The organism is Streptomyces glaucus, from assembly GCF_039533365.1.
GTDB lineage: Bacteria > Actinomycetota > Actinomycetes > Streptomycetales > Streptomycetaceae > Streptomyces > Streptomyces glaucus.
In genome coordinates this window covers 173,015-230,685 of the sequence record NZ_BAAATK010000005.1, presented here as the reverse complement: position 1 = coordinate 230,685, position 57,671 = coordinate 173,015, and the positions used below count along the sequence as shown (strand labels likewise).

Here is a 57,671-nt window from a genome sequence, read left to right as displayed (position 1 = left end):
TTCGCGCGGTCGATTCTGGCTCCATCGCGCGGCGTCGGCCGGTGCCGGACCGACCGGGAGGAGCTCGTCGAGGTCCCGGCCGCTCCGGACGAAGTGGCGGGAGTGCCCGCTGCGGGTGCGCGGGGCGGTACAGGCGGTGGTGGAGAAGGCCCTCGACACGGGGCTGTCCTGCCGCGAACGTCCCTCCCCGGCATCGCCCCGCACGCCGGTCCGGGCCGCACCCTCGCTTTCCGGTTTCGGGAAGGGTTCCGACTCCCGGCTCCCGGCAGGTTCTCTGCTCGCCGCCCGCCCCTGTAATCAACTTTGTTTGTTTCATTGACATTTCACTCAGAAGTCGTACCGTTGGGAGCGCTCCCATGGTGCTTCGCAACTGGAAGGAGTTCCCCCCCACATGCGTACACAGAGTTCATTAACCGGGCGTTCCCGGTCGGTCCTCCGCAGGCCTCTCCAGGCGCTCGTCATGCTGTTCGCCGTGGTTGCCGGCGCGCTGACCTGGTCGGCCCCCGCTCAGGCCCACGGCACCATCGTCAACCCCGCCTCCCGCGCGTACCAGTGCTGGAAGACGTGGGGCAGCAACCACACGAACCCGGCCATGCAGACCCAGGACCCCATGTGTTGGCAGGCCTTCCAGGCCAACCCCGACACCATGTGGAACTGGATGAGCGCGCTCCGTGACGGCCTCGGTGGCCAGTTCCAGGCGCGGACCCCCGACGGGACGCTCTGCAGCAACAACATCTCGAGGAACGCCAGCCTGAACAAGCCCGGGCCGTGGAAGACGACCAACGTCAGCAACAACTTCACGGTCCAGCTGTACGACCAGGCGTCCCACGGTGCCGACTACTTCAGGGTCTACGTGAGCAAGCAGGGCTTCGACCCCAAGACCCAGACCCTGGGCTGGGGCAACCTCGACTTCATCACGCAGACCGGCCGCTTCGCCCCGGCGCAGGACATCCGGTTCAACGTCAGCACCTCCGGCTACACCGGACACCACGTCCTGTTCGTGATCTGGCAGGCCTCGCACCTCGACCAGGCCTACATGTGGTGCAGCGACGTCAACTTCGGCTGAGCCGGAGAGCGCCGCACACGGCACCGGCCTCTGCCGGACGCCGGTAACCCGCCGCCCGGCCGGCCGAGCCCCGTCGGGGCAGGGGACCCATGTGGTCACCCCGCCCCGACGGGGCTCCTGCGCTCCTGGTGTGAACGCACCCGATCACACGGCAGCCGCACGGTAGCCGGCTCCCCACCGTCTCGTCGTACGTCTCCGGCACTCAACGGCCATGGAAACTCCTCGGTGCCGTCGGCCCACCGGGGTGCATCACGCCGCCCGGCGTACCCGCGCCGCCCGGCCTTCCCCCGGCCGCCCGACAACTCCCGGACACCTCGTGCCCACGGACGAAATCCCTCCCGGAACACGCCTCACTCACCCGGATCCGACCGCGGGAACTTCCTGACCCGCGCAGGTGGTCCGGCCCCCGCCGCCGGCGCCGGTCCGCTGCTATGGACGGCTGCGGCTCGTACCGGCCCGCCTTCTCCGGGCACGGGGGCGTCGTCGCCGGCGACGGCGGGACCCGCGGCATCCACCGGACGGCGCGTGCCCCTCTGCCGTCCGGCGGCGTGGGCGACCAGCTCGTCCAGCAGTTCCGGAGCACCAGCCGGGGCGGGCGGAGCGACGGCGGCACCCGCACCACCGGCAACCGCTTCGACGCGTGGTCGCGCGCCGGGACGACCCCGGGCAGCTTCACCGGCTTCATGACCGTCCCGGCCGAGGGCTGCCGGAGCAGCGGGCGCGCCGACGTCCGGGCCGGGTGAACTTCCGCGGGCAGAAGGCGGACGCCGAGGCTCTGCTCACTCCCTCCACCTGGCCGGACCGTCCGCTCCGCGTGCTGTGTCCGCCACCGGTGCGGCCCGACTCGCTCCCCTCCAGGCCGAAGGCCCGGCCTGCCGGTGCGGACCATGTGACCTCGCGGGTGCTTCACCGGACACCGCGGACCCCGGGACCGCCGAGGAGGACCCGGGCCGCCCGGCGTCCTCCGCGTCACCGGACCGGCCTCCGCCGTGGTCCTGGCCGATCATCCGTCACCACGGGATCACCGACGGTAGGGTGAAGAACGATCACAGCGAACACGACGACCCGCAGGGCACGAGGGGGAGGGCGACGACACGACATGGCCGCGCTGGAGGAGAGCCAGGGACGAACCCGGGACCAACGATCGGTGTTCGAGCGGTATCAGGACGCGGCAGCCGATGCGGGGGAGACCGATGCGCCGCGGTTCTCCGTGGAGGTCACCGCTGACGGCCGGCCGACCGACATCGAACGCGAGGAGGCCGATGATGTGGTGATCGAACAGATCACCTCTCCCTTCGACCCCGAGCACATCGACATCGACACCCGGACGACCACCGTCGATCTGCTGCTGTCCCGGCTGCGCAACGACATGATCGACCTCGCCCCGGACTTCCAGCGCAAGGCGGGCATCTGGACCGAGGGCAAGCAGAGCCGGCTCATCGAGTCGCTGCTGCTGCGCATTCCCATCCCGTCCTTCTACGCCGCGGAGAAGAAGGACGGCAGTTGGGCCATCGTCGACGGCATCCAGCGCCTGACCTCCATCGCCCGTTTCGTGGAGCCGGAGACGGTCGGCGCCGACCCGCTGAAGCTGACGGGCCTGGAGTACCTGCGCAACTTCGAGGAGGCGGGCTTCGCCAACCTCTCCGGAAAGCTCCAGATCCGGCTGCGCGAGACCGAAGTCGTCGTCCACGTCATCCGGCGCGGCACCCCCGAGCCGGTCATGTTCAACGTCTTCGCGCGCATCAACACCGGAGGCGAGCCCCTCACCCGGCAGGAGATCCGGCACGCGCTCATCTCCGGGCGGGCCCGCACACTCCTCGCGGAACTCGCGGAGACCGAGGAATTCCGGCGGGCCACCGGCTACAGCGTCGTCGGCGACCGGATGGCCGACCGGGAAATGGTTCTGCGCTTCCTGGCGTTCCGGATGACCTCCCCGCACGCGTACAGGCCCGGTGACTTCGACGCGTTCCTCGCCGAGGCGATGCACCAGGTGAACCGCCTCGACAGCGCGGAAGAGGACCGGTTGCGGGGCGAGTTCCTCACCGCGATGCTCGCGGCCGAGGAGATCTTCGGTTCGCACGCCTTCCGGAAGTACCGCCGCAACCAGCAGCGCAAGTCACCCATCAACAAGGCGCTCTTCGAGGCGGTCGCCGTCAACCTCGCCGGCCTCGGCGACGACGACCGCGAGGCACTGCGGCAGACCGATGTCCTCGACGCCTTCGCGGAGCTCATGGAGGACGCGGAGTTCGAACGCGCCATCTCCGTGGGCACCGGCGACGCCAGGAAGGTGCGGAAGCGGTTCGACGCCGTCAAGGACCTGTTCGAGAAAGCGCTCAGCGAGGCACGGGGAGCCGCCGAGCAGTGATCAACCACATCCAGCTGATCAACTTCAAGGCGTTCCGGCGCCTGGAACTCCCCCTCGGCCCGCTGACGCTCCTCACCGGCCTCAACTCCTCCGGCAAGAGCAGCGTGTTGCAGGCGCTGGGGCTGCTGCGGCAGTCGTACGAGACGCAGATGCTCACCCGGACCAAGCGGGCCGGGGGAGGGCTGCTGCTCAACGGAGACCTCGTGGCCCTGGGGACCGCCCAGGACGTCCTGCACGAGGACTTCGGGCCCGTGGAGGAGTTCCCCGCCGTCGACGAGCCGCTCGTCGGCTTCGTCGTCGAGGAGGACGGCGAGCAGCGCGCGTGGCTGGCCGCCTACGACATCCGTCATCCCGACCGGGACGTCATGCCCCTGGCGGAGGGGTCCGTCCGTGCGCACCTGGCCGAGCAGCCCTTCCAGTACCTGCACGCCGACCGGATCACCCCGGCGGTCACCTATCCCCGCTCCCACCAGATCGCCGTCGCACGCGGATTCCTCGGCGTGCGGGGCGAGCACACGGTCAACTATCTGCGCCACCACACGGATCAGGACGTACCCACGGAGGTGCCCGACGGTCCGCTCCGTCATCGCGGCGCCACCTCGGCCCAGCTCCTGGACCAGACGATCGCCTGGATGCAGGAGCTGTGTCCCGGCGTCAACATCGAGACCGACCCCGTCGAAGGCACCGACTCGGTCCGCCTCTCCTACGGCTTCGGCGGCACCGCCGGCATCAACGCCACCCGCCGCCGTCGCCCCACCAACGTCGGCTTCGGCCTCACCTACGCGCTGCCCGTCGTGGTCGCCTGCCTCACCGCGACGCCCGAGAGCCTGATCCTGCTGGAGAACCCTGAAGCCCACCTGCACCCCAAGGGGCAGAGCAGAATGGCCGCACTGCTCTCCGCGGCCGCCGCCACCGGCGCCCAACTGATCGTCGAGACGCACAGCGACCATGTGCTCAACGGTGTCCGTATCGCCGTGAAGCGGGGTGTCCTCCAGCCGCAGGACACGGTCGTGCACTACTTCAGCGGCAATGGAACGGGAGCCGAGGTCGTCACTCCCCGCATCGACAAGGACGGCATGCTCGAACAATGGCCCGAGGGCTTCTTCGACGAGTGGGAGAACTCGCTCGACCAGCTGCTGGACTGACGGCACGGGCTGACACAGGGGGAGGAAAGCGTGCCACTGCTGTTCCTGAACGAGAAGTCCTGGGGCACGGCCTGCGACCCGGCGCGGGCCGAGCGGGCCATGGCCGACTTCGTGGACGCCGTACGTGCCGCCGCGGCGGCGGGCGGAAACGGTACGGCGCTGGTGAGCGAGGTGGACGTCAAGGCTTTGGAGATCGCCGAGGGCTATCCGGTCAACAAATGGATCGGCGCCGCTCCGCGCAACCGCGCCCTGTGGCAGCGCCTGCGCGGCTTGCAGAGCAGATCTCCGATGCGGAGCGTGTTCCCGACGGAGGACGCCGCCGACCATCTCGAATACCGCCACGACGGTGAGGCCGCCCTCGGTCTGGGCGCCGCGCACTTCATGGACGGCATCGCCGTCAGCCTCCCGGTGGCCCGGCAGTGGCAGTCCGACCGCGTCACCCTGGAGCGCAGCGAACTCGTCGAGGACGACGACGGCACGCTGGAGACGCGGGAGGACACCGTCGAGGTCCGGCACCTGTCTGCCGAGCCGCATCTCGACAGTCACCTGGACTGGATCCGGAAGTCGCGCCGGGAAGGCGTCACCACCGGCCTGCGCATCTGGGACAACCGGGCCGACCTCTACCCGCACCTGACCTTCCTGCCGCGCGTGGAGGACCAGCTCAGCGGGTTGAACCCGCACTGGGTCGTCCCCGTGCGCAGAAGCCTGGAGCGGCTGGAGGAAGCCGTCGCCGCGTGGGACCCGGCAACCAGGGCCGAGCCCGAGTGGCGGACCAAGGTCAGCCCGGAGGGCGAGACCCGCAAACGCGTGTGCCGTTTCACCGATCTGGACGGCGAAACACGCACTTTCGACCTGCACGCCCGGTTCACCCCGGGTGCCGGCCGCATCCACTTCCGGCTGGTCCCGGAGGAACGGACGATCCGCCTCGCCCATATCGGCGGCAAGATCCGTCCGGACCTGTGACCCTCCCCGGAACAGGACCTCCTGGCCTCCCGGCACGTCCGCATCCCTGCTCGTGCGGCTCCTTGGAGCTGTTCCCGGCGCCGTGCCGGGGGCGGGTGCCGGTGCGGGAAAGGCGGACGAGCGCTGCCGGGAGGACGTGCTCGTTGCGTACCGCGCAGGACATGGCCTGCGGGATGACCGCTGTCACCGGCTCACCTGCCGCAACAGTCGTCGCAACCGCGTGAGCGCCACCCTCGCCTCCCGCGAACTTGCGGACGTGCCGGCCGACACCCGGGCCGGACACGTCCTGCTGCCCGGCACCTGGTACGCCGCCGAACCGGGCGCGGCCGAGACAGCGGACGTCACCGGCCAGCTGGTGGACTACCGGCTCCCGGGAAGGGCGGCGGGCTGTGGCTGGTGGCCTCGGCCCGTTCCCGCAGGCTCGCTTGCGACCATGCTCTCGTGGCCGCTCCGGAGGCCGCCGCCGTGCGCGCAGGCACCGGCTCGGACCGGTGCCCCCGCTGTCACGCGGTGTCCGCCCGGGCGGTCCCGCCGGTTCCGCCCCACCCGGAGCACCGGCCTGGCCTGCCTGCCGAGGCGATGCCGGCAAGGCGGTGGACGCCTCCGGCGCGTCCACCGCCTACGGCGCGCGGGTCGGCCGACCAGGCGGGGATGTCCACCGTCGCCGCCTCGGCGGGCGGCGGATCCACTGCGGCGAGCATGCCGATGCGAGGGGCGCCGCCACCACGGCGGCGCCCCGGGACCGTCGACGATGTCCGCCCGAAGGGGCGGGAGAAGCCGCACCGTGGGCCGTCATCGATGCGCCCTGTCGGGTGCGGCAGGTCCCTCAGGTGCGGGTCCAGCGCTGGTTGCTGCCGTTCGAGCAGGAGTAGAGCTGGATCAGGGTGCCGTTGGCGGTGCCGGCGCCGACGGCGTCGAGGCAGAGGCCGGACTGGACGCCGACGATGGATCCGTCGGAGTTGAGGCGCCACTTCTGGTTGTCGCCGCCCCAGCAGCTGTAGATCTGGACCTTGGCGCCGTTGCCGGTGCCGGCGGCGTCCAGGCACTTGTTGCCGTAGACCCTGAGCTCACCTGCGTCGGTGTACGTCCACTGCTGGTTGGTGCCGTTGCCGCAGTCCCACAGCTGGACCTGGGTGCCGTCGGTGGTGCTGGCGTTGGGCACGTCCAGGCAGCGGCCCGAACCGACGCCCTTGATCTGTCCGGCATCCGCGGGGGGCGTGGTGGAGCCGCCGTTGAGCGCGTTGAGGACGGCGGTGTAGGCGGGCTTCTTGCTGCCGTCGCCGTTGAACAGCAGCGGCGTGTCCCCGGACCGCCAGGAGTCGGTGTCGCGCACCCCCCAGACGGTGATGCCGAGGCAGCGCGGAACGGCCAGGCAGTCGTTGACCACGCTGGCGTAGGTCGAGGCCGGGGCGCCCTGGATGTCGAGTTCGGTGATGGCCACGTCGACGCCGAGGGCGGCGAAGTTCTGCAGGGTGGTGCGGAAGTTGCTGTTGTAGGGGCTGCCGCTGTTGAAGTGCGACTGGAAGCCGACGCAGTCGATCGGCACGCCGCGCTGCTTGAAGTCCCGGACCATGGCGTACATGGCCTGGGTCTTGGCCCAGGTCCAGTTCTCGACGTTGTAGTCGTTGTAGCAGAGCTTGGCGGACGGGTCCGCCGCGCGCGCGGTGCGGAAGGCGACCTCGATCCAGTCGTTGCCGGTGCGCTGCAGGTTGGAGTCGCGCCGGGCGCCCGAACTGCCGTCGGCGAAGGCCTCGTTCACGACGTCCCACTGGGCGATCTTGCCCTTGTAGTGGGCCATCACGCCGTTGATGTGGTCGATCATCGCCTGGCGCAGCTGGCTGCCGCTGAGGTTCTGCATCCAGCCGGGCTGCTGGGAGTGCCAGGCCAGGGTGTGGCCGCGCACCTGCTTGCCGTTCTGCACCGCCCAGTTGTAGACGCGGTCGGCGGCGGTGAAGTTGAACTGGCCCCGCTGCGGTTCGGTGGCGTCGATCTTCATCTCGTTCTCGGCCGTCACCGAGTTGAACTCACGGTTCGCGATCGTCGTGTACGTCGAGTCGCTCAGCTTGCCCGAGGCGATGGCGGTGCCGAAGTAGCGGCCGCTCTGCGCCGCCGCGGCGCCGAGCGTGCTCTCGGCGGCGTGCGCTCCCGGCGGCGCGACCAGTGCGACGACCGTACCGAGGATGCCGACGATCAGCGTCAGCAGCAGGCCGCGGAGCTTCCGGCGGACAACGGGTCTGGGAAGGGCGTGTGAGCCCATGACTGTGCCTCCAAAGTAGAGATCACGGAAGGACTGAGGTGCGGGGAGTGCGTCGTCCGCTCCCTTCGGCGGACGGAGGGGAGCGGTCCGGAGCCCGGACCGCACGGAAATCACCGGAACCGCGGTCATGGGACGGGACGGTCTTCGACACAGGCACGGGGGTACTCCGTCGCGGCTCGGCCGGGGGACCACCACGCGGCGTCGCGTACCTCTCCCACCGTGGAAGAGCCAGGATGCGCGGGTGCGAACCTCACCGGAACGAAACGGGGTGGCGCAGGTGTTTCGGTGCGGGGATGCGTGGTGCGGTGGTGCGTGAACCTGCCGTGCGGCACGGACTGCCAGAGGTGGTGCGGCTCGAAATATCTGGCTACGGCCGGTTTCTCAGACAGGAATGATTGAGGTGTTGACGATGCATCGTCAATACTCCTCGCGGAAAAAGTTTCTGTTCTCTCTTCGAAACTTTCGAGGTTGCGGCAAGGCGGGTGGTGGACTTCGGGTGCCGTGGCCGGCGGGCATCGTAGGGGCGGAGCCGGGATTGGTGTGCGGATGTGACGTTCCGTGTGCGGATTCCCACGAATGTTTCGACGTCGACAGCGATACGTGCGAGAGGTGTTGACGCCGTTCCTCGGTTCCCTATCATTCAGGTTGCTCGACACTTCGACCTTTGTTCGATACTGCGAACACATCGAGTCGCTCCCTCACGCAGCAGGGCAACTCCGGGTCGCAGCGCCCCGACGCAGAGCCGCAAGGAGCCGTGCCGCATGCGTATGTCATGGCCTCGCCAATCTCTTGTCGTTGCCCTCCTCCGCCGTGCCACCCGGGCGCCCGGCCGTCCGAACCCCCGCCCCTGGCGTCCGTGCCGCCCAAGTCGCCGGGCGCCACCGGTCTTTCCGAAGGCCGCGAAGGACCGGGAAGCCGCAAGCGGCCCGCCGCGGCGCTCGCGAGCCGCCGCGCACCGCACTGCACCGACAGTCCGGTCGGTCTCGGACGAGGCCGACCGGAACCGCCCACTCGAGGTTGAGGAAGTCCCCATGCACAGAGGAAGTTCCAGTCGCAGGCATTCGTCTGCGGCGCTCGCCGCCGCGGTCGCGGTCCTGGCCGCGTTGGCGGCGATGCTCGTCGCCACCCCGGCTCAGGCGGCTTCCACCGGCGCCTTGCGCGGTGTCGGTTCGAACCGGTGCCTCGATGTGCCGGGCGCCAGCCAGACCAACGGCACGTATCTGCAGATCCACGACTGCTGGGGCGGGACCAACCAGCAGTGGACGCTGACGGACGGCAACCAGCTCACCGTGTACGGCAACACGTGCCTGGACGTTCCGGGCCACGCCACCGCGTCCGGCACCCGGGTGCAGATCTGGACCTGCTCCGGCGGTGCGAACCAGCAGTGGCGGGTCAACTCCGACGGCACGGTCGTCGGCGTGGAGTCCGGGCTGTGCCTGGAGACCGCGGGCGCCGGCACGGCCAACGGCACGGCGGTGCAGATCGGGACGTGCAACGGCGGCAGCAACCAGAAGTGGACCGGCCTGACCGGGACGCCGCCGACGGACGGCACCTGTTCCCTGCCGTCGACGTACCGGTGGTCGTCGACGGGCGTGCTGGCGCAGCCGGCGAACGGGTGGGCCGCGGTGAAGGACTTCACCGTCGTGAAGCACAACGGCAAGCACCTCGTCTACGCGTCGAACGTGTCGGGATCGACGTACGGCTCGATGATGTTCAGCCCCTTCACGAACTGGTCGGACATGGCGTCGGCCCGCCAGACCGGGATGAACCAGGCCGCGGTGGCGCCCACGCTGTTCTACTTCGCGCCCAAGAACATCTGGGTGCTGGCGTACCAGTGGGGTGCGTGGCCCTTCATCTACCGCACGTCGAGCGACCCCACCGACCCCAACGGCTGGTCCGCTCCGCAGCCGCTGTTCACCGGGAGCATCTCCGGCTCCGACACCGGCCCGATCGACCAGACCCTGATCGCCGACGGCCAGAACATGTACCTGTTCTTCGCCGGTGACAACGGCAAGATCTACCGGGCGAGCATGCCGATCGGGAACTTCCCGGGCAACTTCGGCTCGTCGTACACGACGATCATGAGCGACACCAAGGCCAACCTCTTCGAGGGCGTACAGGTCTACAAGGTCAAGGGCCAGAACCAGTACCTCATGATCGTCGAGGCGATGGGCGCGAACGGGCGCTACTTCCGCTCCTTCACCGCCTCCAGCCTGAACGGCACGTGGACCCCGCAGGCCGCCACCGAGAGCAACCCCTTCGCGGGCAAGGCCAACAGCGGCGCCACCTGGACCAACGACATCAGCCACGGTGACCTGGTCCGCGACAACCCCGACCAGACCATGACCGTCGACCCCTGCAACCTGCAGTTCCTCTACCAGGGCAAGTCCCCCACCGCGGGCGGCGACTACAACCGACTGCCGTGGCGGCCGGGTGTCCTCACCCTGCGCCGCTGACCTTCCCGTCCCGCGGTGACGTGATGCGGGGCGGTCCGCAGGCACGCGGGCGAGCGGTTCACGGCGTGCGCGATTCCACCCGCTGACCGACACCCGCCGCCTCCAGGGACCCCGGCCGTGCGGCGGCCGGGGTCCCTCCCGCCCCGGTGCCGTTGTCGCGGCCCGTGCGCTCCGCCGGCGTCCCGGCCGGGGCCGGTGATCGTGCCCGTGCGGCCTGTCGGCTTCGTGGTCCGGTGGCTACAGCCGGCGGAGAACGGAGCTCAGTGTTTCGATCTCCTGCGCGGAGAGCTTGTCGGTGAAGTGGCGGCGTACCGCGGCGTCAAGGCCGGGGTGCACGGCGGTGACGGCCCGGCGTCCGGTGTCGGTGAGGGCGACGACGACACCGCCGGCGCGTTCACGGTGACGAGCTGACGCTTGCTCATACGGGTGAGCTGGTGGGAGAGGCGGGTGCGGTCCCAGCCGAGCGACGCGGCGAGCTCGCTCCGGCGCACGGCCCCCCGCCTTGTTCAGCTGGGCGCGGATCGTCAGGTCCGGTTCGGAGAGGCCCGCACTGGTGGCCTGCGACGAGGTGGACCTGGTGGTCGTGGCGGTGAAGGTGCCGCACCACCGGGAACTGGTGCGGACGGCGCTGAGCGCCGGCAAGAGCGTGCTGTGCGAGTGGCCGCTGGGCAACGGGCTCGCGGAGGCCGAGGACATGGCGCGGCTGGCGCGCGGCCGTGCCGTGCCGACCGTCGTCGGACTCCAGGCGCGGTCGCACCCGGCGCTCGCCTGCGCGCGGCATCTCGTGGCCGACGGCTACGTGGGGGAGGTGCTGTCCACGACGGTCGTCGGCTCCGGCGGCGCTCGGGGTGCCACCGTCGGTCCCGGCGATCACCATGTGCTCGACGCGGCGAACGGCACGACGCTGCTGACGGTCCCCTTCGGCCACGCTCTCGACGGACTCGCGTCGGTCCTGGGGGAGCCCGAGGAACTGCGGATCCACCTGGTGTCGAGGCGTACGTCGGTCGTGGACGCCGAGAGCGGACAGCCCGTGCCGATGACCGCCGCGGACCAGGTGGTGGCCTCGGGACGGCTGCCGGGCGGAGCGGTGGCCACCTTCCACCACCGCGGAGGCACGTCCCGGGGAACCAACTTCCGCTGGGAGATCAACGGCACCGAGGGCGACCTCGTCCTCACCGCCCCGATCGGCCACCCACAGCTCAGCCCGCTCACCCTGGAGGGCGGCCGCGGAACGTCCACCGTGCCCGCTCCCATGACGGTGCCGGAATCGTACGTCCGCGTCCCGCGGGGACTCCACTGCCCGGAGGAACCGCCGTTCCGGGTTCACTCTCTGCGGCAATGACGCCAGTACGACACACGGCGCCGTCGGACCACGCCGAGTCGACCGCCCCTCGTTCCGTCAGCGGTTCCCAGTGCCCGAGACACGACCTTGTCGAGATCTGCGTGGAGATCCGCCGGCCGCGTCCGACGGGCGGGACGGTCCGGCTGCTCGGCAGGAACGAACGCCCGGCCGCAGATCCTCATCCTCGAAAACGCGGGATCATCGGTTGAGCAGCGCCTCCGCGATCGCGACGGAGGACGACGCGAGAGCGGTCTCGCCGTCCTCGATGTCCCACAGCGAGTTCTGCAGCAGCCGCCCGAGCGTCCAGCCGGTCGCGCGTGCGCGGTCCAGGCCGAGGGCCTCGGTGAGCAGGTCGAAGCGGCGCCGCACCACGCGCAGTGCGTCCCCCCTCGTGACGAGATCGTCCCACCTGCTGTCCAGGGCGGGCCAGAGGTCGAAGCCGGGGTCCCCGGCGAGCGGCTCGGGATCGATGGCGAGCCACGGCTCACGCTGCGCGGCGAGAACGTTGCCGTAGTGCAGATCCCAATGCAGGATCCGGTCTCCGGGCTCGCCGACCAGCTCGTTCACCGCGGACGCCCAGCCGCGCAGGAGTCGCCGGTCCGCCGGGTCAGCCAGAGCCGCGACCGCTTCGGGAACCTTTTCCAGCATCTCGGTGGCGATGTCGCCGAGGCTGCGCAGTCCCTGCGGCGCAGGGACACGGACCAGCCGGGCCTGAAGCCCGGCGAGGATGCCCATCGCAGTGTCGTCGTCCTCGATCGAGGCCAGCGTGCGGGCAGCGTCCAGCCGCTCCAGGAGCATGGTGCTGCTTTCGGGATCGTGATCGAGCAGCCGCACCATTCCCTCGCCGTTCCAGGTGCGCAGCCCGATGAGTGCGGCAGTGGTCTCCTCCCTGGGCATCTGCAGTTTGAGGACCGCGCGCGTGCCGTGCCTACGCAGCACCGGCAGCACCAGCGAGGATTCCCCCGCCCGGACCGCGCCGTCCCGTTTCAGCTCCCAGCGGTCCAGGAATTCCGCAGCGAGGGCCGGCAGTCCGGCGATCCAGGCCCTCCCCTCCTCGCCGAAGCCTCCGGCGTACGACACCGCCAGGGACCGAGGTATCTCGACCGCTTCCAACCTGCTCAAGTCTTATTTCCTTCGACGAAGACCGCGTGCCCCGTCGCAACCTACCGGAGGACAGCGGACGGCCAGGCGTTCGAAGTGGTGCGGGAGCGTTCTCGTGCGGAACCGGCGGGGCAGGGCTGCTGCCCGGCGTCCCCTTCGGCGCCCGACGAAGAGGACGCGTGCGGCCTGCGGCCGGCCGCCGCGGACGAGCTCCGCTCCTACGGCGCCGCCCACCACGGGACGGTGCCCTCCGGCGAGCACCGGCAGCCGACGACCGGGCGGAGAGCGGTCACCGGCCCGCCCGCCGGCGGAAGAGCACGGGCGACGCGGCCCGTGCGCCGCATCAGAAACTCGCCGTGGGGCCGTGTTCTTGTCTCCCGGAATTCATACGCGCCTGCGTCGCATCCGGAACGGCGTATTTACCCGCTTCCGTGTTCCGGAATCAGCGCGCCCGGATTTCGTCGAAATCGCGCCACGACGCCTACCCATGGGTAGACGGCCGCCCGGAAATAACTACTTGACCCCCCTGGCCCGATCCTGAAAGTCTTGACGCGTCGCCGCCGGGCGGAAAGGAGTGAGGATCACTCCTGCTCGGCGGTTTCGACGCGTTGTGACGAATCATATGGAGAGTCGAAGTGCGCAACACCCGGCGCCCGGCTCTCCTGGAAACAAAGAGGAGCTGTAATGGCGGGCAACGACCGCTCTCCGGTCACGGTCATCGGCCTGGGGCTCATGGGGCAGGCATTAGCCGCCGCATTTCTCCGCGCCGGTCACCCGACGACCGTCTGGAACCGCACCCCCGAAAAGGCGGCCGATCTCGTCCGGGAAGGAGCTGTGCTCGCGCCCACCGCGGCGGAGGCGGTGACCGCCGGCGAGCTCGTCGTCGTCTGCCTGACGACCTACGACGCGATGCACGAGGTCCTCGACCCCCTGGACGGTGCCCTGTCCGGCCGGGTGCTCGCCAACCTGACCTCCGGCTCCTCGGAGCAGGCCCGTGAGACGGAGACCTGGGCCTCGGAGCGGGGCGCCGCATACCTCGACGGTGCCATCATGGCCGTTCCGGCGATGATCGGCGGCGACGAGGCCGTGCTCTTCTACAGCGGCTCGGCGAGCGCGTTCGAGAAGCACGAGGCCACGCTGAGGCTGCTCGGCGGCCGCACCACCTACGTGGGCGAGGATCCCGGTCTCGCGGTGCTGTACGACGTCGCGCTGCTCGGCGTCATGTGGGGCACCCTGAACAGCTTCGTCCACGGCGCGGCACTGCTCAAGAGCGCCGGCATCGACGCCACGGCCTTCCTGCCCTGGGCCACTTCGTGGCTCGACGCGGTCAAGCTCTTCGCCACCGACTACGCGGGCCAGATCGACGCCGGGGACGCCGAGTACCCGGCGAACGACGCCAAGCTGTCGACCCACTTCGCCTCGATCGAGCACCTGCTCCACGAGAGCGAGACGCAAGGGGTCAGCACCGAGCTGCCCGCCTTCGTCCACGCCCTGGTCAAACGCGCCCTCGACAAGGGCCACGGCGACAACAGCTACGCGGCCATGATCGAGCTGTTCCAGGACCCGAAGGCGTCGTAACCGCTCACCGCGGGTGCGGCACGGGCCCCGGAGCCCGTCCGCTCGTCCCGGCCGGACGGGCTCCGGCGTCGCCCCGGGGACGCCTGCGCTCCTCGGGGCACCGGAACCGCATGCGCCCGCACGCTTTCGACGGGCCGCGGGCACACGGTCGTGCGACGGTGGTCGCGAGTTTCCGGGTCACCCCCGATCACCCGCCGATCACCACCGGGCGGGCCCACCCTGAAAGACTGCTCCCACGAACAAAACTTTTTCCAGCAACGGTCTTCTCCATGGAGAAGTCGCCCTGGTCACCGGTGCGCGCAGTGGTATCGGCGCGGCGGCGGCGCGGGTGTTCGCCCAGGAGGGCGCCGCGGTCGTCCCCGCCGCCCGCAGGGAGGAGCGGCTGGCCGCGCTGGTCGACGAGTTGCGGGACAAGGGAGCCGAGGCGGCGTACGTGGTCGCCGACGTCACCTCGGCCGAGGACGCCGCCGGAATGGTGGCGTCGGCGGCCGGCAGATACGGTCGTCCCGACGCGGCCTTCAACAGTGCCGGGACAGGCGGCGACCGCACCCCGTTGCACGAGATGTCCGACGAGGTCTACGACACTCTCATGGACACCAACGCGCGCGGCGCCTTCAACCGCTTACGGGCCGAGATCGCCGCGATGCTGAAACACGGGGGCGCCATCGTCGACAACAGCAGCGTCGGCGGCCTCGTCGCCATCCCCACCGCAGCCCCCTACGTCGCGTCCAAGCACGCGGTCGTCGGCCTCACCCGGGCCGCCGCCGACGAATACGCCAGACACGGCATCAGGGTCGACGCGGTGGCTCCCGGCACCACCCGCAGCGAGATCACCGATGACTGGTTCGCACGCAATCCCGGACTGGAGACTTGGTCAACTCCATGACGCCGCAGGGCCGTACGGCGGAGCCGGAGGAGATCGCGGCCGCGGTGGCCTGGCTGCTGAGCGACCGCTGTCCCTTCCTCACCGGCACGGTCGTTCCGGTCGACGGGGGATCCGGTGACGCGGTGACGTGCCCGGCCGGCGGGCGGGCACGGCCCTCGGCCCGCCGCCCCGCCGGCGCCGGGTATGAAGGTGCGGACGGCGTTCCGGACCGCCGCCTTGTCCGACACGCCGAGCGACGGGCCCGGGAAGGCGATCATCATCCGGCCGCCGCCGGGGAGCGCGGCCTCCGGCATCAGCATGGCGATCGGCGAGGACTCCAGCCCCTGGCCGTACACGGGGTCGACGCTGCCGGCGAGATGGATCCACAGCTTGCTGCCGAACGAGACGCCCACGCCCTCCCGGGCCGCCTGCGCGTGCACGGTGGGCAGGCCGGGGTTGAACTGGATCGTCGGCCACACGCTGACCGGCACCGCCACGACCACGGTCGAGACGTTGAAGACCTGCCCGCTCCTGGTCCACCTGGACGCCCCCGGAGTTCCGGGTGACGGAGGCGGCCGGTGAGTCGAGCCGGAGCTGCACGCCGGTTCCGGCCAGCATCTTCTGCTTCTCGGGGCGCTCGAATGCACTGCTCCGAACCCGCGAAGAACTTCGTGTACAGCTCGGCCGTACGGCCGTTGGCCTCGCTCGCCGACAGCGTCTGGAAACCCGTGTCGGCCGGCATCACGGACGTGGTGTCGGCGACCTCGGGCACCGTCGTGATGCCGTAGGGCCGCAGCTCACTCGCGACGAGGCGGTGATCGGGGCTCACCCAGCTGCCGCCGAGGTCCATGGACCGCCCCGCGAACGTGTCGGTGTGGATGCGGCCGCCGATGCGGTCGCGGGCCTCCAGGAGCACCACCTGGAGGCCCATGGCGGCGAGTTCGCGCCGACGCCGCCCTGTCAAGAGGGCCTTCGGCGCCGACGCGGCGGGGAAGGTCAGAACAGCATCCGGTACTCATTCCAGTCGGGGCCGGCGCCGACGGGCACCCGCGGCCCGAGGGGCCGCAGCTGGTCGTACTGCCCCCACCGGCCTTCCAGCGGGCTCTCGCCCTCGTCGGTCACGTAGAAAGGCTGCCGTCGGCGCGCTGCCCGTAGGCGCCCTCGGCGAGCCCGTCGCGGTCGTGGTCGACGTGGGTGGTGCCGAGGTGGGTCTGCCAGCCGCCGAGCACGAACTCACGGGGCGTCAGGTCGCCCTTGCCGTCGGGCCGGTACACGTACACGTCACCGGCCCGGTCCACCGCGGTCAGCGGGAACTGCGGGGCGTGCGGCGGCACGCGGGGCGTGGCGGACGCGGCCGGTGCCGCGACCGAGAGGGTCAGTGCGGCGGCGATCGCCGCGGTGGCCAGGCGCGTCAGGGCGCGCACGCCACGGCGGCCGGGGGCGGGATGAGTCACGTCGTACTCCCAGGTTCCGGATCGGTCGGGGAAGTCGGGCGGGGGAACGGCCCGCCGTCCGGGGCCGGTCGAAGGCCCCGGGCGGCGGGCCGCAGCCGCTACAGGGCCGCTGCCGGAGCCTCCTGTCCGGCGGCGGGGGCGGTGGCCTCGGCGGGGGATCCGTCGGCCGGCCCCTTCCGGGCGGCCGCGCCGGTGGGCGGCACATGCCGCAGCATGGTCAGCGCGAGCACCGTCATGGCGGTGAGCAGGACCGCGCCCACCAGCGCCACGCCGTTGAGTCCTGACGCGAAGGCCTCCCGGGCGGGCGTGATGATCCCGTCGGCCGTGGAGCCCGGCAGGTCCGCGGTGGCGTCGAGCGCGCGGGCCAGGGTGTCGCGGCTCGCCTCGGCGACGGCGGCCGGGGTGTCCGCCGGCAGGTTGCCGGCGACGTCGTTGCGGTAGATGGCGGTGCCGAGGCTGCCGAGCGCGGCGATGCCGACGGCGAGGCCGAAGTCGCTGCTGGTCTGTTGCAGGGCGGAGGCGGCGCCGGCCTTCTCGGGCGGCGCGGAGCCCACGATGAGGGAGACGCTCAGGCCCATGACGGGGCCGATGCCGGTGTAGATGAAGCCGAAGCCGACCAGGACGTACGCGAGACCGTGGTCCCCGGGGTCGGCCTGGGTGAGGACCACGTACCCGATGGCGGACAGGATCAGGCCGATCGCGGTGACGTTGCCGGGGCGGATGCGGCGCGCGGCGATGGGAGCCAGCATCGACGAGGTGATGAGGAGCCCGGCGGCGGGCAGCAGCCACAGGCCCGCGCGCAGCGGCGACAGGTCGGCGACCATCTGCAGGTACTGGGTGACGAAGAGGTAGATGCCGCCCATGGCGACGGCGGCGAACAGCATCACGCCCAGGGCGACGCTGAAGGCGCGGGAGCGGAACAGGCTCAGGTCCAGCATCGGGTCGTCCAGGCGGAGCTGGCGCCGCGAGAAGACGTGGCCGAAGACCACGCCGACGACGATGGCGACGACCGACCCCGCCTGAGGGCCGTGCTTGGCGATCTCCTTGACGCCGTAGACGACCGGCAGGATGGCGAGGAGCGACAGCACGACGCTGGCCAGGTCGATGCGGCCGGCGTTCTCGTCCTTGTACTCCGGCAGCAGCACGGGCCCGGTCACCAGCAGCAGCACCATGACGGGCACGGCGAGCAGGAACACCGAACCCCACCAGAACACTTCCAGCATGAGCCCGCCGACGACCGGGCCGAGCGCGATGCCGACCGAGAAACTCGCGGCCCAGATGCCGATGGCGGTGCCCCGCTGCTTGGCGTCCTGGAACATGTTGCTGATCAGGGCGAGCGTGGACGGCATGAGGGTGGCGCCCGCGACACCGAGCAGGGCCCGGGCGGCGATCAGCATCTCCGGGCTGTTCGCGTACGCGGCGAGCACGGAGGCGACGCCGAAGGCGAAACCGCCGCTCAGCAGCAGCCTGCGCCGGCCGATGCGGTCGCCGAGGGTGCCGGCCGTGACCAGGAACCCGGCGATCATGAACGCGTAGATGTCGATGATCCACAGCATTTCGGTGCTGCTCGGCGCCAGGGCCGCGCCCAGGTGCGGCACCGCCAGGTGCAGCAGCGTCACATCCAGGGACAGCAGGATGCTGGGCAGCGCCAGCATGGCGAGCCCGATCCACTCCCGCCGCCCGGCTCTCGTCCCACCGGGATCGACACTCGTAGACATCGCAGGTGACCTTTCCGTGCTGGTGCTCGTGGGCCCCTTGCCAGGTCAAGGGGGAGCCGCCGCCCCCGCCGGTGCGGGGGCGGCGGTGTCTCTTCGTGGGGGTGAGTGCTTCAAACGGCGATCAGTGCGCGGCGCCCGTCAGGCCCTGGGCGAAGCCGCCGTCGACGGGGAACTCGACGTTGGTGGTGAACGTGGCGTCGGCGGCCAGGAACAGCGCGGCGGCGGCGACCTCCTCCACCGTGCCCATGCGCTTGAGCGGCGTGGTCTCGCCGCCCTGCTTCTCGAACTCCTCGCGCTCATCGGCGGTCATGCCCGGGACGCCCATGGTCGGGGTCTTGATGTAGCCGGGGGCCACGGCGTTCACGCGGATCCTGCGGGGCAGGAACTCGGCGGCGAGGACGTGGGCGAAGGCGCGCACCGCGTCCTTGGAGCCGGCGTAGGCGCTCAGGCCGGGGAAGATCAGGTCGTTGGCGACGGTGGTGAAGACGATCGCGCCGCCGTCGTTGAGGAGCGGCGAGAGGCTCTGCACGGTGAAGAAGGCGCCCTTGGTGTTGATGGCGAAGGCCCGGTCCCAGGCCTCCTCGGTCACCTCCTCGAGGGTCTGCACCTCGGCGAGGCCGTGGTTGACGAACAGGTAGTCGATCCGGCCGAGCTTCTCCTGCGCGAAGTCGGCCAGGGCGCGGATGTCCGCCATGCTCGCCGCGTCCGAGCGCACGACGTGCGCCCGGTCCGACTTCACCTCGGTGCGCGCCTCTTCGATCTTCTTCTCGTTGCGCCCGGTGAAGACGACCTTGGCCCCTTCGTCCACGAGCTGCTTGACGATGGCCAGCCCCATCCCGTGCGTCCCGCCGGTGACGACCGCCGTCTTGCCCTCGAACCTGCTCATCTTCGACTCCCTGGTCGGATGTGGTGCCTGGTACGTGCCTGCGCCGGTGACCACCGGCGCCCACCCACTCTGGAAGCCGGCCCTTGCAGCCTTCTTTCGATCCGCTTTCACGCCCGTCCGGCGGGCTGGCGTCCACCGCCGCGGCGGGCCGCGCCGCGGGCCGGGGGCGGACGCACACCAGGCGATGACCGGCGGCGTACTACGGTGCTCCCATGCGTTTCGGGGTACTGGGGCCGCTCGCCGTCTGGTCCGACGACGGGGCACCCGTGTCGGTGCCGGAGTCGAAGGTCCGCGCTCTGCTGGCGGATCTGCTGACGGCGCCCGGGCAGGTGATCTCCGCCGACCGGCTGATCGACGCCCTGTGGGGCACCACCCCGCCGGCCAATCCCGCGGGCGCCCTGCAGACCCTGGTCTCCCGCCTGCGGCGGGTGCTCGCGCGGGCGGGAGCCGCCGAGGCGGTGCTCCACCGCGCCCCCGGCTATCTGCTCGCGGTGGCGGGCGAGGCGGTGGACACCGGCCGGTTCGCGGCGCTCACCGCGCAGGCCCGCACCGCCGCGGGCCACAAGGAACGGGCCGACCTCCTGACGGACGCCCTGGCGTTATGGCGGGGCCCCGCGTTCGCGGACTTCGCGGACGAGCCGTTCGCGCGCGCGGCGATCGCCCGGTGGGAGGAGCAGCGGCTGCTGGCCCTGGAGGACCGGGCGGAGGCCCGCCTGGAGCTGGGCGACCACGGACTGCTCGCGGGCGAACTGGCCGACCTGACGAGCCGCCACCCCCTGCGGGAGCGGCTGCGGGCGGCCCACATGCGGGCCCTGTACGGCGCGGGCCGGGCGAGCGAGGCCCTGGACAGCTATCACGACCTGCGCCGGCGCCTGAACGAGGAGCTCGGCCTGGACCCGAGCCCCGAACTGACCGCACTGCACCAGGAGATCCTGCGCCAGTCCCCCGTCCTGCGCCGCCCGCCGGGCCCCGTCGGCGCGGATCCGCGCGGGCCACGGCCGGGGCGCTCGTCCGCGCAGGAGGGGCCGGACCTCGCGCGGGCCGTGCGTGCCGGCGCCCCCACGGCCCACCGCCCCCGCACCAACCTGCCGACGGCCGTCACCGACCTGATCGGCCGCGCGGACTCCGTCGACGCGGTACGCGCCCGGGTACGCGCGAGCCGCCTGGTCACCCTGACCGGTCCCGGCGGCGTGGGCAAGACCCGCCTGGCCGTGGAGGTCGCGGCCCAGCTCGCCCCCGAACACCAGGACGGGGTGTGGCTGGTGGAGCTGGCGACCCAGGCGCTGACGGCCCCGTCCGGCGACGAACTGGCCGAGCTGGTGGCGGCCACGCTCGGCGTGCGCGACGACACCGGCTCCGGCTCCCCGCCCGGCGGCCGGCCGTACACCCTGCTGGACCGGCTCACCGACGCGCTGCGCGGCCGCCGTCTGCTGCTCGTCCTGGACAACTGCGAGCACGTGATCGAGGCCGTGGCGGGGCTCGCCCGGGCGCTGCTGCGGCACGCCCCGGGCGTCCGCATCCTCGCCACGAGTCAGGAGCCGCTGGACGTCGCCGGTGAACACGTGTGGCCGGTCCCGCCGCTGGACCTGCCCGGCCCGGCCGCGTCCGCCGCGGACCTGGCCCGCTCCAGCGCGGTGCGGTTGTTCCTCGCCCGCGCCCGGGCCACCCTGCCGGGCTTCGAGCTGACCGACGACAACGCTGTGGCCGTGGCCGCGATATGCCGCCGCCTGGACGGGATACCGCTCGCCCTGGAGCTGGCCTCGACCCGCGTCCGGGTGCTGGGGGTGCACGAGCTGGCCGAGCGCCTCGACGACCGGTTCCGGCTGCTCACCACCGGCCAGCGGGGCGCGCCCGCCCGCCAGCAGACCCTGCGCGCGATGATCGACTGGAGCTGGGAGCTGCTGACGGCGGCCGAGCAGACGGTGCTGCGGCGGCTCGCCATCCACTCGGACGGCTGCTCGCTGGAGGCCGCCGAGGCCGTCTGCTCCGGGGACGGCGTCAAACCGGCCGAGGTGCTGGACCTGCTCGCCCGTCTCGTCGACCGTTCCCTGGTGTTCGTCACGCACGAGGCGTACGGGCCGCGCTACCGGCTCCTCGAATCGGTGGCCGCGTACTGCCTGGAGCGGCTGCGGGCCGGCGAGTACGACCGGGTGCGGCGCACCCACGCCCACTACTACGCGTCCCTGGCCGAGCGCGCCGACCCCTTCCTGCGCGGCGAGCGGCAGCAGCAGTGGCTGCGCCGCCTGGACGCGGAGACGGCGAACGTGCGCGCCGCGCTCGACGGCGCCGCCGCCGACGGCGACGGCCGCCTGATGCTGCGTCTCGCCCGGGCGATGGTCTGGTACTGGTTCCTGCGCGGCCGGCTCAGCGAGGCCCGGCGCTCCCTGACCCGGGCTCTGGAGGTGGCGGGCGCCCTCGACCCCCGCGCCGACGCCGACCGCGCCCAGGCGGTGGCGTGGCGCACCGGGACGAGCCTGCTGTCCGGCGACCCGGACGGGCTCGCGGGACACAGCCGCTCCGCGCTCGCCCTGTACGAGGACATCCGCGACCCGCGGGAACGGATCAGAGCCGGCTGGTTCCTGGGCTTCGCCGTCACCCGGTTCGGCGATCAGGCCGTCGGCGAGGAACTCCTGGACCGCGTACTCGCCGAGTCCCGGGCGCTGGGGGACCGGTGGGGGATCGCCGCGGGGCTGGGCACGCGCGGCATGCAGACGTACGTGTGCGGGGATCTCGGCTCGTCACGCCGGGACGGCGAGGAGAGCCTCGCGCTGTTCCGCGAGGCCGGCGACCGGTGGGGACAGCTCCAGGCGATGGCGGTGCTGGGGCGGGTCGCCGAGATCGAGGGCGACTACGCGGAGGCGGGCCGGCTGCACCGCGAGGGGCTGCGCATCGCCGAGGAACTGGGCCTGTGGACGGACGCCTCCATGCGCCTGTCCGAACTGGGCCGGATGGCGCTGCTGAGCGGGGACCACACCCGGGCCGACGACCTGCACGAGCGCGGCCGGCGCCTGGCCGTCGAGCAGGGTGACCGGCCGGCCGAGGAGTTCGCCGAGATCGGCCTGGCCCTGAGCGCGCGCAGGCAGGGCAGGCTCGACGACGCCGAGGCGTACCTGAGCCGCTGGCTGGAGTGGAACCGGCAGTTCGACGCGGCGAACGGCGCCGCCCTGATCCTGGCCGAACTCGGCTTCGTCGCCGAGCTGCGCGGCGACGTCGGGGCGGCGCTCGCCCGGCACCGGGAAGGGCTGGCGGCGGCCCGCGCCACCGGCGATCCGCGCGCGGTGGCCCTGGCCTGGGAGGGACTCGCCGGCGCCCGGGCCCTCGCCGGGCGGCACGAGCACGCCGCCGTCCTGCTCGGCGCGGCGGCCGCGGCGCGCGCGTCGGTCGGAGCGCCGCTGCCGCACGGCGAGCGGGGCGACGTGGACCGCATCGAGTCCGCGGTACGGGCCGCTCTGGGCGACGCCGCGTTCTCGGCGGCGTACGAACGCGGAGGGACGCTCGACGGGAACGCCCCCGAGCTCTCCTAGCGGTCCGGGGCAGCCCCGTCCGGCCGGCCGCGGCGCCGGTCCCCGGCCGAGGACATCGGCGTACGCCCCGGTGCCGGCCTCGACGCGGGAACGGCCCCGACGTGGGGTCGGCCCCGCTCCCGGCGGCGGGTACCGGGGGCGCTGCCGGGCCGGCCGAACACAGGGGAAACCGCACCGGTTTGGAGGTTCGTTCCGGGGAAACACGATGAGCGAACCGACAGCGAGGAGAAATTCTGCCATGGGCATCATCGCTTGGATAGTTATCGGTCTGCTCGCGGGAGCAATTGCCAAGGCGCTCATGCCGGGCAAGGACCCGGGCGGAATCATCATCACCATGCTCATCGGTATCGCCGGAGGCCTGCTCGGTGGCTTCCTGGGCAAGGTGATCTTCGGGGTCGACTCGATCGACGGTTTCTTCGATCTGTCCACCTGGATCGCGGCCATCGTCGGGTCCGTCATCCTCCTTGCGCTGTACCGGCTGTTCACCGGCCGCAGCCACGGGCGCGGACACCGGGGCGGGCACGTGCACGCCTGACCCTCATGCTCCATAACTGAAGAACGCGAGCGCCCCCGCGATCAGCGGGGGCTTCTCGTGCGTCCGGGAATCCGTGAACACCCGGGGAATTCCGCTCACGGAATCGGACGGGCCGCCGGCAGAAGACCGGGACCGGGGGCCGGGACGTCCGGGTATTCACGCATCCGCGGCTCCGGCGGAAAAGCGGCCGGCGAACGAATATCCCGTGCCCGGCCCGGGAACCCGGCCTGCCCGTCGGCCTCACCCGGGCGGCCGCGCGGCCCGGGCACCGCGCTCGGCCGCCACGGGCGGGCGCGGCGAGTCGTTCGCGCACCGTGTCGCAGTTGGGCCGAACGGGTGACATGGCGTAAGAATTGGCTGGTGCATGCAGTAATGGCGAGTCGAAGCGGGGGGAGCCGGTGAACAGTCACGACGTCACCGATGAACAGTGGGAAGGGCTCGCCCAGGTCGTTCCGTTGCGCGGGCGCGACGCCTGGCCGTCGGCGGTCGACCACCGCTCCCTGCCGGACGCCGAGACGGAGACCCGTCGCCGTTTCGTCGTCCTCCGGGTCAATGTGTTCGCCGACGCCCGTGAGGTCGCCGAGACCCTGATGGCGGGGATCCCGGTGCTGCTGGACCTCACCGGGGCGGAGACCGAGGTCGCCAAGCGCGTCCTGGACTTCTCCACGGGCGTCGTCTTCGGCCTGGCGAGCGGGATGCACCGCGTCGACCGCAACGTGTTCCTGCTGACCCCGGCCGGGACCGAGGTCACCGGGCTGATGGAGGGCGCGGCGGTCTCCGGGCCGTGACCGGTCCCCCGATCGTGGGAAGGACCCGGGGCAAAACGGTTCGCCCGACGGGGCCCGCCCTACGGTCCGGGTATGACCGTGTCCTCCGTGCCGGCCGACCCCTCCCCGCCCCCCGCGACCGGGGGCGGGGAGGGCCGCCCGGACCGGCCGTGCGTCACCGAACTGCGGCTGTCCGCCTTCGCCGGGCACCGGCGCGCCGGATTCGCGCTGGCGCCCCTGACCCTCTTCGCCGGGCCCAGCGGCTGCGGCAAGTCCGGCGCGCTGCGGGCCTACGAGGCCCTCGCCCGGCTCGGCGGCGGCGCCGGACTGGACGAGGCGTTCCCCGACCCGGCCGCCTGCGTGCCCGAGCGGGCCCGGCCCGACGCCCAGCGCCGCCGCGGCTTCCGCATCGGCTGCACCGCCGACGGCCCCGCGGGGCGGGTCCGGCTCGACGTCGCCGTCCAGGCCGAGCCCGAGCTGCGCATCGTGGGGGAGCGGCTGACGTCCGGGGGGCTGGTCCTGCTGGAGACCGCCCTGCGCGACCCCTCGCGCCGGAGCGTGCAGGCCGCCTGGCACACGGCCGGGTCGTCGCCGGTGACCCGCGCCCCGCTGCCGGACGACCGGCTCGGCACCGCGCTGCTGCCGCTGCGGGTGGCGGGCAGGACGGACGGGCAGCGCCGCGTGCTCGCCGCGGCCGAGCAGATGGTGGTCGCCCTGCGTTCCGTCTTCGCCTGCGACCCGCGGCCCGGCCGGATGCGGGACCCGGTTCCGGCCGGCTCCGGGCGGCTGCTCGGTGGCTGCGACAACCTCGCCGACGTGCTGTCGCGCACCCGCGTCGAGTGCGGGCGGCGGCACGCGCAGCTCGTCGCCGCGGTGCGCGCCGGATGCGCCGGTCCCGTCGCGGACGTGCTCGCCGAGCCGCTGCCCGGCGGCGCCGTCCGCGCGCTGCTCGACCGGGGCGACGGGGTGCGCACCGACTTCCGGCGGCTGGGCTACGGCGAGCTGCGCTACGTCGCGCTGGCCCTGGTGCTGCTCACCGGCCCCGGGGTGCTGGAGGTGGACCCGGCCGGCGAGGTGCCCGCCGCCCTGCAGACCCTGACCGTCCTCGCCGACGGCTTCGACCGGGGCCTGGACCCGCGGCAGCGGGCCCAGCTGCTGCGGCTGGCGGCCCGGATGTGCGGACGCGGGCACATCCGCCTGGTCGGCGCGGTGAGCGACGCCTCGTGGGCGGCCGGGACGGACGGGGTCACGGTGGTACACCTGGAACCGTGACCGAACCCCTGGACGTGACGCGGCTGCAGCGCAGACTCGCCGAGTTCGCCGCCGCCCGGAACTGGCAGCCGTACCACACCCCGAAGAACCTCGTCGCCGCGCTCAGCGTGGAGGCCTCCGAACTCGTCGAGATCTTCCAGTGGCTGACGCCCGAGGAGTCGGCGCGCGTCATGGACGACCCCGGCACCGCGCACCGCGTCACCGACGAGGTCGCCGACGTCCTCGCCTATCTGCTCCAGCTGTGCGAGGTGCTCGGCATCGATCCCCTGGCCGCGCTCGACGCCAAGATCGACCGCAACGAGCGGAGGTTCCCGGTGGCGGGCGAACCCGGGGCGTAGGGGGAGCGGACGCGCGGGACGGCGGCGCGTGACGCACCGGGGGACAGCCGCCGAACACGAGGGAACCATCGAGTCCGTTACTACTCTCCGTAATCAAAATGAGGTCCGCTATCGATTTGTTGTCCAGAGATTTCCGTCTTCCTCTAGCTTTTCGCCCCGCTCGCCCTCACTCTGGGTAGTGAGTGACGGGGTTCGGGCGGGACGTGCGCGCGGAGCACGTCGGAGCGGACGGGGACAGCGGATGGACGCGGTGCGGCTCATCGTGACGAGCAGACGTGCCCTGGCCGCGAGCGGTGACGTGCCCCACACCCTGGCGGAGGTGTGGCAGGCGCAGGCCCTCGCGCAGGCGATAGGCAGCCGCCTCGCGGTGTCGGGCCCGCCCGAACTGCGCGGCGAGGCGATCGGGTTGACGGAGCTGGCGGGCCGGGGATGCGGGGTGCTGGAGCGGCCGGAGCTCGCCCCCGGTGAGCTGCGCGCCGCCCAGCTCACCGAACTGGGCGACGCCCAGCAGGCCCTGGCCCGGCTCGACGGCCTCCTCGGCGAGATCGGCATCGCCCTCGTGGCCCTGGCCAGCGCCGCGGACGACGAGGGCACGTACTGGCAGTGCGTGGAGGCCATCGACGCGGCGGACGAGTCGAGGGACCGCGTCCTGCAGATGCTGCGGAGACTGGCGGACCGGGAGGAGGTGCCGGCGCAGCGGGAGGCGGGCTGATCCCGCACGTCCGGCGCCCGGCGGGCGTCTCCTCCCGCCGGGGCGCCCGCCGCGGGCCGCCCGGCCGGTCCGGAGGGGCCGCAGGGGAGGACCGGCGTCGTCCGCCCGCGCGGGAGAGTGCAGGATGGAGGCATGGATCTTCGCATCTTCACCGAGCCCCAGCAGGGCGCCACCTACGACACCTTGCTCACCGTGGCGAAGGCCACCGAGGACCTCGGCTTCGACGCCTTCTTCCGCTCCGACCACTACCTGAAGATGGGCTCCGTGGACGGCCTCCCCGGCCCCACCGACGCCTGGATCACCCTCGCCGGCCTGGCCCGTGAGACCAAGCGCATCCGCCTCGGCACGCTGATGACCGCCGGCACCTTCCGCCTTCCCGGCGTGCTCGCCATCCAGGTCGCCCAGGTCGACCAGATGTCCGGCGGCCGCGTCGAACTGGGCCTGGGCGCGGGCTGGTTCGAGGAGGAGCACAAGGCGTACGGCATCCCGTTCCCGAAGGAGAAGTTCGCCCGCCTCGAGGAGCAGCTGGAGATCGTCACGGGCCTGTGGGCGACCGAGGTCGGCAAGACCTTCGACTTCCACGGCACGTACTACGACCTCACGGACTCGCCCGCGCTGCCCAAGCCCGCGCAGGAGAAGATCCCCGTGCTCATCGGCGGTCACGGCGCGACCCGGACGCCGCGCCTCGCGGCCCGGTACGCCGACGAGTTCAACATCCCGTTCGCCTCGATCGAGGACAGCGAGCGCCAGTTCGGCCGGGTGCGGGCCGCCGCCGAGGAGGCGGGCCGGGCCGCCGACGCCCTGACCTACTCCAACGCCCTCGTCGCCTGCGTCGGCCGGGACGACGCCGAGGTCGCCCGCCGTGCCGCCGCGATCGGCCGCGAGGTGGACGAGCTCAAGCTCAACGGCCTGGCCGGCTCCCCGGCCGAGGTCGTCGACAAGATCGGCCGCTACCAGGAGATCGGCTCCCAGCGCATCTACCTCCAGATCCTGGACCTGTCCGACCTGGACCACCTGGAACTGATCTCCTCCCAGGTCCAGTCCCAGCTGTCGTGACCGTGCCGCCGCGGTGACGGACGGCCCGCGCCCCCGGTCCCCCGCGGGACCGGGGGCGCGGTCGTTCCCGGGCCGCCGCGGGGAGCCGGTCCCGCCTCGGAAAATGCCCGGCCGGGCCCGGTACGTTGTCCTCGTGCCCCATCCCCCTGTCGCACGTATGCGCGGGGAGAACACCTTAAAAGGTGATTCGTCATGTTCCTGGCGATCAGTACCACCGGGATCCCCGAAAGCCCGGCGACCGACCTCGGCTTCCTGCTGCACAAGCACCCCGACAAGGCGCAGGCGTTCCCCACCTCCTGCGGCACGGCCCACGTCCTCTGCCCCGAGGCGGACGCCGGGCGCTGCACGGCGGCGCTGCTGCTGGAGGTGGACGCGGCGGCACTGGTCCGGCGCGGCCGGGGCACGGCTGGAGATGACCGGCCGCGGCGGTGAGGGCATGGTCGTCGAGCCGGCCGGCGCGCTGGTCCGCGACGCCCAGGGCCGCCTGGTGCAGCCCGGCGTCGAGTGCCGGGGCCGCGAGTACCTGCGGATCGTCTACGGTCCCGAGTACCCGCGCCCGGACCGCCCGGCCCGGCTGCGCACCCGGTCCCCGCGGCACAAGCGGTCGCTGGCGATCCGCGAGTACGCCCTCGGCCTGGAGGCCCGGGACCGGCCGGCGGAGGGCGAGCCGCTGCGGCGGGTGCACGAGGCGGTCTTCGGCGTGCCGGCGCTGGAGTCGGAGCCGGTGGACCCGCGGCTCCAGGGTGCTTCCGGTACCCCGGCGGGCGGCGGACGCCGGACGTCGCGTTCCGGCGCGCCGCCGCGCGCACGGCGGTGTCAGGTGACCAGGCCGTGGCGGTAGGCGTAGACGACGGCCTGGACGCGGTCCCGGAGCTGCAGCTTGGCGAGGATGCGGGAGACGAAGGTCTTGACGGTCTCCTGGCTGATGACGAGGGCCGCGGCGATCTCGCTGTTGGACAGGCCGTCCGCGATGAGGCGGAGGACCTCCAGTTCGCGGGGGGTGAGCGGGAGGTGGCGGGAGGCGTCCCCGGTGGGGCGGATGCGTGCGGCGTAGTGGCCGACGAGCCGGCGTGTCACGTCGGGGTCGAGGAGGGCCGCGCCGGTGGCCACGGTCCGGATGCCGTGGAGCAGCCGGTCCGGGGGCGCGTCCTTGAGGAGGAAGCCGCTGGCGCCGGCGCGCAGTGCCTCGTAGACGTATTCGTCCAGGTTGAACGTGGTCACCACGAGGACCTTGACGGGGTGGGGCACGCCGGCGCCGGCCAGCAGGCGGGTGGCCTCCAGGCCGTCGAGGACCGGCATGCGGATGTCCATCACGACGACGTCGGGCCGCACCTTCCGGGCGAGTTCGACTCCGGTCCGTCCGTCTCCGCACGCGCCCGCCACCTCCATGTCGGGCTGGGCGTCGATGATGGTGACCAGGCCGGTGCGGACCAGCACCTGGTCGTCGCAGACCAGGACCCGGACGGGTGCGCTCACGAGGCGCCGCCGACGGGGATGCGCGCCCGTACGGTGAAGCCGCCGTCCGGGCCGGCGCCGGCGCTGAAGTCGCCGCCCAGGACGTCGACGCGTTCGCGCAGGCCGGCCAGGCCCCGCCCGCCGCCGCCGGCGGCGGTGCGTGAGCCGGCGCCGTCCGTGCTGACCTCCACGGTGATCTCCCTCTCGCCGTGCCGTACCTCGACGGAAGTCCGGCTGCCGTGAGCGTACTTGAGGGCGTTGGTGAGGGCCTCCTGCACCACCCGGTAGGCGACGAGGTCGGCGCTGCCGGCCGATGCCGGCGGCGTGCCCCGTTCGGTGAAGTCCACCGGCTGCCCGGCCCGGCGGGTCTGCTCGACGAGGGTGAGGACCCTGCCGACGGCCGGTGTCCTGAGCTCCTTGGCCTCCGCCGTGCCGGTGCCGTGGTCGTGATCGGTGCCGGTGCCGGTGCCGGTGCCGGGGTCGGGGTCGTGATCGGGGTCGAGCAGGTCGAGCAGGTGGCGCAGGTCGGTGAGGGCGCGGCGGCCGGTGTCGCTGACGGCGGTCAGGGACTGCTCGAGCCGCTCGGGTGCGGCGGTCAGGTAGCGGGCGGCTTCGGCCTGTACGACCATCGCGGTCACGTGATGGGTCACCACGTCGTGCAGTTCGCGGGCGATCCGGGCGCGTTCGGCGGTACGGGCCCGCGCCGCGGCGCGCTCGCGGCGTCCGGCCTCCGCGAGACGGGTGGACCGCAGCCACGCCCCGGCCCCCCAGGCCAGGGCCGGCACCAGGTAGAACGTCACGAACTCCGCCGGCGTCTCGCCGCCCGAACCGAGCCGGGAGAGCGCGACCGCCAGCGGCACGTACGCCAGGGAGAGAAGGACCACGGTGGTGCGCCGGCGCCGTTCCAGACGGGATCCCGCACTGATCAGCGCGACGGGCAGCGCGGTGCCGGCGGCCGAGTGATACCCGCGCAGCTGGTCGAGGGCGAAGCCGCACGTCACCAGGGCGAGACAGACGAGCGGCCACCGACGGCGCACCACCAGCGGCAGGCTCTCGAGCGCGAGGGCCGCGACGGCGAGCGCGTCGAAGGGGCGGGTCGGCAGGTCCCCGAGCTGTGTCCCCTGGCCGCGCAGTCCCGGCAGGAACGACGCGACCAGGAACAGCATCCCGAGCGGAAGGTCGCGGACGGTGACGTCGAGCCGGCGCCACACCCGGCCGGCCCGCTGAAGGCTCATCACCGGCCGAGTGTAGCCAGGGCGTCGGCGCGCCGGGCGCGCTGCCGGGGAACGACGGTGCCGCGCCGGCGGGCCAGCCACAGGAAGGCGACCGTCAGCAGCGCACCGGACAGCATCGAGTACACGCTGGCCTCCGGGCCGAACTCGCCGCCCGTGATCAGCTCGGGGCCCGACGTCGAGGCGTCCAGCAGCCCGTGCGTGGCGCCGCTGCCCGAGACCTCGGTGCCGAAGATGCCGGCCTCCGCGAAGTTCCAGCCGAAGTGCAGGCCGATCGGCAGCCACAGGGAGCGGGTGGCGGCGTACGCGGCGGCGAGCATGCCGCCGGCCTCGACCGCGATGGCGACGGCGCCCAGCACGGTGGCGTTCTCGTTGAGCAGATGGGCCGCGCCGAACAGAGCACCGGACAGGGCCAGCGCGATGTACGTGCCCAGCCCTCGCTCCACGAGCCGGAAGAGCAGGCCGCGGAACATCAGTTCCTCCGTGACGGCGGCGCCGGCCATGAAGCCGACCAGCCCGATCGCCCCCGTCGGCGAGCCGAAGCCGTGGACCTCGTAGCCCCCGAGGAAGGAGATGTTCGCGATGACGCACCCGAACATCGCGACACCGATGGCCGTGCCCCGGAGGAGCGACCTCCGCGCTCCCTCCCGGGCCAGCTCCGTGACCGGGCGCCGCTCGGTGCGCCCCACGACCCACCGGTAGACGAACACCGAGAGCACGGCCGTCAGGCCGCCCAGGAGGAGCGAGAGCCACGGGTCGTCCTGCACCGCGGTGATGCTCCGGCCACCGACCGCACCGACCGCGACCACGGCCAGGACCTGCCACACCAGTTTCACGACGACTCCTTCTCCGGTTCCGTTTCCGGCCCCTCGCCCGGCCCGCGGCCGGGGCGCCGCGGGTGAACCGAACGCTAGGGAAACGGCGACCGGGAATCGTCACCTCACAGTGGACACCTGCACGTAGCTCTCACGGGGGACGGGCCCGCCCGGCTCCGGAACGGGACGGTCCGGTCGGGCGGTGGTGCGGCGGTCGCGGCAGGGGGCCGCGGTCATCGCGGGCATGTCCGGGGGCCGGCCGCCGGGTCAGAAGCGGTCGGAGCGTTTCCGCGGAGGGTCCGCTCCCGCCGCGACGAGGAGTGCGGCGGTCTCGGGACGAGGGCCGTCGTCCGCCCATTCCAGGGGGGACCAGCCCGTTCCGTGATCCTCACGGAGGTTCGGGTCGGCACCGTGCGCCAGCAGCACGCGCACCGTCTCGGTGTGTCCCCAGCAGGCGGCCGCGCACAGCGGCGTGCCCTCGGAACCGACTCCTCCGCTCTCGGTGTCGGGAAAGGCACCGGCTTCCAGGAGCAGGCGTGCCACCTCGGTTTCCCCCTGCACGGACGCCAGATACAAGGGGGTGACGCCCTCGCCGTCCCTTCGCTCCGGGTCCGCTCCGGCGCGCAGGAGTGCCTTGACGCGGGCGACGTCGCCGGTCAGCGCCGCTTCGTGGAGACGGCGGGAGAGCTTCTTGCGCCGCCGCTGCTTCATGGCGGGAGGGTAGCGAGGGCGTGTGCGGCGGAGCCAGTCGTATTCGCGCGTCGGCGACGGCGGTCGGCACGGCGCCCACCGGGCCGGACCGCCCTCCCGGCGGCCGTGCCGCGCGCCACCGGGCCGGACCCCTCCCGGCGGCCGGGCCCGCCCGCTCCGGACGGTCCCGCGCGAGCAAGGGATGAAACGCGTCCCGGTGGTCAGGATGGAGACATGGGATTCCATGTCGACTCCGAAGTCGGGCGGCTGCGCCGTGTCATCCTCCACCGGCCGGATCTGGAGCTCAAAAGGCTCACCCCCAGCAACAAGGACGCCCTCCTCTTCGACGACGTGCTGTGGGTGCGGCGGGCGCGCGCCGAGCACGACGGGTTCGCCGACGTCCTGCGCGACCGCGGCGTCGCCGTCCACCTCTTCGGCGACCTGCTCACCGAGACCCTGGAGCTCCCCGAGGCCAGGGCCCTGGTGCTGGACCGGGTCTTCGACGAGAAGGAGTACGGCCCCCTGGCCACCGACCACCTCCGCGCCGCCTTCGACGCCCTGCCCGCCCGGGAACTGGCCGAGGCGCTGGTCGGTGGCATGACCAAGCGGGAGTTCCTGGACGCGCACCCGGAGCCGACCTCCGTGCGCTTCCACGTCATGGAGCTGGACGACTTCCTGCTCGGCCCGCTGCCGAACCACCTGTTCACCCGCGACACCTCCGCCTGGATCTACGACGGGGTCGCCATCAACGCCATGCGCTGGCCCGCCCGGCAGCGCGAGACCGTGCACTTCGAGGCGATCTACCGGTACCACCCGCTGTTCCACGGCGAGCCGTTCCACGTCTGGTCCCAGGGGCAGGCCGACTACCCGTCGACCATCGAGGGCGGGGACGTGCTCGTCATCGGCAACGGGGCGGTCCTGATCGGCATGAGCGAGCGGACCACGCCCCAGGCGGTGGAGATGCTCGCGCACAAGCTGTTCGCGGCCGGCTCCGCCGAGACGATCGTGGCCCTCGACATGCCCAAGCGGCGCGCGTTCATGCACCTGGACACGGTGATGACGATGGTCGACGGCGACACCTTCACCCAGTACGCGGGCCTGGGCATGCTCCGCTCGTACACCATCGAGCCGGGCGACGGCGAGAAGGAGCTGAAGGTCACCGACCATCCGCCGGAGCACATGCACCGCGCGATCGCCGCCGCGCTCGGACTGAGCGAGATCCGCGTGCTGACCGCCACCCAGGACGTGCACGCGGCCGAGCGGGAGCAGTGGGACGACGGCTGCAACGTCCTCGCCGTCGAGCCGGGCGTCGTCGTCGCCTACGAGCGCAACGCCACCACCAACACGCACCTGCGCAAGCAGGGCATCGAGGTGATCGAGATACCCGGCAGCGAGCTGGGCCGGGGCAGGGGCGGGCCGCGCTGCATGAGCTGCCCCGTCGAGCGGGACCCCGTACGGGGGCGGGCGGCATGAGGGGGCGGGCGGCAGCGGGGGAAGGCGGCAGCGGGGAGAGGGGCACGGGGGCAGACGGCGGGGGAGAGGGAGGTGCGGACCCGGGCAGCGCGGGGGCGGGAGGCGCGGATCCGGGCAGCGCGGATCCGGGCAGCGCGGGGGCGGGTCGTATATAAATTCTGGATCTCGTATAGAATTCCAAAAGTCCTCTGTACCTGCACCTCTGGAGCGCCCCATGGCGACAGTCCCGACCGCCCTCGCCGGCCGCCACTTCCTCAAGGAGCTCGACTTCACCGAGCGGGAGTTCCTCGGTCTGGTCGAGCTGGCCGCCGAGCTGAAGGCCGCCAAGAAGGCCGGGACCGAGACCCGGTACCTGCGGGGGAAGAACATCGCGCTGATCTTCGAGAAGACCTCCACGCGCACCCGCTGCGCCTTCGAGGTCGCCGCCGCCGACCAGGGCGCCTCGACGACCTACCTCGACCCGTCCGGGTCGCAGATCGGCCACAAGGAGTCCGTGAAGGACACCGCGCGCGTGCTCGGCCGGATGTACGACGCGATCGAGTACCGCGGGGACAGCCAGGCCAAGGTGGAGGAGCTGGCGGCGCACGCGGGCGTGCCCGTCTACAACGGCCTGACCGACGACTGGCACCCCACCCAGATGCTCGCCGACGTGCTCACCATGACCGAGCACTGCGCCAAGCCGCTGACGGAGACCGCGTTCGCCTACCTCGGCGACGCCCGCTTCAACATGGGCAACTCCTACCTCGTCACCGCGGCCCTGCTCGGCATGGACGTGCGGATCGTCGCCCCGAAGACCTACTGGCCCGCCCAGGAGGTCGTCGACCGGGCCCGTGAGCTCGCCGGGTCCAGCGGCGCCCGCATCACGCTCACCGAGTCCCTCCAGGAGGGCGTGCGCGGCGCCGACTTCGTCGCCACCGACGTCTGGGTCTCCATGGGGGAGCCCAAGGAGGTCTGGGAGGAGCGGATCGCCGCCCTCGCCCCGTACGCGGTGACCATGGACGTGCTGCGCGCCACCGGCAACCCGGACGTGAAGTTCCTGCACTGCCTGCCCGCCTTCCACGACCTCGGCACCAAGGTCGGCCGGGAGATCCACGAGGCGCACGGCCTGACGTACCTGGAGGTGTCGGACGAGGTGTTCGAGTCGGCGCACTCGGTCGTCTTCGACGAGGCGGAGAACCGTCTGCACACCATCAAGGCGGTCCTCGTCGCCACGCTCGCCTGACCGGCGCCCGCCCGACCGGCGCCCCAGCAAGGCCCTCAGCGGGGCTTGTCCTGTCCGGCGGCCCGGAGCCACCCCTTCCGTGGCCGCCACGCGGCGGATCCGCCGCATCCCGTACCACCAGAAACGAGCACCACCCCCATGCCCGCCTCCCGTATCAAGTCCCCCGCCCTCCTCGTGGCGGAGTCGGGCGCCGACCGTGCGGGCCACGGTCTGAAGCGCACGATGGGGCTGTTCCACCTCGTCTGCTTCGGCGTCGGCGCGATCGTCGGCACCGGCATCTTCGTCGGCCTGTCCGACTCGGTCGCCCAGGCCGGCCCGGCCGTCGTCGTCTCCTTCGTGCTGGCCGCGATCACCTGCGTCCTCACCGCGTTCGCCTTCGCCGAGCTGGGCGGCGCCATCCCGGTCTCCGGGTCCTCGTACTCCTTCGCCTACGCCGGGCTGGGCGAGACCACGGCCTTCCTGGTCGGCTGGTGCCTGCTCCTCGAGTACGGCGTGTCGGTGTCCGCGGTCGCGGTCGGCTGGAGCCAGTACGTCAACGAGCTGCTGGACAGCCTCCTCGGCGTCCGGATCCCGGCCGCGCTGTCCGCCGGTCCCGGCGAGGGCGGGGCGGTCAACCTCCCGGCGGTGCTGGTCATCGCCATGGCCGCCGTCCTGCTGGTGCGCGGGGTGCGCGAGAGCGCCCGCGCCACGGCCGCGATGGCCGTCCTCAAGCTCGCCGTCCTCGTCGCCTTCTGCGCGATCGGCTTCACCGCCTTCCGGGCCGGCCACCTCACCCCGTTCTCCCCGGCCGGGCTCGGCGGCATCGGCGCGGGCACCACGGCCGCGTTCTTCTCGTACATCGGCTTCGACGCGATCACCACGGCCGGCGAGGAGGCGCGGAACCCGCGCCGGGACGTCCCCGTCGCGATCCTGGTCTGCATCGGCCTGATCACGTTGCTGTACTGCGCGGTCGCCCTGGCCGCGATCGGCGCGATCGGCGGCGACGAGGTCGGCGGGCGGCCCGCCGCGCTGTCGTACGTCGTCAACGAGGTCACCGGCTCCGCCATCGGCGGCGGCGTCGTCGCGTTCGGCGCGGTCGTCGCCATCGCCTCGGTGGTGCTCGCCGTGATGTACGGCCAGACCCGCATCCTGCTGTCGATGTCCCGGGACGGCCTGGTGCCCCCCGTGTTCGAGAAGGTGTCCCCGCGGACCGCGACGCCCGTCGCCGGCACCCTGATCGTCGCCGTCGTCTTCGCGCTCCCGGCGGCCTTCGCCCCGCTGGACGCGGTGGTCGACCTGTGCACCATCGGCACGCTCGCCACCATGGCCGCCGTCAACGTCGCCGTGCTCGCGCTGCGCCGCCGCGAACCGGGTCTGGCCCGCACCTTCCGGGTGCCGCTGTCCCCGGTGACCCCGCTGCTCGGCGTCGCCTGCTGCCTGTACCTGATGTACGAGACGGGCCCGGACACCTGGCTCCAGTTCGCCGTGTTCCTGGCGGCCGGACTCGGCGTGTACCTCCTCTACGGGCGCCGCGCCTCGCGCCTGGCGGCGGTCACGGCGACGGACGCCGCGGAGCCGGTACGACAGGCAGTCTGAACCACACCGCCTTGCCGGAGCCGGCGGGGCGGTGTCCGCAGGACGAGCTCAGGGCGCGGATCAGCAGCAGACCGCGCCCGTGCTCCTGCCAGGGGTCCGGCTCGCCGCCGGCCGGCCGGACGAGGTCGCCGGGCGGCGCCGGGTCCGAGTCGTGCACCTCGACCTGGCAGCAGGTCGGCAGCAGTTCCACCACCAGCTCGATCGGCCCGGCGGTGTGCTCCACGGCGTTGGCGACCAGCTCCGCCGTGAGCAGTTCCGCGGTGTCGCTGTCGGCCCCGTGCTCCAGCTCGGCCAGCGCCGTACGGACCAGCGTACGGGCCACGGGCACCGCCGCGGCGGTGTGCGGCAGCGGGACGCGCCAGGAGGCGGGCGAAAGGGACGGCATGGAGCGTCTCCACGAGGGGCGGTGGCCGGGCGACGGGCGGGCCGGGGAGTGTTCGTGCAAGGCGAGTCCGTTCAGGGAGCAGGAAGTCCTGCTGTCGACTCGGTGAATGGTACGGCGCTGTCCGGCGGAGCCGTCCGACGGGCACCGCGCGGGCGGGCGAGGCGGTCCTGCCCGCGCCCGGCGGCCCGGTGGGCCGGACGGCGGCTCCCCGGGCCCCTGCCGCGGCGGTCGTGCGCGCCCGTCCCTCCTCCCGCCCCGCCCGCGGCCCGGCGGCCGGCGGGGAGCCGAGGGCCGTGCCGGTGACCCGCGGCGTGCGCGAGGTCACGTCCGTGCGGCTACGGCTCCAGGCCGGCGAAGGCGGCGCCCGCGTCCCGCAGCCGCTCGTGCAGCGCCCGGAACACGGCGGCCGAGCGGACGCCCGGCCAGTCGGCGGGCAGCAGCCGCGCGGGCAGGCCCGGATCGGTGTAGGGGAGGCGGCGCCAGGAGTCCAGGGCGAGCAGATAGTCGCGGTAGGCGTCCTCGGGCGGCGTGTCGGCGCGGCGCTCCCAGGCGCGCAGCACGTGCGCGTGCCGGTCGAGGAACGCCTCGTGCTCCTTGGCGATCGCGGCCAGGTCCCACCAGCGGGCCACCGCCTCGGCGGTCGGCGCGAAGCCGAGGTGCTCGCCGCGGAAGAAGTCCACGTACCCGTCGAGCCGCAGCCGCCGGAGGGTGTGCCGGGTCTCCTCGTACAGCCGGGCCGGGGCGATCCACACGCCCGGGGCGGCGGTGCCGAAGCCCAGCCCGGCCAGCCGCGAACGCAGTACGTGCCGCTTCTGCCGCTCCGACTCCGGCACGGAGAACACCGCCAGCACCCAGCCCTCGTCCCGCGGCGGCACCTCGGCGTGGACGCGCCGGTCGCCGTCGTCGAGCAGCCGGCGGGCGTCCGGCGACAGCTCGTACCCGGCCGCGCCCCCGGCCGTACGGGCCGGCACGAGCAGCCCGCGCCGCTTGAGCCGGGACACCGACGAGCGGACGGAGGGGGCGTCCACGCCGACCGCGGCCAGCAGCCGGATCAGCTCGGCGACGGGCACGGGGCCGGGCAGGTGGCGGCCGTACGCGCCGTAGAGCGTGACGATCAAAGACCGTGGTGCATGCTGGTCGGACACGTTGATCATTCTAGATCTTCGGCATCGTCGCTGGTCACCCCAGGTTTCACGGGCCGCCGCCCGGCCCGCGGCCGTCCGGCGGCGGCCGCCGGGACCGTGCGCCCGCCCGCGGGAGGTGGCCGGGCGGCACGCCGGACGGGGGAGCCGGAGGGGCGGCACGCCGGAGGCAGGACCGTCCGCGGGGCACGCCTGCGGATGACGCGCCACCGAAGGGGTGACGATCACGGCCCGGGCAAGGTCCGCCCGGTACCAGTGGACATCCCCGGAAAGCCCGTCCACAGGAGGTTCCCCATGTCCTTCCGCCGCGTCCTCACCGCCGTCGCCGCCGGCGCCGCCGTGCTCCTGCTGACCGCGCCCGCCGCGCCCGCGCACGCGGCCCCGGACGAGTCCGTGACCGTCGACCCGACGGGCCGCATCGCCGCGGACGGCACGGTCACCCTCTCCGGCACCTACCGCTGCGTCACCGCCGGCACCCCGGTGTTCGTCGGCAGCTCCGTGACCCAGCCCACCACGCTCCGCTACGGCATCGGCGGCACCCGCGCCGTGTGCGACGGCAAGGAGCACCGCTGGGTCAACACCGCCCGGGTCGCGGGACGGGCCCTCGTGGCCGGGCCCGCCCGCGCCGAGGCCACCCTGCTGGAACTGCGCACCCTCGGCATCCTGCCCGTGCCCCGCGTCCACGCCGGCCAGGCCCGGACGGTGACCCTGGTCGCCGCGTGACCCGTCCGCGAGCGCGGACCGCCCGCGAGGCCGCCGGCCGGAAGGCGCCTTCGCGGGCCCTCAGCCGGGCCGCGGGGGCCGCTCCAGCCGCCGGGGCAGGGCGGTACGGCCGACCGTCGTCGCCAGCTTCCGCAGCCGGCGCCAGTCCAGGGGCGGCCGGGGCGGCTGCACGCCGGGGCGGCGGCGGGGGACGCGGACCCGCAGGGCGCGCGGCGCGATACGGCAGCGCACCGGCGTGGGCAGGGTGAAGGCCTCGCCGTCGATGCCGACCTCGATCTCCGGCCGGTCGGCCTCGACGACCACCTCGCGGGCGGTGAGGACGGTGAGACTGCCCGCTTCCGGCGCCAGCAGCAGGGCGGCGGCCGCGGCCGCGCTGTCCACCCTGATCCCGAGGACGCCGAGCGCGGCGGAGTCCAGCCGCTCGCGCCGGGCGAACCCGAACGGGTCGCCCGTGCGGTAGGGGTTGTTGCTGACCAGCACGGCCTGCGGGTCGGTGAGCGTCGTCTCCCCCACGCGCACGGTCAGCCGGGGGCCCTGCTGGTGGGTGAGCAGGTCCGGCAGCAGCTCCAGGCTGGTGCCGAGCTTGTCGTCGCGGTAGGAGGGGTGCTGCACGATGGCCGCGTACGCCCCGAAGGACGCGTTGTTGACGAAGGGGTGGCCGTCGGCGAAGCCGAGGTCGACGCGGAGCTCGACGCCGTCGGTGAGCGCGTCCAGGCAGGCGGCGGGGTCGTCGCGGTCCAGGCCCAGGTCCATCGCGAAGTGGTTGCGGGTGCCGGCGCTGATCACCAGGAACGGCAGGCCGTGCTCGGCGGCCACGGCCGCGACCAGCGCCTGCGTGCCGTCACCGCCCGCGACCCCCAGCAGGTCCGCGCCGTCCGCGACGGCGGCCCGGGCCAGGGCGGTGACGTCCTGCCGCTCCTGCGCGTCGAGCAGCACGACGCGCGCCCCCAGCCGCTCGGCCTTCTCCCGCAGCTCGAACCGGGTCACCTTCCCCCCGCCCGACCGGGGGTTCATCAGGAGGAAGGGCCGCTTCGGCGGAGCCGCCCGGCGCTCCCGCACCCGCACCCGGTCGCCGCCGGTGCCCCGCAGGGCGTACCGGCCGCTCCAGACGGCGAGCGCCCACAGCGCCACCGACAGCGGCAGCGCCCAGGCGAGGGTGGCGGCGTACAGGGCGACGACGGCGGCCGGAACGGCCACCGCCAGCCCGGCCGCCGCCCAGCGCACCGGGCCGCGCAAGGTCAGCGCCCACCAGACGGCGGCCGTGGTGACGGGCAGCCCCGCGAAGCCGGCCACCAGGACCAGGACGCCGACCGCACCGCCGTACAGGAGGGGCACGAGCACCGCGAGCACGGCGGCGGCCAGCGCCCCCCTGGCCGCCCACCGCTGCCCCCGGTAGGCCCGCCTGCTGAGGTCCACGTCCCTGCCCTCCTCCGCTCGCCCCGCCTCCTGCGTACAGCTTGCCCGCGCGGGGGAGGGCGACGCCGGGGGAGTGCCGCGCGGGCCGGGAACGCTCCCGCGGCCCGAAGGCCCCGGAAGGGCCCCGGCGGCCCCGTGACCCGCCGCGACGGGCGGCCGCGCGGCACCGACCCGTGCGGACGGCCTTTCGACTGTTCCACGGTCGGCCCGCCGGCGCGGCCGACGCCGTCACCGGCGCCGCCGGGAACCCGCCGCGCGGAGCGGCCCGGCGAGAGCGTAAGGACCGTCACACCGCGTGGGTAAGGGTGAGGCGGCTCCCGCGGACGGTGAAGAATCGGCGGGGGAACGCGGAAGAGGAAAGCGGGGGGTCATGAGCGAGCACTTCGCCGTCGTCGTCCTGGGAGCCGGTCCCGGGGGATACACGGCAGCGGTCCGATGCGCCCAACTCGGGTTGAGCGTCGCGGTGGTGGAGGAGAAGTACTGGGGCGGCGTCTGCCTCAACGTGGGCTGCATTCCCTCCAAGGCGCTGCTGCGCAACGCGGAGCTGGCGCACATCGTGACGACGCAGGCGGACACGTTCGGCATCCGGGCCGAGGGAGCCGTCACCTTCGACTACGGCGCCGCGTACCGGCGCAGCCGCAAGGTCGCCGACGGGCGCGTGTCCGGCGTCCACTACCTGATGCGCAAGAACGGCATCACCGAGTACGACGGGCGGGGCACCTTCACCGACCGGAACACCCTGCGGGTGGACCTCGGCGACGGCCGCACCGAGACGCTCACCTTCGACCACTGCGTGATCGCCACGGGCGCCACCACGCGGCTGCTGCCCGGTACGGCGCTGAGCGACCGCGTCGTCACGTACGAGGAGCAGATCCTCGCCGAGGAGCTGCCGGAGAGCATCGTCATCGCGGGCGCCGGCGCCATCGGCGTCGAGTTCGCCTACGTGCTGCACAACTACGGCGTCGAGGTGACCCTGGTGGAGTTCGCCGACCGGATCCTCCCCCTGGAGGACGCCGACGTCTCCAGGGAACTCGCCAGGAACTACCGCAGGCTCGGCATCGAGGTGCTCACCTCCACCCGGGTGGAGGCCATCGACGACACCGACCCGGCGTCCCCCGTGCGTGTGACCGTCACCCGGGACGGCACCCGGCGGACGCTGGAGGCGGCCCGGGTCATGCAGGCCGTCGGTTTCACCCCGCGCGTCACCGGCTACGGCCTGGAGACCACCGGGGTACGGCTCACCGGCCGCGGCGCGATCGAGGTCGACGGGCGGGGCCGCACCAGCGTTCCGCACATCTACGCCATCGGGGACGTGACGGCCAGGCTGATGCTCGCGCACGCCGCCGAAAGCATGGGCATCGTCGCCGCCGAGACCATCGCCGGCGCCGAGACGATGGAGATCGACTTCCGCATGGTGCCCCGCGCCACCTACTGCCGGCCGCAGATCGCCGGCTTCGGCTACACCGAGGAGCAGGCCCGCCGGGCCGGCTTCGACGTCGACGTGGTCAGGTTCCCGTTCACGGCCAACGGCAAGGCGCACGGCCTGGCCGAGCCCGGCGGCTTCGTCAAGGTGATCAGCGACAGGCGGCACGGCGAGATCCTCGGCGCCCACCTCATCGGCCCCGAGGTCACCGAGCTGCTGCCCGAGCTGACCCTGGCCCAGCAGTGGGACCTCACCGTCCACGAGGTCGCCCGCAACATCCACGCCCACCCGACCCTGGGCGAGGCGGTCAAGGAAGCGGTGCACGGCCTGGCCGGGCACATGATCAACATGTGACGGGGGGCCGCGGTGACCGGCCCCTTCCCCGGCCCCGCCCGCCGGAGAGCCGCCCTCCGTCCGCGGCCGACCCCCGCCCGGCCGTTCCCGGGGGACGGCCGGGCGGGGCGGCGTTCGCTCCTCAGATGTCGCGGAACGTCTCGATCTGCGCCCCGACCGAGTTCAGGCGCTCGGCCAGGTCCTCGTACCCGCGGTTGATGACGTACACGTTCCGCAGCACGGAGGTGCCCTCCGCCGCCATCATCGCCAGCAGGACGACCACGGCGGGCCGCAGGGCCGGCGGGCACATCATCTCGGCGGCGCGCCAGCGGGTCGGACCCTCGACCAGCACCCGGTGCGGGTCCAGCAGCTGCAGCCGCCCGCCGAGCCGGTTGAGGTCGGTGAGGTAGATCGCGCGGTTGTCGTAGACCCAGTCGTGGATCAGCGTCTTGCCCTGCGCGGAGGCCGCGATGGCCGCGAAGAACGGGACATTGTCGATGTTCAGGCCGGGGAACGGCATCGGGTGGATCTTGTCGATCGGCGCCTCCAGCTTGGAGGGCCGCACGGTCAGGTCCACCAGCCGGGTACGGCCGTTGTCGGCGACGTACTCGGGCGAGCGGTCGTGGTCGAGGCCCATCTCCTCCAGGACGGCCAGCTCGATCTCCAGGAACTCGATCGGCACCCGGCGGACCGTCAGCTCCGACTCGGTGACGACGGCCGCGGCCAGCAGGCTCATCGCCTCGACCGGGTCCTCGGACGGCGAGTAGTCGACGTCCACGTCGATGTCCGGCACGCCGTGCACGGTGAGCGTGGTGGTGCCGATGCCCTCGACCTCGACGCCCAGCGCCTCCAGGAAGAAGCAGAGGTCCTGGACCATGTAGTTGGAGGAGGCGTTGCGGATGACGGTGACGCCGTCGTGCCGGGCGGCGGCCAGCAGCGCGTTCTCGGTGACCGTGTCGCCCCGCTCGGTCAGCACGATCGGGCGGCCCGGACGCACGGACCGGTCGACCACCGCGTGGTACTGGCCCTCGGTCGCCGCGATGTCCAGGCCGAACCGGCGCAGCGCGATCATGTGCGGCTCGATGGTCCGGGTCCCGAGGTCGCAGCCGCCGGCGTACGGCAGCTTGAAGCGGTCCATGCGGTGCAGCAGCGGACCGAAGAACATGATGATGGAGCGCGTGCGCACCGCCGCGTCGGCGTCGATGGCCGCCATGTCCAGCTCGGCCGGCGGCACGATCTCCAGGTCGACGCCGCCGTTGATCCAGCGGGTGCGCACGCCGATGGAGTTCAGCACCTCCAGGAGGCGGTACACCTCCTCGATGCGGGCGACCCGGCGCAGCACCGTGCGCCCCTTGTTGAGCAGCGAGGCGCACAGCAGGGCCACGCAGGCGTTCTTGCTCGTCTTCACGTCGATGGCGCCGGAGAGCCGACGACCGCCGACGACCCGCAGATGCATCGGGCCCGCGTAGCCCAGCGAGACGATCTCGCTGTCCAGGGCCTCACCGATGCGGGCGATCATCTCAAGGCTGATGTTCTGGTTGCCCCGCTCGATGCGGTTGACGGCGCTCTGGCTGGTGCCGAGCGCCTCGGCGAGCTGCGACTGGGTCCAGCCGCGGTGCTGCCGGGCGTCACGGATGAGCCTGCCGATGCGTACGAGGTAGTCGTCTGCCATGGGAGTGAGGCTATCTCAGATATGAGATGGCGCCTCCTGGGGGGTCCGTTCGGGTGACAGGACGTCAACGGTGCCTGGTGGAACGGGTGCGACGCCACCCGAAAGGTCCGGGCAAATCCACCGATGTCGTATGACGTCCCGTGCTGCTGTGCGTGTGCCGCGGACCGCTCCTGCCGCCGGTGGTGATGGACCAGGAACGCCTGTTGATGTTCAGGCGCACGCCGGGCAGGATGCGAAAGCTCTTGCGGAACGTGAGGGGCATGGGTGCCTCCCTTCGAGGATCCGTGAACGTACCCGTCGGGTACCCCGACTTGGCGCGCTGATGGCGCAACTCCGGTGGCCCTGTCGCGCGGTGGCCCGCGAGGCCGCGCCGGGGTCTGGGAGGCGGCGCCGGGGCCCGGGGGCGGTGCCGCGGTCCGGGAGGGGTGCGCCGGTCGGGGAGGGGTGCGCCGGTCCGGGCGGCCGTGCCGCCCTCCGGGGCGGCGGCCCGCGGTTCCTCGTCGCGCTCGCGCCGGCCGGGCGGCGCCGCCCGGCGGGAACGGCCGCGGCGCGTGGGCGCGGAGGAGGAGGGTGCGGGCCCGGGCATGACCAGACCGCCCCCATGTACTAGAGTTATCTCGACATCGAGATATCTGCCGAGGCGCACCACAGCCGCCACCTCGGTAAGGACTACCTAACTTAGCCTTACCTTAGCGGATCGGCCGAGACGGCGTGGCGGCAGGATTGCGGTGGTACGCGTACATAAATGAAGGAGACTGTCGTGTCGGCGAACAGCTTCGACGCCCGCAGCACGCTGCAGGTGGGCGACGAGTCGTACGAGATCTTCCGGCTGGACAAGGTCGAGGGCTCCGCGCGCCTTCCCTACAGCCTGAAGGTGCTGCTGGAGAACCTGCTCCGCACCGAGGACGGCGCCAACATCACCGCCGACCACATCCGCGCGCTCGGCTCCTGGGACTCGCAGGCCCAGCCGTCGCAGGAGATCCAGTTCACGCCGGCCCGCGTGATCATGCAGGACTTCACCGGCGTGCCCTGCGTCGTCGACCTCGCCACCATGCGCGAGGCCGTCAAGGAGCTCGGCGGCGACCCGGCGAAGATCAACCCGCTGGCCCCGGCCGAGCTGGTCATCGACCACTCCGTCATCGCCGACAAGTTCGGCACCTCCGACGCCTTCAAGGTGAACGTCGACCTGGAGTACGGCCGCAACAAGGAGCGCTACCAGTTCCTGCGCTGGGGCCAGACCGCCTTCGACGAGTTCAAGGTCGTCCCGCCCGGCACCGGCATCGTCCACCAGGTGAACATCGAGCACCTGGCCCGCGTCGTCATGGTCCGCGACGGCAAGGCCTACCCCGACACCCTGGTCGGCACCGACTCGCACACCACCATGGTCAACGGCCTCGGCGTCCTCGGCTGGGGCGTCGGCGGCATCGAGGCCGAGGCCGCGATGCTCGGCCAGCCCGTCTCGATGCTCATCCCGCGCGTCGTCGGCTTCAAGCTCACCGGTGAGCTCCAGCCCGGCACCACCGCCACCGACCTGGTGCTGACCATCACCGAGATGCTCCGCAAGCACGGCGTCGTCGGCAAGTTCGTCGAGTTCTACGGCGAGGGCGTGGCCGCCACCTCGCTGGCCAACCGCGCCACCATCGGCAACATGTCGCCGGAGTTCGGCTCCACCGCCGCGATCTTCCCGATCGACGACGAGACCCTGAACTACCTGCGCCTGACCGGCCGCTCCGAGCAGCAGGTCGCCCTCGTCGAGGCGTACGCCAAGGAGCAGGGCCTGTGGCTGGACCCGGCCGCCGAGCCGGACTTCTCCGAGAAGCTGGAGCTCGACCTCTCCACCGTCGTGCCCTCCATCGCCGGCCCGAAGCGCCCGCAGGACCGCATCGAACTCGCCCGCGCCGCCGAGCAGTTCAACGCCGACGTGCTCAACTACGTGCAGGCCGGCGTCACCGGCGGCGACGACCGCAAGCCGGGCGTCCCGCAGCAGGAGCAGCCGCACGGCGTCGAGTCCCCGGTCGACGAGGCCAGCGCCGAGTCCTTCCCGGCGTCCGACGCCCCCGCCTACGGCCACGAGGACAACGGCGCCGGCGCCCCGCAGCACTCCGCCGTCGTGCCCGGCCCCGGCCCGTCCAACCCGGTCACCGTCACCGCCCCCGACGGCACCACCTACGAGCTGGACCACGGCGCGGTCACGGTCGCGGCCATCACCTCCTGCACCAACACCTCCAACCCGTACGTCATGGTCGCCGCCGCCCTGGTGGCCAAGAAGGCGGTCGAGAAGGGCCTGACCCGCAAGCCGTGGGTCAAGACCACCCTCGCCCCGGGTTCGAAGGTCGTCACCGACTACTTCGACAAGGCGGGCCTGACCCCGTACCTGGACAAGGTCGGCTTCAACCTCGTCGGCTACGGCTGCACCACCTGCATCGGCAACTCCGGCCCGCTGCCGGAGGAGGTCTCCAAGGCCGTCAACGACCACGACCTCGCCGTCACCTCGGTGCTGTCCGGCAACCGCAACTTCGAGGGCCGGATCAACCCCGACGTCAAGATGAACTACCTGGCGTCCCCGCCGCTGGTCGTCGCCTACGCCCTCGCCGGCTCCATGAAGGTGGACATCACCAAGGACGCCCTGGGCACCGACCAGGACGGCAACCCGGTCTACCTGAAGGACATCTGGCCGACCGAGGCCGAGGTCAACGACGTCGTCGCCAACGCCATCGGCGAGGACATGTTCTCCAAGTCCTACAGCGACGTCTTCGCCGGCGACGCCCAGTGGCAGGCGCTGCCGGTCCCGACCGGCGACACCTTCGAGTGGGACCCGGAGTCCACCTACGTCCGCAAGCCCCCGTACTTCGAGGGCATGACCATGGAGCCGGCCCCGGTCGAGGACATCACCGGCGCCCGGGTCCTGGCCAAGCTGGGCGACTCGGTCACCACCGACCACATCTCCCCGGCCGGCGCCATCAAGGCCGACACCCCGGCCGGCAAGTACCTCACGGAGCACGGCGTCGAGCGCCGCGACTTCAACAGCTACGGCTCGCGCCGCGGCAACCACGAGGTCATGATCCGCGGCACGTTCGCCAACATCCGCCTGCGCAACCAGATCGCGCCGGGCACCGAGGGCGGCTACACGCGGGACTTCACGCAGGAGGGCGGCCCGGTCTCCTTCATCTACGACGCCTCGCAGAACTACCAGAAGGCCGGCATCCCGCTGGTCGTCATCGCGGGCAAGGAGTACGGTTCCGGCTCGTCCCGCGACTGGGCCGCCAAGGGCACCGCGCTGCTCGGCGTCAAGGCCGTCATCGCCGAGTCCTACGAGCGCATCCACCGCTCCAACCTCATCGGCATGGGCGTGCTGCCGCTGCAGTTCCCGGAGGGCGCCTCCGCCGAGTCCCTCGGCCTGACCGGCGAGGAGACCTTCTCCATCACCGGCGTCACCGAGCTCAACGAGGGCACCACCCCGCGCACGGTGAAGGTCACCACCGACACCGGCGTCGAGTTCGACGCGGTCGTCCGCATCGACACCCCCGGTGAGGCGGACTACTACCGCAACGGCGGCATCATGCAGTACGTGCTGCGCAGCCTGATCCGCAAGTAAGCGGCACCGCAGGGCGGTCCAGGGCCGCGTCCCCGTCGCCGGGGACGCGGCCCTTCGCCGTCGCCGGCGCGGACCCCGCCGGATCACCGCCCTCGGCGCGGACGCGGGGCGCGCCCGCCGCGCACCTCCCGCGCCATCCGTTTACAAGCGGGGCGTGGGACGCTACCTTCGCCCCCAAGCGAGGTGGGAGCGCTCCCATCGGTGGACCGGAACACGCCCCCGGGACGCTCCCGCCTCGCGGCGCCGGACGGGCGGGGCCCGTGCGGGCGTGCGGCTGCCGGGCCGCCCGCACCGCCCGTGCTCACGCCGGGCCCGGGCCGGCTCCCACCACCGTCGCCAGCCAGGAGAGCTGGCGGCGCACGTGCACCGCGTCGCCGCCCTCGTGGCCGTTGAACGGGTAGGCGTGGATCTCCTTGCGCGGCTCTGCGCCGGTCAGCTCCCCGTAGCGGTTCCACGCGCCGTACGCCCCGCTCGGCGGGCACACCGTGTCGCGCAGGCCCACCCCGAAGTGGGCCGGGGCGTGGGCGCGGCGGGCGAAGGAGACGCCCTCCAGGTAGGCGAGGGTGCGGTAGGCGGCCCGCTCGGCGCCGCGGTGGACGGCGAGGTAGGCGGTGATCTCGCCGTACGGGCCCGCGTCCGTGAGGTCCAGGGCGCGGCGGATGCCGCACAGCAGCGGGGCGGTGACCAGGACCGCCGCCAGGTCCGGCACCAGGCCCGCGACGGCCAGGGCGAGGCCGCCGCCCTGGCTGTTGCCGACGGCCGCGACCCGGTCGCCCGCCACACCGGGCAGTTCCCGCACCGCGGCGACCGCGCGCACCGCGTCCGTGATCAGCCGGCGGTAGTGGTGGTCGTGGGGCGAGCGCAGGCCGCGGACCGCCGGGCCGGGGCCGCCGGGGGCGGTGGCGTGCGGGTCGGGGGTGTCGCCGCCGCTGCCGTACCGGTCGCCCTGGCCGCGGTTGTCCATCAGCAGGTGCGCGTACCCCGCGGTCACCCAGGTCAGCCGCTCGTGGGGGAGGCCGCGCCCGCGGCCGTAGCCCGCGTACTCGACGACCGCCGGCAGCGGTTCGCGCACCCCGGCCGGCCTGCTGAACCAGGCGCGCACCGGATCGCCCGCGAAGCCGCGGAAGGTCACGTCCCAGGTCTCGGTCAGCCGCAGTCCGTTCGCCACGGGCCGCGCCGACGCCAGCGGGACATACCGCGCGGCCTCCCGCAGGGTGCTCGTCCAGAACTCGTCGAAGTCGGCGGGCTCTTCGAGGGCCGGGCGGTGGCGCTCCAGCTCCGGCAGGGGCAGGTCGAACGCGGGCACGGCGGCACCTCGCAGACGTCTCGGGGCGGGGAAGGACGGGCGGAGCGCGGGGAAAAGGGGGTCGCGACGGCCGATCGTTGCGGCCGCACCCCGGAAAGTTCCGAGTGGCCGGGCGGCCCCTTCATCTCTTCCACCGTCCCGCGGAGTTGATGCCGATGTCCCGCGACCGCCTCGGGCTTCCCGCCCGCACCCCCCATTGACAGCGCTTACCGGCACCTCTAAGTTGCCGCGAAGTTACCGGTAAGAGCTCGAAAGTTTCGGTTCCGCGTCCCCTGCCCGGGAGGCCCGAGCATGAGCATCTCCACCAGGCCGGTTCCACCGCCCGGCGCCCAGGACCCGCCGCCGGCGCGGCCCGGGGCCCGCCGTGCGCGGACACCGGCGCGGACCGGCCGGCGCAGGGCGCTGCGCCGCGACTGGCAGCTGTACTCGCTGGCCGTGCTGCCGCTGCTGTTCTTCCTGGTATTCCGCTACCTGCCGATGATCGGCAACGTGATCGCGTTCCGCCGCTTCGAGCCGGGCGGGTCGATCTTCGGCGAGGAGTGGGCGGGCCTGCGCTATGTGGAGATGTTCCTGACCGACCCCACCTTCTGGCAGGTGTTCCGCAACACCCTGTGGCTCGGCGGACTCACCCTCGTCTTCTGCTTCCCGGTCCCGATCGTGCTCGCGCTGCTGCTCAACGAGGTGCGCAGGCGCTCCCTGAAGCGGTTCGTGCAGTCGGTGTCGTACCTGCCGCACTTTCTGTCGATCGTGATCGTCGCGGGCATCACCCTGCAGATGCTCGCCACGGACGGGCCCGTCAACCACGTGCTGGGCTGGTTCGGGCACGACCCGATCCGGTTCGTCCAGGAGCCCGAGTGGTTCCGCACGATCTACGTCGGCTCGGAGGTCTGGCAGACCGCCGGCTGGGGCACGATCCTCTACCTCGCCGCGCTCACCACCGTCGACGACGACCTGTACGAGGCGGCCCGCATCGACGGCGCGAGCCGCTGGCGGCAGATCTGGCACGTCACCCTGCCCGGCATCCGCCCCACCATGATCACACTGCTGATCCTCGACATCGGCACGTTCATGGCGGTCGGCTTCGAGAAGGTGCTGCTGCTGTACAACCCGCTGACGTACCCGACGGCCGACGTGATCTCCACCTACCTGTACCGCACCGGCGTGGAGTCCAACAGCTTCAGCTACGCCGCCGCCATCGGCCTGTTCGAGGCGGTCGTCGGCCTGGTCCTGATCACGGGCGCGAACCAGCTGTCGCGCCGCACGGCGGGGACGAGCCTGTGGTGAGCGTCGACCGGCCCACCCGCGGCTACCGCGTCTTCCAGAAGGTCAACGGGGTGGTCCTCACCCTCGTCGTGATCGTGACCCTCTACCCCTTCGTCAACATCGTCGCCCGCTCCTTCAGCGGGGAACGGCAGATCAGGGCCGGCGAGGTGACGCTGTGGCCCAAGGGCTTCGATCTCACCACCTACGAGGTCGTCCTCCGGGACGAGATGTTCTGGCGGAACTACGGCAACACCGTGCTGTACACGGCGGTCTCCACCGCCGTCGCCATGGTGCTGACCACCTGTTACGCGTACGTGCTGTCGAAGCGGCAGCTCAAGGGGCGCGGCTTCCTCGTCACCGTCGCCGTGTTCACCATGTTCTTCACCGGCGGGCTGATCCCCACCTACGTGCTGATCACCAGCCTCGGCCTGAAGAACACCGTCTGGGCGCTGGCCCTGCCCAACGCGATCAGCGTCTTCAACCTGCTGGTGATGAAGGCCTTCTTCGAGAGCCTGCCGGCCGAACTGGAGGAGGCCGCCCAGATCGACGGCCTGAGCACGTACGGGATCCTGCTGCGGATCGTGCTGCCGCTGTCCAAGGCGGTCGTGGCGACGATGGTGCTGTTCTACTCGGTGTCCTTCTGGAACTCCTGGTTCGGCGCCTTCCTGTACCTGGACCGGAGCGAGCTGATGCCGGTCACCGTGTACCTGCGCAACCTCATCGCCGGCGCCACCGGCGGCGCCGGCGCGGGTGCCGGCGCCGAGCAGCTCAGCCAGACCGCGGCGAACATCCAGGCCGTGACGATCGTGCTGACCTCGCTGCCGATCCTGTGCGTGTACCCGTTCGTCCAGCGCTACTTCGTCTCCGGCGTGATGCTCGGCGCGGTCAAGGGCTGACCACCGCGCCGCTCCCCGACTGGCCTACGGAACAAGGGAGTGTCCGTGCCCGCAGAGAACCCAGGGAAGCTGTCGCGGCGTCAGGTCCTCGCCGCCGCCGGTTCCGCCGGCCTCGCCGCGCTCACCGGCTGCGGCAGCGGCGACGACGGCGGTGACGCCAAGGACCTGTCGAAGAAGCGGAACGGCGCGATGCGGGAGTACCGCGTCGGACAGCAGTTCAAGGCGACCAGGCCGCTCACCTTCGACGTGCTGCACAACGACAACCCGGTCTACCCGCTCCGGGACGACTGGCTGTTCTGGAAGGAGCTCACCCGGCGCACCGGCGTCACCCTGAAACCGATCGGCGTCCCGCTGAGCGACTACGAGAAGAAGCGCAGCGTCATGATCGGCGCGGGCGACGCCCCCTTCCTGATCCCCAAGACGTACCACCCCTCCGAGACCGCGTTCGTGTCGTCGGGCGCGATCCTCGCGGTCAGCGACTACGTGCACCTGATGCCCCACTTCCGGGACAAGGTCGCGAAGTGGCGGCTGGAGCCGGAGCTGGACTCCATCCGCCAGTCCGACGGCAGGTTCTACCTGCTGCCCGGCCTGCACGAGAAGGTCAGGTCCGGCTACTCGCTGGCGCTGCGCACGGACGTCCTCGGCCGGCTCGGCCTGGACCCGCCCACCACCTGGGACCAGGTGCACGAGGTCTTCAGGGCGATCAAGGAGGAGTACCCCGACCGCTACCCCCTCAGCGACCGCTGGAGCACCAACACCCCCTACCCCGCCGCCGCCCTGATGAGCTATCTCGGCCAGGCGTACGGGGTCCGGGCCGGCTGGTCGTACGACAACATCAGCTTCGACCGGCGGGCGGAGAAGTTCGTCTTCACCGGCGCGACGGACGGCTACCGGCAGATGGTCGGGTACCTGAGGAAGCTGGTCGCCGAGAAGCTGATGGACCCCGAGAGCTTCACCCAGACCGACGACGAGGCGGTGCAGAAGCTGCTGGGCGAGAAGTCCTTCGCGATCAGCGCCAACCCGCAGGAACTGGTGCAGAACTACCGCTACAACCTGGAGAGGCAGGTCGAGGGCTCGGCGATCGAGATGATCCCGGTGCCGCTCGGCCCGGCCGGGCCGGTGGTCCTGGGCGGCGCCCGGCTGGAGAACGGCGTGATGATCGCCGGCAAGGCGCTCCGGAGCGACGACTTCGTCGCGCTGATGCAGTTCGTGGACTGGCTGTGGTACTCGGACGAGGGCCAGCGGTTCGCCCGGTGGGGCGTCCAGGGCGTCACCCACACCCGCTCCGGCGGCGAGTACCGGCTCGAGCCCGGCATCAGCCTCATGGGCTCCGACCCGGACGCGGAGAAGGACCTGCAGAAGGACTACGGCTTCTACAACGGCGTCTTCGCCTACGGCGGCAGCTGGGACCTGGTCTCCTCCATGTTCGGCCCGGACGAGCAGAGGTTCCAGGACGTCATGTCCCGGCGCGAGCAGCTCCCCGTCGACCCGGCCCACCCCCTGCGGTCCGTCGAGCAGGAGCAGGCCTCGCTGTGGGACACGCCGCTCAGGGACCACGTCACCCAGAACACGCTCAAGTTCGCCCTGGGCAAGCGCCCGCTGTCCGAGTGGGACGCGTACGTGTCCGAGCTGACGGCGAAGAACATGCGGCACCTCGTCGACCTGCACAACAGGGCGTACGAGCGCTTCCGGAAGGAGAACGGGTGATCCGCGTCCCCGCCGCGCCGGCCGGCCGCCTGTCCGATGCCTGGCGGTACTGCGTCGGCACCGGCCGCCTCGACCTCGCCCTGCGCCGCGACTACCAGGACTCCCTGGCCCTGGTCCGGCGCGAGATCGGCTTCCGGTACATCCGGGGGCACGGCCTGCTCAGCGACGGCATGGGCGTGCACCGGCCGTACACGTGGCGGGGCGCCCGCCACGTCCGGCACTCCTTCACCTACGTCGACCAGGTCGTCGACGCCCTCCTCGCCCTCGGCGTCCGGCCCTTCCTCGAACTCGGCTTCATGCCGGGCGAACTGGCGAGCGGCGAGCGGACGGTGTTCTGGTGGCGGGGCAACGTCACCCCGCCCCGGGACTGGAAGGAGTGGGCGGAACTGGTCCGCGCGACCATGGCCCACCTCGTCGACCGGTACGGCCTCGACGAGGTGCGCACCTGGCCCGTCGAGGTGTGGAACGAGCCCGACCTGCCCGACTTCTGGCAGGACGCGGACGAGCGGGCGTACCACCGGCTGTACGAGGTGACCGCGCACGCCGTGAAGGAGGTGGACGCCGCCCTCCAGGTCGGCGGCCCGGCGCTCTCGCCGGCCGCGGACGGGTGGCTGGAGCGGTTCGCCGAGTTCGCCGAACGCCGGGACGTGCCCGTGGACTTCGTCTCCCGGCACGCCTACAGCTCCGGGCCCGCGCAGCACGTGCCGTTCGGCACGCACCAGACGCTGGCCCCGGCGAGCGCGCTGCTGGAGCAGTTCGCCGCCCCCCGCGAACGGCTGCGGGGCACCCGGCTGGCCGGGCTCCCGGTGCACATCACGGAGTTCAACTCCTCCTACCGGCCCGACAACCCCGTCCACGACACCGCCTTCCACGCCGCCTACCTGGCCCCGGTCCTGGTCCACGGCGCCGACCACGCCGACTCCTTCTCGTACTGGACGTTCAGCGACGTCTTCGAGGAGACCGGCGTGCCGACCGCCCTGTTCCACGGGGGCTTCGGGCTGCTCACCCACCGGCAGGTGAAGAAGCCGACGTACCACCTGTACGCCTTCCTGGCCCGGATGGGGCGGGAGCTGCTGGCACGCGGCGAGGACCACCTGGTGACGCGGCACGCGGACGGCAGGGTCACCGTGCTGGCCTGGGCGCCGGTCGACGCGAGCGGCGCGACGCCCGGCCCCGGACGGCACCGGCTGCGCCTGTCGGTCCCGGCCGGCCCCGGGGAGGTGTTCGTCCGCCGGTCCACGGTGGACGAGGAGCACGGCAACGCCCGCACCGCCTGGCAGCGGATGGGCAGCCCCCGCTCACCCCGCCCGCACCAGCTCGACGTGTTGCGCGAGGCCGCCGAACCCGCCCGCGACCACCGCCGCCTGCCCGCCGCGGACGGCCGGGTGGACCTGGACCTGACGCTCTCCCGCCACGGGATCGCCCTCGTCGAGCTGGAGCCGGTCGAGGACCAGGCGCCGCCCTGGTGGGACGAGCGCCGCCTGCTCGGAAGGGACCCGGAGTGAGCGCGTCGCGGGCGCCCGCGCCCGCCCGGAGGCGGACCCGGCGGCCCCGGCCGCCCGCGGCCCCCGAGGAGGCCCCGCGGTGACCGCCCCGCCGGCCGTCTTCGGCGCCGGACCCCTCTCCCGCGCCGCCGCCCTGGTCCACACCCTCGTCACGGTCGAGGCCCTGCTGCTCCTCGCCGCCTCCCCGGGCCTGGCCGGCCTGTTCCTGCTCCGCCCCGACGCCGCCCACCTCCCCCTGGCCGCCGGCTGCCTGCTGCCCCTCGGCCCGGCCCTCTCCGCCGCCCTGTACGCCCTGCACCACCGCGGCCGCGACCTCACCGACCTCCACCCGGCCCGCGCCTACGGGCGCGGCTGGCGGCTCAACGCCCTCCCGGCGCTGAAGCTGTGGACCCCGCTCCTCGCCTGGCTCACCGTCATCGCCTTCACCCTCACCCACTTCCCCGCCACGGGCCTGCCCGGCTGGTGGGCGGCGCTGCTCGCGGTGATCGGCGCCGGCTCCCTGCTGTGGGGCGCGCACGCCCTCGTCCTGACCTCCCTGTTCGCCTTCCGCGCCCGCGACACCGCCCGCCTCGCCGCGTACTTCCTGCTCCGGCACGGCCGCGCCACCCTCGCCGCCGCCTCGCTGCTCGTCCTGACGGCCGCGGCGACCGCCCTGCTGACCGAGGCCCTGCCCGCCCTGCTGGCCGCCCCGCTGCTGCTCTCCCTGCTGCACGGCAGCCGCCCGGTCATCGCCGAGACCCGGAAGGACTTCACCGCATGACGCCCACGATCCCCTACGGCGGCGACTACAACCCGGAGCAGTGGCCCGAACAGGTGGGGGAGGAGGACCACCGCCTGTTCACCGAGGCGCGGATCGACACCCTCACCGTCGGCGTCTTCTCCTGGTCCCTCACCCAGCCTGCGCCCGGCGCCTACGACTTCACGGTCCTGGACCGCGTCCTGGACCGCGCCGTCCCGCAGGGGCGGCGGGTCTGCCTGGCGACCGGCACCGCCGCCCTCCCGCCCTGGCTCGCCAAGAAGCACCCCGAGGTCAACCGCACCGACTTCGAGGGCCGCCGCCACCGCTACGGCCAGCGCCACAACTTCTGCCCCAGCGCACCGGCCTACCGCGACCACGCCGCGGCGCTGGCGGAACGCCTCGCCGCCCGCTACGCCGGCCACCCCGCGCTGCTGGCCTGGCACGTCAACAACGAGTACGGCGGCGCCTGCTACTGCGGCCTGTGCGCCGACGCCTTCCGCGCCTGGCTCCGGGACCGGTACGCCACCCTCGACGCCCTCAACGACGCCTGGTGCACCGCCTTCTGGTCCCACCGCTACACCGACTGGGACCAGATCGAGCCGCCGAACGCCCTCACCGAGCACTGGCGCGGCCCCGACCACACCGCCTTCCAGGGCACCACCCTCGACTACTTCCGCTTCACCACCGACGCCCTGCTCGGCTGCTTCCGCGCCGAGAAGGAGGCCATCCGGCGGCACGACGGGGCCACCCCCGTCACCACCAACTTCATGGGCGCCTACCGCCCGCTCGACTACCACCGCTGGGCGCCCCACCTCGACTTCGCCTCCTGGGACAGCTATCCGCCGCTCGACGCCCCGCCCACCCGGCCCGCCCTCGCCCACGACCTGATGCGCGGTCTGAAGGACGGCGCCCCCTTCTGGCTGATGGAGCAGACCCCCTCCACCACCGCCTGCCGGGACGTCAATCCGCTGCGCCGCCCCGGCGAACTGCGCCTGGCCACCTTCCAGGCGATCGCGCACGGCGCCGACGCCGCCCTGTACTTCCAGCTGCGCGCCTCCCGCGGCGCCTGCGAGAAGTACCACGGCGCGGTCATCGGCCACGCGGGCCGCGACGACACCCGCGTCTTCCGCGAGGTCGCCGCCCTGGGAAGGGAGCTGGAGGCCCTCGGCGACGCGACCCTGGGCGCCCGCACGCCGTCGCGCACCGCCCTGCTGTTCGACTGGGACAGCTGGTGGGCCCTGGAGATCTCCGACGGCCCGTCCCGGCTCGTCCGCTACCAGGACGTCGTCCACGCCTACTACCGGGCGGCCCGCACGGCGGGCGCCGACGTCGACGTCGTCCCGGTCACCGCCGACCTCACCCCGTACGACGTGGTCCTCGCCCCCGTCCTGCACATGGTCAAGGGCGATCTCGCCGCCCGTCTGGAGGCCGTCGCCGCGCGGGGCGGCACGGTCCTGGCCACCTTCCTCTCCGGCCGCGTCGACCTCTGCGACCGCGCGTTCCTCACCGACGTCCCCGGCCCGCTCGCCCCCCTGACGGGGGTCCGCGTCGACGAGTGGGACGCCCGCCCGCCCGAGGTCGTCCAGCCGGTCCGGCTGGGGGAGTCGGTCTTCGAGGCCCGCCTCGTCTTCGAGATCGTGCTGCCGCGCGGCGCCGAACCGGTCGCCGTCTACGGCGCCGACTTCTACGCGGGCACCCCCGCCGTCACCAGGAACACCTACGGCGCGGGCGAGGGCTGGTACGTGGCCACCGCCCTCGACCAGCCGGGCGTCGACGCGGTGGTGCGCCGCGTCCTCGCCCGCCACGGCCTCGTCGGCCCCTACGCCGGCCATCCCGCCGTGGAGAGCGCGACCCGTGTCGCCCCCGACGGCACCCGTCTGCTGTTCCTCCTCAACCACGCCCCCGGGCCGGCCCGCCTGACCGCCCACGCCGCCGGCACCGACCTGCTGACCGGCCGGCGCGTCGAGGCGCACGTCCCGCTCACCCTGGACCCGCTCGGCGTCGTCGTGCTGCGCGTTCAGTAGATCCGCCGCCCCCGCCGGTCCGGCACCCCGGACTTGCGGAAGAAATAGCTGTTGACCTGGTCGCGCCACTCGCGGGCGCCGCGCAGCTGCTCCTCGTACCGCTGCGCGGCCCGCGCGTGCCGGGCCGGGTCCATCAGCCCCGCCAGCGAGGCCCACACCGCGCGGGCCCGCTCCACCTCCGCCACGCCCTCGAAGTGCGTGTCGTAGATGTGCTGGATCACCGTCCTCCCGCTGTGCAGCACATGCCCGTACGGCACGTGGTGGAAGAACAGCAGCAGCTCGTCGGGGCAGGTGTCCGGCGACTCGTACAGCCGGGCCCACGGCTCGGCGTACTGCCCCGCGTACCCGGTGCCCGTGGCACGGGAGCGGTCGACGCCGACCCCGTCCCGGTCGGCGAAGTGGTAGGTGCCCCAGGGGCTGTACTCGTACCCGTCCACGCTCGGCCCGTAGTGGTGCCCCGGCTGCACCATGAAGCCCACCCCGAGCGGCGCGGTGTACTTCTCGTACGTCCGCCACGAGCCGTCGAGCACCGCGTGCAGCCCGGCCGCCAGTCGCCCGGGGGCGTCCGGGTGGGTCAGCGCGATCCACTCGTCCAGCAGCGCGCGCGGCTCCGCGTCCGGCTGCCAGGCCAGCCGCCCGAAGGTGTACAGGTTGGCCTGGGCCAGCGGATGCCCGGTCCAGAACGGGTCGTCGCCCGCGTTGGACACCGCCACCAGCCCGCCGCGCGCCAGCTCCCCGACCGGCGTCCGCCCGTCCGGCCGGAACCGCAGCACCTCGCTCCACATCGGCCCCAGCCAGCACACGTGCCGCTGCTGACCGGTGTACTCCTGGGTGGCCTGCACCTCCACCGCGAGCCGGGTGCGGGGCATCGCCCCGATCAGCGGCGAGACCGGTTCGCGCACCTGGAAGTCCATCGGCCCGTGCTTGACCTGGAGCACCGCGTTCGGCGCGAACGCGCCGTCCAGCGGCGTGAAGTGGTCGTGGGCGGCACGGGCCCGGTCGGTGGTGCGGTCCCGCCAGTCCTGGCGGTGGTCGTAGACGAACGCCCGCCAGTGCACGGTGCCGCCGTACGGTTCCAGCGCGGCGGCCAGCGCATTGGCGCCGTCGGCGTGGCTGCGCCCGTAGGCGAACGGGCCCGGCTGCCCCTCCGAGTCCGCCTTCACCACGTACCCGCCGAAGTCGGGTATCGCCTCGTACACCCGCCGCGTGGCCCGCGCCCACCACGCGCGCACCGCCTCCTCCAGCGGATCGGCCGTGGGCAGCCCGCCGAGCACCACCGGCGCGGCGAACGTCACCGACAGGTGCGTCCTGACGCCGTACGGCCGCAACGCGTCCGCGATCGCGGCGACCTCGCCGATCCGGTCGGTGAGCAGGTGCGCCTCGACGGCGTGCACGTTGACGTTGTTCACCGCCACCGCGTTGATCCCGCAGGCCGCGAGCAGCCTGCCGTAGGCCCGCACCCGCTCCAGGTCGCCGCGCGCCCGGCCGTCCGCCCAGAACAGCGACCCGCCCGCGTACCCCCGCTCGACCTGGCCCATCACCGGATGCACGGCCACGTTGTCCCAGTGGTCGAGCATCCTCGAGGCCACCGCCGGGCGGTGCGTCTCGGGCGCCCGCCCGGCGCGGAAGGCGTCCTCGCCGAGCCGGACGACGTGGAACAGGCCGTACAGCAGCCCGGCC

The 57,671-nt window shown here is 72.7% G+C and carries 46 protein-coding genes and 4 pseudogenes (1 of these 50 cut by a window edge); 32 read left to right on the top strand and 18 right to left on the bottom strand.

The features are described 5' to 3' along the window. Positions 1-391 precede the first annotated feature (391 nt). The 5 genes from ABD363_RS06200 (at position 392) to ABD363_RS06180 (ending at position 5,539) form a co-directional block, all read left to right on the top strand. Complete coding sequence (locus ABD363_RS06200; protein WP_486388788.1) at positions 392-1,066, top strand: lytic polysaccharide monooxygenase auxiliary activity family 9 protein; 675 nt, start codon at positions 392-394, stop codon at positions 1,064-1,066. Positions 1,067-1,497: 431 nt separating this feature from the next. Next, positions 1,498-1,809 carry a glycoside hydrolase family 11 protein gene (locus tag ABD363_RS06195; RefSeq protein WP_344600402.1) on the top strand — a complete coding sequence of 104 codons (312 nt, stop codon included), beginning with the start codon at positions 1,498-1,500 and terminating at the stop codon, positions 1,807-1,809. Between the two features lie 404 nt (positions 1,810-2,213). After that, on the top strand, positions 2,214-3,431 hold the full coding sequence (locus tag ABD363_RS06190; RefSeq protein ID WP_344600400.1) for a GmrSD restriction endonuclease domain-containing protein: 1,218 nt from the start codon (positions 2,214-2,216) through the stop codon (positions 3,429-3,431). Beyond that, positions 3,428-4,576, top strand: a complete 1,149-nt coding sequence (locus tag ABD363_RS06185) for an AAA family ATPase (RefSeq protein WP_344600398.1) — start codon at positions 3,428-3,430, stop codon at positions 4,574-4,576. The genes ABD363_RS06190 and ABD363_RS06185 overlap by 4 nt, the downstream gene beginning before the upstream one ends. 30 nt (positions 4,577-4,606) lie before the next feature. After that, the gene (locus tag ABD363_RS06180) at positions 4,607-5,539 is read left to right on the top strand and encodes a hypothetical protein (protein ID WP_344600396.1); all 933 of its coding nucleotides are present in this window, start codon (positions 4,607-4,609) and stop codon (positions 5,537-5,539) included. 826 nt (positions 5,540-6,365) lie between these two features. Here the strand turns inward: ABD363_RS06180 and ABD363_RS06175 are convergent. Further along, the gene (locus tag ABD363_RS06175; protein ID WP_344600394.1) at positions 6,366-7,796 is read right to left on the bottom strand and encodes an endo-1,4-beta-xylanase; all 1,431 of its coding nucleotides are present in this window, start codon (positions 7,794-7,796) and stop codon (positions 6,366-6,368) included. A 1,031-nt stretch (positions 7,797-8,827) separates the two neighbouring features. Between ABD363_RS06175 and ABD363_RS06170 the strand changes: the two genes are divergently transcribed. Together ABD363_RS06170 and ABD363_RS06165 are read left to right on the top strand one after the other, a co-directional pair. Further along, a complete protein-coding gene (locus ABD363_RS06170) occupies positions 8,828-10,252 on the top strand; it encodes a non-reducing end alpha-L-arabinofuranosidase family hydrolase (RefSeq protein WP_344600393.1) in 1,425 nt (474 codons plus the stop codon). Between the two features lie 502 nt (positions 10,253-10,754). After that, complete coding sequence (locus ABD363_RS06165) at positions 10,755-11,594, top strand: Gfo/Idh/MocA family protein (protein WP_344600391.1); 840 nt, start codon at positions 10,755-10,757, stop codon at positions 11,592-11,594. Positions 11,595-11,792: 198 nt separating this feature from the next. On the opposite strand, the gene ABD363_RS06160 is transcribed toward ABD363_RS06165, so the two are convergent. Then, positions 11,793-12,716 carry an APH(6)-I family aminoglycoside O-phosphotransferase gene (locus ABD363_RS06160; RefSeq protein WP_344600389.1) on the bottom strand — a complete coding sequence of 308 codons (924 nt, stop codon included), beginning with the start codon at positions 12,714-12,716 and terminating at the stop codon, positions 11,793-11,795. Between the two features lie 663 nt (positions 12,717-13,379). Between ABD363_RS06160 and ABD363_RS06155 the strand changes: the two genes are divergently transcribed. From ABD363_RS06155 to ABD363_RS06140, 4 genes and pseudogenes are all read left to right on the top strand, one after another. Next, positions 13,380-14,273, top strand: a complete 894-nt coding sequence (locus ABD363_RS06155; protein WP_344600387.1) for an NAD(P)-dependent oxidoreductase — start codon at positions 13,380-13,382, stop codon at positions 14,271-14,273. Between the two features lie 283 nt (positions 14,274-14,556). Beyond that, positions 14,557-15,269 (top strand): annotated as a pseudogene (locus ABD363_RS06150) (SDR family NAD(P)-dependent oxidoreductase); the annotation flags it as partial. 106 nt (positions 15,270-15,375) lie between these two features. Beyond that, entirely contained in the window at positions 15,376-15,720 is a 345-nt protein-coding gene (locus ABD363_RS06145; protein WP_344600445.1) for a hypothetical protein, read from the top strand. A 59-nt stretch (positions 15,721-15,779) separates the two neighbouring features. Continuing rightward, complete coding sequence (locus ABD363_RS06140) at positions 15,780-15,926, top strand: hypothetical protein (RefSeq protein ID WP_344600385.1); 147 nt, start codon at positions 15,780-15,782, stop codon at positions 15,924-15,926. Between the two features lie 20 nt (positions 15,927-15,946). Here the strand turns inward: ABD363_RS06140 and ABD363_RS32580 are convergent. The 5 genes and pseudogenes from ABD363_RS32580 to ABD363_RS06120 all read right to left on the bottom strand — a co-directional run. Further along, a pseudogene (locus ABD363_RS32580) lies at positions 15,947-16,069 on the bottom strand (FAD-dependent oxidoreductase); the annotation flags it as partial. Positions 16,070-16,134: 65 nt separating this feature from the next. Further along, positions 16,135-16,260 carry a hypothetical protein gene (locus tag ABD363_RS06135; RefSeq protein ID WP_344600383.1) on the bottom strand — a complete coding sequence of 42 codons (126 nt, stop codon included), beginning with the start codon at positions 16,258-16,260 and terminating at the stop codon, positions 16,135-16,137. Beyond that, positions 16,257-16,592, bottom strand: a complete 336-nt coding sequence (locus tag ABD363_RS06130) for a hypothetical protein (protein ID WP_344600381.1) — start codon at positions 16,590-16,592, stop codon at positions 16,257-16,259. Before ABD363_RS06130 ends, ABD363_RS06135 begins: the two co-directional genes overlap by 4 nt. 98 nt (positions 16,593-16,690) lie before the next feature. Next, positions 16,691-18,310, bottom strand: coding sequence for an MFS transporter (locus ABD363_RS06125; RefSeq protein ID WP_344600379.1), 1,620 nt, complete (start codon positions 18,308-18,310; stop codon positions 16,691-16,693). Positions 18,311-18,431: 121 nt separating this feature from the next. Then, complete coding sequence (locus tag ABD363_RS06120) at positions 18,432-19,196, bottom strand: SDR family oxidoreductase (RefSeq protein ID WP_344600378.1); 765 nt, start codon at positions 19,194-19,196, stop codon at positions 18,432-18,434. A 212-nt stretch (positions 19,197-19,408) separates the two neighbouring features. Between ABD363_RS06120 and ABD363_RS06115 the strand changes: the two genes are divergently transcribed. From ABD363_RS06115 to ABD363_RS06075, 9 genes and pseudogenes are all read left to right on the top strand, one after another. Further along, complete coding sequence (locus ABD363_RS06115; RefSeq protein ID WP_344600376.1) at positions 19,409-22,720, top strand: AfsR/SARP family transcriptional regulator; 3,312 nt, start codon at positions 19,409-19,411, stop codon at positions 22,718-22,720. A 238-nt stretch (positions 22,721-22,958) separates the two neighbouring features. Further along, positions 22,959-23,255, top strand: coding sequence for a GlsB/YeaQ/YmgE family stress response membrane protein (locus tag ABD363_RS06110; RefSeq protein ID WP_344600374.1), 297 nt, complete (start codon positions 22,959-22,961; stop codon positions 23,253-23,255). 398 nt (positions 23,256-23,653) lie between these two features. After that, entirely contained in the window at positions 23,654-24,043 is a 390-nt protein-coding gene (locus ABD363_RS06105) for a cell division protein SepF (RefSeq protein WP_344600372.1), read from the top strand. A 72-nt stretch (positions 24,044-24,115) separates the two neighbouring features. Further along, complete coding sequence (locus ABD363_RS06100) at positions 24,116-25,294, top strand: AAA family ATPase (protein ID WP_344600370.1); 1,179 nt, start codon at positions 24,116-24,118, stop codon at positions 25,292-25,294. After that, on the top strand, positions 25,291-25,632 hold the full coding sequence (locus tag ABD363_RS06095; protein ID WP_344600368.1) for a nucleotide pyrophosphohydrolase: 342 nt from the start codon (positions 25,291-25,293) through the stop codon (positions 25,630-25,632). Before ABD363_RS06100 ends, ABD363_RS06095 begins: the two co-directional genes overlap by 4 nt. 241 nt (positions 25,633-25,873) lie before the next feature. After that, the gene (locus ABD363_RS06090; protein WP_344600366.1) at positions 25,874-26,344 is read left to right on the top strand and encodes a DUF6099 family protein; all 471 of its coding nucleotides are present in this window, start codon (positions 25,874-25,876) and stop codon (positions 26,342-26,344) included. Between the two features lie 132 nt (positions 26,345-26,476). Further along, the gene (locus ABD363_RS06085) at positions 26,477-27,400 is read left to right on the top strand and encodes an LLM class F420-dependent oxidoreductase (protein WP_344600365.1); all 924 of its coding nucleotides are present in this window, start codon (positions 26,477-26,479) and stop codon (positions 27,398-27,400) included. Between the two features lie 192 nt (positions 27,401-27,592). Beyond that, positions 27,593-27,823: pseudogene (locus ABD363_RS06080) on the top strand (3' terminal RNA ribose 2'-O-methyltransferase Hen1); the annotation flags it as partial. Further along, positions 27,807-28,139 (top strand): annotated as a pseudogene (locus tag ABD363_RS06075) (polynucleotide kinase-phosphatase); the annotation flags it as partial. The pseudogenes ABD363_RS06080 and ABD363_RS06075, both read left to right, overlap by 17 nt. A 77-nt stretch (positions 28,140-28,216) precedes the next feature. On the opposite strand, the gene ABD363_RS06070 reads toward ABD363_RS06075, so the two are convergent. The 4 genes from ABD363_RS06070 to ABD363_RS06055 form a co-directional block, all read right to left on the bottom strand. Then, the gene (locus ABD363_RS06070) at positions 28,217-28,876 is read right to left on the bottom strand and encodes a response regulator (RefSeq protein ID WP_344600363.1); all 660 of its coding nucleotides are present in this window, start codon (positions 28,874-28,876) and stop codon (positions 28,217-28,219) included. After that, complete coding sequence (locus ABD363_RS06065) at positions 28,873-30,090, bottom strand: sensor histidine kinase (RefSeq protein WP_344600441.1); 1,218 nt, start codon at positions 30,088-30,090, stop codon at positions 28,873-28,875. The genes ABD363_RS06070 and ABD363_RS06065 overlap by 4 nt, the downstream gene beginning before the upstream one ends. Further along, positions 30,090-30,923, bottom strand: a complete 834-nt coding sequence (locus tag ABD363_RS06060; RefSeq protein ID WP_344600362.1) for a CPBP family intramembrane glutamic endopeptidase — start codon at positions 30,921-30,923, stop codon at positions 30,090-30,092. Before ABD363_RS06060 ends, ABD363_RS06065 begins: the two co-directional genes overlap by 1 nt. Positions 30,924-31,169: 246 nt before the next feature. Beyond that, the gene (locus ABD363_RS06055) at positions 31,170-31,613 is read right to left on the bottom strand and encodes an ankyrin repeat domain-containing protein (protein ID WP_344600361.1); all 444 of its coding nucleotides are present in this window, start codon (positions 31,611-31,613) and stop codon (positions 31,170-31,172) included. A gap of 213 nt (positions 31,614-31,826) precedes the next feature. Between ABD363_RS06055 and ABD363_RS06050 the strand changes: the two genes are divergently transcribed. From ABD363_RS06050 to ABD363_RS06040, 3 genes are all read left to right on the top strand, one after another. Continuing rightward, complete coding sequence (locus ABD363_RS06050; protein ID WP_344600360.1) at positions 31,827-33,065, top strand: arginine deiminase; 1,239 nt, start codon at positions 31,827-31,829, stop codon at positions 33,063-33,065. A 214-nt stretch (positions 33,066-33,279) separates the two neighbouring features. Beyond that, the gene (argF, locus tag ABD363_RS06045; protein ID WP_344600359.1) at positions 33,280-34,287 is read left to right on the top strand and encodes an ornithine carbamoyltransferase; all 1,008 of its coding nucleotides are present in this window, start codon (positions 33,280-33,282) and stop codon (positions 34,285-34,287) included. 138 nt (positions 34,288-34,425) lie between these two features. Further along, positions 34,426-35,862, top strand: a complete 1,437-nt coding sequence (locus tag ABD363_RS06040; RefSeq protein WP_344600357.1) for an amino acid permease — start codon at positions 34,426-34,428, stop codon at positions 35,860-35,862. Here the strand turns inward: ABD363_RS06040 and ABD363_RS06035 are convergent. Together ABD363_RS06035 and ABD363_RS06030 are read right to left on the bottom strand one after the other, a co-directional pair. Further along, positions 35,819-36,247: an ATP-binding protein gene (locus tag ABD363_RS06035; RefSeq protein WP_344600356.1), complete on the bottom strand. Its 429-nt coding sequence runs from the start codon at positions 36,245-36,247 to the stop codon at positions 35,819-35,821. The two genes, ABD363_RS06040 and ABD363_RS06035, sit on opposite strands and share 44 nt — an antisense overlap. Positions 36,248-36,582: 335 nt before the next feature. Continuing rightward, positions 36,583-37,401: a PaaX family transcriptional regulator gene (locus ABD363_RS06030; protein ID WP_344600354.1), complete on the bottom strand. Its 819-nt coding sequence runs from the start codon at positions 37,399-37,401 to the stop codon at positions 36,583-36,585. A gap of 282 nt (positions 37,402-37,683) precedes the next feature. On the opposite strand from ABD363_RS06030, the gene ABD363_RS06025 reads away from it, so the two are divergent. Next, positions 37,684-38,112, top strand: coding sequence for a DUF6299 family protein (locus ABD363_RS06025; protein ID WP_344600352.1), 429 nt, complete (start codon positions 37,684-37,686; stop codon positions 38,110-38,112). Positions 38,113-38,172: 60 nt separating this feature from the next. On the opposite strand, the gene ABD363_RS06020 is transcribed toward ABD363_RS06025, so the two are convergent. Continuing rightward, complete coding sequence (locus ABD363_RS06020) at positions 38,173-39,528, bottom strand: diacylglycerol/lipid kinase family protein (RefSeq protein WP_344600350.1); 1,356 nt, start codon at positions 39,526-39,528, stop codon at positions 38,173-38,175. 370 nt (positions 39,529-39,898) lie between these two features. Here ABD363_RS06020 and lpdA point away from each other — a divergent pair, with 370 nt between their 5' ends. After that, a complete protein-coding gene (gene lpdA / locus ABD363_RS06015; RefSeq protein ID WP_344600348.1) occupies positions 39,899-41,305 on the top strand; it encodes a dihydrolipoyl dehydrogenase in 1,407 nt (468 codons plus the stop codon). A 121-nt stretch (positions 41,306-41,426) separates the two neighbouring features. Here the strand turns inward: lpdA and ABD363_RS06010 are convergent, their stop codons facing one another. Both ABD363_RS06010 and ABD363_RS06005 read right to left on the bottom strand, forming a co-directional pair. Then, on the bottom strand, positions 41,427-42,956 hold the full coding sequence (locus tag ABD363_RS06010) for a helix-turn-helix domain-containing protein (RefSeq protein ID WP_344600346.1): 1,530 nt from the start codon (positions 42,954-42,956) through the stop codon (positions 41,427-41,429). 64 nt (positions 42,957-43,020) lie between these two features. Next, positions 43,021-43,218, bottom strand: a complete 198-nt coding sequence (locus ABD363_RS06005; RefSeq protein WP_344600344.1) for a DUF4236 domain-containing protein — start codon at positions 43,216-43,218, stop codon at positions 43,021-43,023. Between the two features lie 498 nt (positions 43,219-43,716). Here ABD363_RS06005 and ABD363_RS06000 point away from each other — a divergent pair, with 498 nt between their 5' ends. Beyond that, a complete protein-coding gene (locus ABD363_RS06000) occupies positions 43,717-46,551 on the top strand; it encodes an aconitate hydratase (RefSeq protein WP_344600342.1) in 2,835 nt (944 codons plus the stop codon). Positions 46,552-46,852: 301 nt separating this feature from the next. On the opposite strand, the gene ABD363_RS05995 is transcribed toward ABD363_RS06000, so the two are convergent. Further along, the gene (locus ABD363_RS05995; RefSeq protein WP_344600340.1) at positions 46,853-47,857 is read right to left on the bottom strand and encodes an acetylxylan esterase; all 1,005 of its coding nucleotides are present in this window, start codon (positions 47,855-47,857) and stop codon (positions 46,853-46,855) included. A gap of 291 nt (positions 47,858-48,148) precedes the next feature. On the opposite strand from ABD363_RS05995, the gene ABD363_RS05990 reads away from it, so the two are divergent. From ABD363_RS05990 to ABD363_RS05965, 6 genes are all read left to right on the top strand, one after another. Then, complete coding sequence (locus ABD363_RS05990) at positions 48,149-49,141, top strand: ABC transporter permease (RefSeq protein WP_344600338.1); 993 nt, start codon at positions 48,149-48,151, stop codon at positions 49,139-49,141. Further along, positions 49,135-50,016 carry a carbohydrate ABC transporter permease gene (locus ABD363_RS05985; protein ID WP_344600336.1) on the top strand — a complete coding sequence of 294 codons (882 nt, stop codon included), beginning with the start codon at positions 49,135-49,137 and terminating at the stop codon, positions 50,014-50,016. Before ABD363_RS05990 ends, ABD363_RS05985 begins: the two co-directional genes overlap by 7 nt. Positions 50,017-50,061: 45 nt before the next feature. Then, a complete protein-coding gene (locus ABD363_RS05980) occupies positions 50,062-51,723 on the top strand; it encodes an ABC transporter substrate-binding protein (RefSeq protein WP_344600334.1) in 1,662 nt (553 codons plus the stop codon). Beyond that, positions 51,720-53,228 (top strand): GH39 family glycosyl hydrolase, encoded by a 1,509-nt coding sequence (locus ABD363_RS05975; protein ID WP_344600332.1) that lies wholly within the window; start codon positions 51,720-51,722, stop codon positions 53,226-53,228. The genes ABD363_RS05980 and ABD363_RS05975 overlap by 4 nt, the downstream gene beginning before the upstream one ends. A 79-nt stretch (positions 53,229-53,307) precedes the next feature. Then, on the top strand, positions 53,308-53,988 hold the full coding sequence (locus ABD363_RS05970) for a hypothetical protein (protein WP_344600330.1): 681 nt from the start codon (positions 53,308-53,310) through the stop codon (positions 53,986-53,988). Next, positions 53,985-55,991, top strand: coding sequence for a beta-galactosidase (locus ABD363_RS05965; RefSeq protein ID WP_344600328.1), 2,007 nt, complete (start codon positions 53,985-53,987; stop codon positions 55,989-55,991). The genes ABD363_RS05970 and ABD363_RS05965 overlap by 4 nt, the downstream gene beginning before the upstream one ends. Here ABD363_RS05965 and ABD363_RS05960 read toward each other — a convergent pair. Beyond that, positions 55,985-57,671, bottom strand: the 3' portion of a protein-coding gene (locus ABD363_RS05960) for an alpha-glucuronidase (RefSeq protein ID WP_344600326.1). The gene runs 293 nt beyond the window's last position; 1,687 of the gene's 1,980 nt are visible here — the last part of the coding sequence; the start codon falls outside the window, past its right edge; it ends in the stop codon at positions 55,985-55,987. The genes ABD363_RS05965 and ABD363_RS05960 overlap by 7 nt on opposite strands.

What these genes read in the sequence shown, in the direction of transcription:
- lpdA (WP_344600348.1), top strand. Translation starts at nt 39,899, where the DNA reads ATGAGCGAGCACTTCGCCGTCGTCGTCCTGGGAGCCGGTCCCGGGGGA.
- ABD363_RS06050 (WP_344600360.1), top strand. Translation starts at nt 31,827, where the DNA reads ATGGGATTCCATGTCGACTCCGAAGTCGGGCGGCTGCGCCGTGTCATC.
- ABD363_RS06040 (WP_344600357.1), top strand. Translation starts at nt 34,426, where the DNA reads ATGCCCGCCTCCCGTATCAAGTCCCCCGCCCTCCTCGTGGCGGAGTCG.
- ABD363_RS06030 (WP_344600354.1), bottom strand. Translation starts at nt 37,401, where the DNA reads ATGATCAACGTGTCCGACCAGCATGCACCACGGTCTTTGATCGTCACG.
- ABD363_RS06155 (WP_344600387.1), top strand. Translation starts at nt 13,380, where the DNA reads ATGGCGGGCAACGACCGCTCTCCGGTCACGGTCATCGGCCTGGGGCTC.
- ABD363_RS05990 (WP_344600338.1), top strand. Translation starts at nt 48,149, where the DNA reads ATGAGCATCTCCACCAGGCCGGTTCCACCGCCCGGCGCCCAGGACCCG.
- ABD363_RS06090 (WP_344600366.1), top strand. Translation starts at nt 25,874, where the DNA reads ATGGACGCGGTGCGGCTCATCGTGACGAGCAGACGTGCCCTGGCCGCG.
- ABD363_RS06085 (WP_344600365.1), top strand. Translation starts at nt 26,477, where the DNA reads ATGGATCTTCGCATCTTCACCGAGCCCCAGCAGGGCGCCACCTACGAC.
- ABD363_RS05965 (WP_344600328.1), top strand. Translation starts at nt 53,985, where the DNA reads ATGACGCCCACGATCCCCTACGGCGGCGACTACAACCCGGAGCAGTGG.
- ABD363_RS06175 (WP_344600394.1), bottom strand. Translation starts at nt 7,796, where the DNA reads ATGGGCTCACACGCCCTTCCCAGACCCGTTGTCCGCCGGAAGCTCCGC.
- ABD363_RS06110 (WP_344600374.1), top strand. Translation starts at nt 22,959, where the DNA reads ATGGGCATCATCGCTTGGATAGTTATCGGTCTGCTCGCGGGAGCAATT.
- ABD363_RS06055 (WP_344600361.1), bottom strand. Translation starts at nt 31,613, where the DNA reads ATGAAGCAGCGGCGGCGCAAGAAGCTCTCCCGCCGTCTCCACGAAGCG.
- ABD363_RS06115 (WP_344600376.1), top strand. Translation starts at nt 19,409, where the DNA reads ATGCGTTTCGGGGTACTGGGGCCGCTCGCCGTCTGGTCCGACGACGGG.
- ABD363_RS06195 (WP_344600402.1), top strand. Translation starts at nt 1,498, where the DNA reads ATGGACGGCTGCGGCTCGTACCGGCCCGCCTTCTCCGGGCACGGGGGC.
- ABD363_RS06010 (WP_344600346.1), bottom strand. Translation starts at nt 42,956, where the DNA reads ATGGCAGACGACTACCTCGTACGCATCGGCAGGCTCATCCGTGACGCC.
- argF (WP_344600359.1), top strand. Translation starts at nt 33,280, where the DNA reads ATGGCGACAGTCCCGACCGCCCTCGCCGGCCGCCACTTCCTCAAGGAG.
- ABD363_RS06025 (WP_344600352.1), top strand. Translation starts at nt 37,684, where the DNA reads ATGTCCTTCCGCCGCGTCCTCACCGCCGTCGCCGCCGGCGCCGCCGTG.
- ABD363_RS06100 (WP_344600370.1), top strand. Translation starts at nt 24,116, where the DNA reads ATGACCGTGTCCTCCGTGCCGGCCGACCCCTCCCCGCCCCCCGCGACC.
- ABD363_RS06035 (WP_344600356.1), bottom strand. Translation starts at nt 36,247, where the DNA reads ATGCCGTCCCTTTCGCCCGCCTCCTGGCGCGTCCCGCTGCCGCACACC.
- ABD363_RS06120 (WP_344600378.1), bottom strand. Translation starts at nt 19,196, where the DNA reads ATGAGCAGGTTCGAGGGCAAGACGGCGGTCGTCACCGGCGGGACGCAC.
- ABD363_RS06140 (WP_344600385.1), top strand. Translation starts at nt 15,780, where the DNA reads ATGCACTGCTCCGAACCCGCGAAGAACTTCGTGTACAGCTCGGCCGTA.
- ABD363_RS06200 (WP_486388788.1), top strand. Translation starts at nt 392, where the DNA reads ATGCGTACACAGAGTTCATTAACCGGGCGTTCCCGGTCGGTCCTCCGC.
- ABD363_RS06005 (WP_344600344.1), bottom strand. Translation starts at nt 43,218, where the DNA reads ATGCCCCTCACGTTCCGCAAGAGCTTTCGCATCCTGCCCGGCGTGCGC.
- ABD363_RS06170 (WP_344600393.1), top strand. Translation starts at nt 8,828, where the DNA reads ATGCACAGAGGAAGTTCCAGTCGCAGGCATTCGTCTGCGGCGCTCGCC.
- ABD363_RS06065 (WP_344600441.1), bottom strand. Translation starts at nt 30,090, where the DNA reads ATGAGCCTTCAGCGGGCCGGCCGGGTGTGGCGCCGGCTCGACGTCACC.
- ABD363_RS06125 (WP_344600379.1), bottom strand. Translation starts at nt 18,310, where the DNA reads ATGTCTACGAGTGTCGATCCCGGTGGGACGAGAGCCGGGCGGCGGGAG.